General features: G+C 59.8%; 54 protein-coding genes (2 of these 54 only partly in view). 41 read left to right on the top strand and 13 right to left on the bottom strand.

Annotated elements, in window-relative coordinates:
- The 6 genes in view from flgH to BN1143_RS04980 are tightly spaced (at most 21 nt apart) and all read left to right on the top strand, a layout consistent with a single transcriptional unit that may run on beyond the window.
- On the top strand, positions 1–486 hold the 3' portion of the coding sequence (gene flgH, locus BN1143_RS05005) for a flagellar basal body L-ring protein FlgH (protein ID WP_042049857.1). 186 nt of this gene lie to the left of the window's left edge; only the last 486 of its 672 coding nucleotides appear in the window; the start codon falls outside the window, past its left edge; the stop codon is at positions 484–486.
- An 8-nt stretch (positions 487–494) separates the two neighbouring features.
- On the top strand, positions 495–1,601 hold the full coding sequence (fgIL, locus tag BN1143_RS05000; RefSeq protein ID WP_005305784.1) for a lateral flagellar basal body P-ring FlgIL: 1,107 nt from the start codon (positions 495–497) through the stop codon (positions 1,599–1,601).
- Between the two features lie 8 nt (positions 1,602–1,609).
- Positions 1,610–2,008, top strand: coding sequence for a rod-binding protein (locus BN1143_RS04995; protein ID WP_039213946.1), 399 nt, complete (start codon positions 1,610–1,612; stop codon positions 2,006–2,008).
- A complete protein-coding gene (gene lfgK, locus BN1143_RS04990; RefSeq protein WP_042049856.1) occupies positions 2,008–3,327 on the top strand; it encodes a lateral flagellar hook-associated protein LfgK in 1,320 nt (439 codons plus the stop codon). Before BN1143_RS04995 ends, lfgK begins: the two co-directional genes overlap by 1 nt.
- 10 nt (positions 3,328–3,337) lie before the next feature.
- Positions 3,338–4,237, top strand: a complete 900-nt coding sequence (gene lfgL / locus BN1143_RS04985; RefSeq protein ID WP_042049855.1) for a lateral flagellar hook-associated protein LfgL — start codon at positions 3,338–3,340, stop codon at positions 4,235–4,237.
- A 21-nt stretch (positions 4,238–4,258) separates the two neighbouring features.
- Complete coding sequence (locus tag BN1143_RS04980) at positions 4,259–5,260, top strand: kinetochore Spc7 family protein (protein WP_042049854.1); 1,002 nt, start codon at positions 4,259–4,261, stop codon at positions 5,258–5,260.
- Positions 5,261–5,317: 57 nt separating this feature from the next.
- On the opposite strand, the gene fliB is transcribed toward BN1143_RS04980, so the two are convergent.
- Positions 5,318–6,481: a flagellin lysine-N-methylase gene (gene fliB, locus BN1143_RS04975; protein WP_197069841.1), complete on the bottom strand. Its 1,164-nt coding sequence runs from the start codon at positions 6,479–6,481 to the stop codon at positions 5,318–5,320.
- Between the two features lie 209 nt (positions 6,482–6,690).
- Between fliB and lafA (BN1143_RS04965) the strand changes: the two genes are divergently transcribed.
- The 10 genes from lafA (BN1143_RS04965) (at position 6,691) to lafU (ending at position 15,049) form a co-directional block, all read left to right on the top strand.
- Positions 6,691–7,554: a lateral flagellin LafA gene (gene lafA / locus BN1143_RS04965; protein ID WP_005305766.1), complete on the top strand. Its 864-nt coding sequence runs from the start codon at positions 6,691–6,693 to the stop codon at positions 7,552–7,554.
- Positions 7,555–7,729: 175 nt separating this feature from the next.
- Entirely contained in the window at positions 7,730–8,593 is an 864-nt protein-coding gene (lafA, locus tag BN1143_RS04960) for a lateral flagellin LafA (protein ID WP_005305763.1), read from the top strand.
- Between the two features lie 114 nt (positions 8,594–8,707).
- The gene (gene lafB / locus BN1143_RS04955; RefSeq protein ID WP_042049852.1) at positions 8,708–9,991 is read left to right on the top strand and encodes a lateral flagellar capping protein LafB; all 1,284 of its coding nucleotides are present in this window, start codon (positions 8,708–8,710) and stop codon (positions 9,989–9,991) included.
- A 54-nt stretch (positions 9,992–10,045) separates the two neighbouring features.
- Positions 10,046–10,438, top strand: a complete 393-nt coding sequence (gene lafC, locus BN1143_RS04950; RefSeq protein ID WP_042049888.1) for a lateral flagellar export chaperone LafC — start codon at positions 10,046–10,048, stop codon at positions 10,436–10,438.
- Between the two features lie 123 nt (positions 10,439–10,561).
- The gene (locus BN1143_RS04945) at positions 10,562–10,900 is read left to right on the top strand and encodes a hypothetical protein (protein ID WP_042049887.1); all 339 of its coding nucleotides are present in this window, start codon (positions 10,562–10,564) and stop codon (positions 10,898–10,900) included.
- Positions 10,897–11,979 (top strand): lateral flagellar hook-length control protein LafE, encoded by a 1,083-nt coding sequence (lafE, locus tag BN1143_RS04940; RefSeq protein WP_082038436.1) that lies wholly within the window; start codon positions 10,897–10,899, stop codon positions 11,977–11,979. The genes BN1143_RS04945 and lafE overlap by 4 nt, the downstream gene beginning before the upstream one ends.
- Positions 11,980–12,017: 38 nt before the next feature.
- Positions 12,018–12,476, top strand: coding sequence for a lateral flagellar basal body-associated protein LafF (gene lafF, locus BN1143_RS04935; protein ID WP_042049850.1), 459 nt, complete (start codon positions 12,018–12,020; stop codon positions 12,474–12,476).
- 7 nt (positions 12,477–12,483) lie between these two features.
- Positions 12,484–13,197, top strand: coding sequence for a lateral flagellar system RNA polymerase sigma factor LafS (gene lafS, locus BN1143_RS04930; protein ID WP_005305744.1), 714 nt, complete (start codon positions 12,484–12,486; stop codon positions 13,195–13,197).
- 47 nt (positions 13,198–13,244) lie between these two features.
- On the top strand, positions 13,245–14,102 hold the full coding sequence (lafT, locus tag BN1143_RS04925; RefSeq protein ID WP_005305741.1) for a lateral flagellar motor stator protein LafT: 858 nt from the start codon (positions 13,245–13,247) through the stop codon (positions 14,100–14,102).
- A complete protein-coding gene (lafU, locus tag BN1143_RS04920) occupies positions 14,102–15,049 on the top strand; it encodes a lateral flagellar motor protein LafU (protein ID WP_042049849.1) in 948 nt (315 codons plus the stop codon). Before lafT ends, lafU begins: the two co-directional genes overlap by 1 nt.
- 380 nt (positions 15,050–15,429) lie before the next feature.
- Here lafU and BN1143_RS04915 read toward each other — a convergent pair whose 3' ends face one another.
- The gene (locus BN1143_RS04915) at positions 15,430–16,284 is read right to left on the bottom strand and encodes a lytic transglycosylase domain-containing protein (protein ID WP_042049848.1); all 855 of its coding nucleotides are present in this window, start codon (positions 16,282–16,284) and stop codon (positions 15,430–15,432) included.
- A gap of 257 nt (positions 16,285–16,541) precedes the next feature.
- Between BN1143_RS04915 and BN1143_RS04910 the strand changes: the two genes are divergently transcribed.
- The 20 genes from BN1143_RS04910 to mutT all read left to right on the top strand — a co-directional run bounded on the left by BN1143_RS04910 (position 16,542) and on the right by mutT (position 39,238).
- Positions 16,542–16,838, top strand: a complete 297-nt coding sequence (locus BN1143_RS04910) for a hypothetical protein (RefSeq protein WP_005305733.1) — start codon at positions 16,542–16,544, stop codon at positions 16,836–16,838.
- 240 nt (positions 16,839–17,078) lie between these two features.
- Positions 17,079–17,537 carry a division/cell wall cluster transcriptional repressor MraZ gene (gene mraZ / locus BN1143_RS04905; RefSeq protein ID WP_042049847.1) on the top strand — a complete coding sequence of 153 codons (459 nt, stop codon included), beginning with the start codon at positions 17,079–17,081 and terminating at the stop codon, positions 17,535–17,537.
- On the top strand, positions 17,538–18,476 hold the full coding sequence (rsmH, locus tag BN1143_RS04900; protein WP_042049846.1) for a 16S rRNA (cytosine(1402)-N(4))-methyltransferase RsmH: 939 nt from the start codon (positions 17,538–17,540) through the stop codon (positions 18,474–18,476).
- A gap of 3 nt (positions 18,477–18,479) precedes the next feature.
- Positions 18,480–18,794 carry a cell division protein FtsL gene (ftsL, locus tag BN1143_RS04895; protein ID WP_005305726.1) on the top strand — a complete coding sequence of 105 codons (315 nt, stop codon included), beginning with the start codon at positions 18,480–18,482 and terminating at the stop codon, positions 18,792–18,794.
- The gene (locus BN1143_RS04890; RefSeq protein ID WP_005305719.1) at positions 18,791–20,545 is read left to right on the top strand and encodes a peptidoglycan glycosyltransferase FtsI; all 1,755 of its coding nucleotides are present in this window, start codon (positions 18,791–18,793) and stop codon (positions 20,543–20,545) included. Before ftsL ends, BN1143_RS04890 begins: the two co-directional genes overlap by 4 nt.
- Positions 20,526–22,010 (top strand): UDP-N-acetylmuramoyl-L-alanyl-D-glutamate--2,6-diaminopimelate ligase, encoded by a 1,485-nt coding sequence (murE, locus tag BN1143_RS04885; RefSeq protein WP_042049845.1) that lies wholly within the window; start codon positions 20,526–20,528, stop codon positions 22,008–22,010. The genes BN1143_RS04890 and murE overlap by 20 nt, the downstream gene beginning before the upstream one ends.
- Positions 22,007–23,362: a UDP-N-acetylmuramoyl-tripeptide--D-alanyl-D-alanine ligase gene (gene murF, locus BN1143_RS04880; protein ID WP_042049844.1), complete on the top strand. Its 1,356-nt coding sequence runs from the start codon at positions 22,007–22,009 to the stop codon at positions 23,360–23,362. The genes murE and murF overlap by 4 nt, the downstream gene beginning before the upstream one ends.
- Complete coding sequence (gene mraY / locus BN1143_RS04875; protein ID WP_005305710.1) at positions 23,356–24,438, top strand: phospho-N-acetylmuramoyl-pentapeptide-transferase; 1,083 nt, start codon at positions 23,356–23,358, stop codon at positions 24,436–24,438. Before murF ends, mraY begins: the two co-directional genes overlap by 7 nt.
- A gap of 3 nt (positions 24,439–24,441) precedes the next feature.
- Positions 24,442–25,725, top strand: coding sequence for a UDP-N-acetylmuramoyl-L-alanine--D-glutamate ligase (gene murD, locus BN1143_RS04870; RefSeq protein WP_005305707.1), 1,284 nt, complete (start codon positions 24,442–24,444; stop codon positions 25,723–25,725).
- Positions 25,722–26,903 (top strand): cell division protein FtsW, encoded by a 1,182-nt coding sequence (gene ftsW / locus BN1143_RS04865; protein ID WP_010635948.1) that lies wholly within the window; start codon positions 25,722–25,724, stop codon positions 26,901–26,903. Before murD ends, ftsW begins: the two co-directional genes overlap by 4 nt.
- The gene (murG, locus tag BN1143_RS04860; protein WP_010635949.1) at positions 26,903–27,982 is read left to right on the top strand and encodes an undecaprenyldiphospho-muramoylpentapeptide beta-N-acetylglucosaminyltransferase; all 1,080 of its coding nucleotides are present in this window, start codon (positions 26,903–26,905) and stop codon (positions 27,980–27,982) included. The genes ftsW and murG overlap by 1 nt, the downstream gene beginning before the upstream one ends.
- A 2-nt stretch (positions 27,983–27,984) precedes the next feature.
- The gene (gene murC, locus BN1143_RS04855) at positions 27,985–29,439 is read left to right on the top strand and encodes a UDP-N-acetylmuramate--L-alanine ligase (protein WP_010635950.1); all 1,455 of its coding nucleotides are present in this window, start codon (positions 27,985–27,987) and stop codon (positions 29,437–29,439) included.
- Between the two features lie 97 nt (positions 29,440–29,536).
- Complete coding sequence (locus BN1143_RS04850; protein WP_005305694.1) at positions 29,537–30,289, top strand: cell division protein FtsQ/DivIB; 753 nt, start codon at positions 29,537–29,539, stop codon at positions 30,287–30,289.
- Entirely contained in the window at positions 30,270–31,529 is a 1,260-nt protein-coding gene (ftsA, locus tag BN1143_RS04845; RefSeq protein WP_005305690.1) for a cell division protein FtsA, read from the top strand. Before BN1143_RS04850 ends, ftsA begins: the two co-directional genes overlap by 20 nt.
- 40 nt (positions 31,530–31,569) lie before the next feature.
- Entirely contained in the window at positions 31,570–32,721 is a 1,152-nt protein-coding gene (gene ftsZ, locus BN1143_RS04840; protein WP_005305686.1) for a cell division protein FtsZ, read from the top strand.
- A 101-nt stretch (positions 32,722–32,822) separates the two neighbouring features.
- The gene (gene lpxC / locus BN1143_RS04835; RefSeq protein ID WP_011707578.1) at positions 32,823–33,746 is read left to right on the top strand and encodes a UDP-3-O-acyl-N-acetylglucosamine deacetylase; all 924 of its coding nucleotides are present in this window, start codon (positions 32,823–32,825) and stop codon (positions 33,744–33,746) included.
- A gap of 140 nt (positions 33,747–33,886) precedes the next feature.
- Positions 33,887–34,792, top strand: coding sequence for a M23 family metallopeptidase (locus BN1143_RS04830; protein ID WP_005305673.1), 906 nt, complete (start codon positions 33,887–33,889; stop codon positions 34,790–34,792).
- Positions 34,793–34,851: 59 nt separating this feature from the next.
- The gene (secA, locus tag BN1143_RS04825) at positions 34,852–37,569 is read left to right on the top strand and encodes a preprotein translocase subunit SecA (RefSeq protein WP_010635954.1); all 2,718 of its coding nucleotides are present in this window, start codon (positions 34,852–34,854) and stop codon (positions 37,567–37,569) included.
- Positions 37,570–37,637: 68 nt separating this feature from the next.
- Complete coding sequence (locus BN1143_RS04820; protein ID WP_042049843.1) at positions 37,638–38,816, top strand: tetratricopeptide repeat protein; 1,179 nt, start codon at positions 37,638–37,640, stop codon at positions 38,814–38,816.
- 8 nt (positions 38,817–38,824) lie between these two features.
- Positions 38,825–39,238: an 8-oxo-dGTP diphosphatase MutT gene (gene mutT, locus BN1143_RS04815; protein ID WP_005305665.1), complete on the top strand. Its 414-nt coding sequence runs from the start codon at positions 38,825–38,827 to the stop codon at positions 39,236–39,238.
- A 61-nt stretch (positions 39,239–39,299) separates the two neighbouring features.
- Here the strand turns inward: mutT and yacG are convergent, their stop codons facing one another.
- The 9 genes from yacG to BN1143_RS04765 form a co-directional block, all read right to left on the bottom strand.
- Complete coding sequence (gene yacG / locus BN1143_RS04810) at positions 39,300–39,494, bottom strand: DNA gyrase inhibitor YacG (protein WP_042049842.1); 195 nt, start codon at positions 39,492–39,494, stop codon at positions 39,300–39,302.
- A 9-nt stretch (positions 39,495–39,503) separates the two neighbouring features.
- Positions 39,504–40,226 carry a cell division protein ZapD gene (gene zapD, locus BN1143_RS04805; RefSeq protein WP_025202564.1) on the bottom strand — a complete coding sequence of 241 codons (723 nt, stop codon included), beginning with the start codon at positions 40,224–40,226 and terminating at the stop codon, positions 39,504–39,506.
- 37 nt (positions 40,227–40,263) lie between these two features.
- On the bottom strand, positions 40,264–40,878 hold the full coding sequence (gene coaE, locus BN1143_RS04800) for a dephospho-CoA kinase (protein ID WP_042049841.1): 615 nt from the start codon (positions 40,876–40,878) through the stop codon (positions 40,264–40,266).
- A 19-nt stretch (positions 40,879–40,897) separates the two neighbouring features.
- Positions 40,898–41,770, bottom strand: a complete 873-nt coding sequence (locus BN1143_RS04795) for a prepilin peptidase (protein ID WP_042049840.1) — start codon at positions 41,768–41,770, stop codon at positions 40,898–40,900.
- A gap of 22 nt (positions 41,771–41,792) precedes the next feature.
- On the bottom strand, positions 41,793–43,034 hold the full coding sequence (locus BN1143_RS04790; protein ID WP_042049839.1) for a type II secretion system F family protein: 1,242 nt from the start codon (positions 43,032–43,034) through the stop codon (positions 41,793–41,795).
- A 115-nt stretch (positions 43,035–43,149) separates the two neighbouring features.
- On the bottom strand, positions 43,150–44,856 hold the full coding sequence (gene tapB, locus BN1143_RS04785; RefSeq protein ID WP_042049838.1) for a PilB family type IVa pilus assembly ATPase TapB: 1,707 nt from the start codon (positions 44,854–44,856) through the stop codon (positions 43,150–43,152).
- Positions 44,857–44,859: 3 nt separating this feature from the next.
- The gene (locus tag BN1143_RS22730) at positions 44,860–45,291 is read right to left on the bottom strand and encodes a pilin (RefSeq protein ID WP_042049886.1); all 432 of its coding nucleotides are present in this window, start codon (positions 45,289–45,291) and stop codon (positions 44,860–44,862) included.
- 321 nt (positions 45,292–45,612) lie between these two features.
- Positions 45,613–46,470, bottom strand: coding sequence for a carboxylating nicotinate-nucleotide diphosphorylase (gene nadC, locus BN1143_RS04770; protein WP_042049837.1), 858 nt, complete (start codon positions 46,468–46,470; stop codon positions 45,613–45,615).
- Positions 46,471–46,474: 4 nt separating this feature from the next.
- Entirely contained in the window at positions 46,475–46,945 is a 471-nt protein-coding gene (locus BN1143_RS04765; protein ID WP_042049836.1) for a retropepsin-like aspartic protease family protein, read from the bottom strand.
- Positions 46,946–47,068: 123 nt separating this feature from the next.
- On the opposite strand from BN1143_RS04765, the gene ampD reads away from it, so the two are divergent.
- The 5 genes from ampD to lpdA all read left to right on the top strand — a co-directional run bounded on the left by ampD (position 47,069) and on the right by lpdA (position 55,010).
- Positions 47,069–47,641: a 1,6-anhydro-N-acetylmuramyl-L-alanine amidase AmpD gene (ampD, locus tag BN1143_RS04760; protein WP_042049835.1), complete on the top strand. Its 573-nt coding sequence runs from the start codon at positions 47,069–47,071 to the stop codon at positions 47,639–47,641.
- A 275-nt stretch (positions 47,642–47,916) separates the two neighbouring features.
- Complete coding sequence (pdhR, locus tag BN1143_RS04755; RefSeq protein WP_005305630.1) at positions 47,917–48,681, top strand: pyruvate dehydrogenase complex transcriptional repressor PdhR; 765 nt, start codon at positions 47,917–47,919, stop codon at positions 48,679–48,681.
- 79 nt (positions 48,682–48,760) lie between these two features.
- The gene (gene aceE, locus BN1143_RS04750) at positions 48,761–51,421 is read left to right on the top strand and encodes a pyruvate dehydrogenase (acetyl-transferring), homodimeric type (protein WP_005305627.1); all 2,661 of its coding nucleotides are present in this window, start codon (positions 48,761–48,763) and stop codon (positions 51,419–51,421) included.
- 113 nt (positions 51,422–51,534) lie between these two features.
- Positions 51,535–53,433, top strand: a complete 1,899-nt coding sequence (aceF, locus tag BN1143_RS04745; protein ID WP_042049834.1) for a pyruvate dehydrogenase complex dihydrolipoyllysine-residue acetyltransferase — start codon at positions 51,535–51,537, stop codon at positions 53,431–53,433.
- Between the two features lie 149 nt (positions 53,434–53,582).
- Positions 53,583–55,010, top strand: a complete 1,428-nt coding sequence (gene lpdA / locus BN1143_RS04740) for a dihydrolipoyl dehydrogenase (protein ID WP_005305622.1) — start codon at positions 53,583–53,585, stop codon at positions 55,008–55,010.
- Positions 55,011–55,082: 72 nt separating this feature from the next.
- On the opposite strand, the gene BN1143_RS04735 is transcribed toward lpdA, so the two are convergent.
- Positions 55,083–55,265, bottom strand: coding sequence for a hypothetical protein (locus BN1143_RS04735; RefSeq protein ID WP_042049833.1), 183 nt, complete (start codon positions 55,263–55,265; stop codon positions 55,083–55,085).
- 141 nt (positions 55,266–55,406) lie between these two features.
- Positions 55,407–56,570 carry the 3' portion of a methyl-accepting chemotaxis protein gene (locus BN1143_RS04730; protein WP_042049832.1) on the bottom strand. The gene runs 483 nt beyond the window's last position, so only the last 1,164 of its 1,647 coding nucleotides appear in the window; the start codon falls outside the window, past its right edge; it ends in the stop codon at positions 55,407–55,409.

Here is a 56,570-nt window from a genome sequence, read left to right as displayed (position 1 = left end):
GATCGCAGAGCTTACCGTATCGGCGACATCCTCACCGTTGTATTGGAAGAGCGTACCCAGTCGAGCAAAAAAGCCAACACCAGCATGAGCAAGAACAGCAGCATGAACGTGCCGGCCCCGAGTATCGGCGGCAAGGTGCGCTCTGACTGGGGGGCTTCTCTTAGCGCAGACCGGGACTTTGATGGCGGGGCGACTTCCAGCCAGCAGAATACCTTGGCGGGCTCGATCACGGTGACGGTGGCCGAGGTAATGCCGAACGGGGTGCTGGGGATCCGCGGCGAGAAGTGGATCCGCCTCAACCAGGGCGATGAGTACATCCGGTTGGGCGGCATGGTGCGGGTTGAGGATATCGATCAGAGCAACCGAATCTCGTCCCAGCGCATCGCCGATGCCCGCATTACCTACGCCGGGCGTGGTGCTCTGGCTGACAGCAACCAGATGGGATGGCTGAGCCGTTTCTTCAGTTCCGCCTTCGCTCCCTTTTGAGGTCTCACATGAACAGATGGTTTATCGCCCTGCTTTGCCTCTGCCTGCCCTGGTGGGCCAATGCCGCGGCACCGGCCAAGCGGGCCTTGCTGGATATTGCCGATGTACAGGGGATGCGGGCCAACCAGCTGGTTGGCTACGGACTGGTGGTGGGCTTGTCCGGTACGGGTGACAAGAGCCAGGTCAAGTTCACTGGCCAGTCAATGGCAAACATGCTCAAGCAGTTCGGTGTTCAACTGCCGGATGACATCGATCCAAAACTCAAGAACGTTGCTGCCGTCTCGGTTCAAGCAAACCTGCCTGCTTTGGCTGGCAAGGGACAGATGGTGGATGTGACTGTCACCTCTATCGGAGATGCTAAGAGCCTGCGCGGCGGTTCGTTGTTGTTGACGCCACTGCGCGGCATCGATGGTGAGGTGTATGCTGTTGCCCAAGGGAATCTGGTGGTGGCAGGGGTCAAGGCCGAGGGACAGTCTGGCTCGTCAGTAACCATCAATGTGCCGACCGCAGGGATCATTCCCAACGGCGCCATCATAGAGCGCGAAGTGGCCAGCAACTTTGCGGAAAAGCCTGAAGTGACGCTCAATCTGCACCAGCCCAATTTCAAGACCGCCCGCAATGTGGAGCGGGAGATCAACCGTCAGCTGGGGCCGGTTGCCAGAGCGGTCAGTGCGGGGCGGATCCAGGTGGCGGCACCCAAGGACGAGAGCCAACGGATCTCGTTCATGGCGCTGCTGCAGGACATTCAGGTCGACATGGGCAAGGAGCGGCCTCGAGTCGTTTTCAACAGCCGGACCGGAACCGTGGTTATGGGCCAAGGAGTCAAGGTTCACAAAGCAGCGGTCAGTCATGGTAGTTTGACGGTGACCATTGGCGAGAGTCAGACGGTCAGTCAGCCCAATGCCTTCTCCAATGGGCAGACCACAACGACCCCCAACTCGAAGATCCAGGTGGATCGGGAACGAAACAATATGTTTGTCTGGCCGGATGGCACCTCACTGGAGGTGATCGTCAAGGCAGTCAACTCGCTCGGGGCAACCCCCGATGATGTCATGGCCATCCTACAAGCACTCGATGAGGCTGGTGCCCTCGAGGGAGAGCTGGTGGTCATCTAAGGATCTCTATGACCAGAATAACTTCGGAACCTGGGTTTTATCAGGATCTCAACGAACTGCAGCAGATAAAGAGCAACCCGGATCAGCGTGCCGCACTGGATGCGGCCGCCGGCCAATTTGAAGTGAGCTTTCTGCAAACCGTACTCAAGCACATGCGCTCAGCCTCCGATGCGATGCAGGATGAGGATGACAAGCTCATCAAGGGCCAGGAGCTCTATCGCGACATGTATGACAGCCAGCTGGCGATGAGCATGGTCAAGCGCGGCGGCATCGGGTTGAAAGAGCAGATGGTCAGCCAATTGGCGCCGACATTAAAGAATGCCGAATCGATGGTCGCTTCAGAACAGCAGACCCTGGCTGCCTTCAGTCAGCCTCTGAATTCGGCAAAAATGAGGAAAGTTGACTGATGTCGCTGCTCAATATCGGTTTTAGCGGACTTAACTCGGCCCAGATCGCGTTAAATATCACCGCCCAGAATATCGCCAACGTCAATACCATCGGCTATAGCCGCCAGGAAGCCATGATGGGCAGCCTGTCCGGTTTTGGCCGGCTGGATAATGGCCAGGGGGTAGAGGTAACCGGTGTTCGCAGGATCACGGATGACTATCTGGTCTCCCAACATTGGCGCAGCCGCTCTGCGACCGGCGCCTCTTACTCTTTCCATCAATACATCAATACCACCGAACAACTGCTGGGCAGCGAGTCGATGAACATCGCCAAGGGGCTGGACAGTTTCTTCGCCTCTCTGAGTGCAGCGCTCGACAGCCCGGAAACGCCGGCTCAGCGCAGCCAGATCGTCAGCTCGGCGGGGGCGCTGGCCAACCGCTTTGGCCAATTGAACGAAAGCATGCTGACCCAGGAGAAGCAGATCGATGATCAGCTCAACAGCACCGTTTCTCAGGTCAATAGCTATCTCAAGCAGGTTGCCGAGCTGAACATCCAGATCAGCGAGCAGGCCTCCAAGGGCGTCAATACCTCGGTGCTGGAAGACAGTCGCGAGCAGATCGTACGTGAACTGTCGACCTTCATGGAAGTCCGGGTCAATCGGCAAAGTGACGGTTCGTTCTCACTGAGTCTGCCTCAGGGTCAGCCGCTGGTGCTGGCCGGCAGCAGTAGTACACTCTCGCTGGCGGGCGACAAGCTCAGTTTGAGCTTCGGTCCGCAATCGTTCGATATTCCCAAGCTGCATGGCGGTAGCCTGGCGGGGGTTATGGAATATCGGACGACAGTTCTGCGTCCGCTGCGTGACGAGCTCAACCAGATCGCGAAAAAACTGGCGGATGATTTCAATGCCAAGCAGGGTGGGGGGGTCGACTTGCATGGTAATCCGGGCAAGCCGCTCTTCACCTACGATCCCCTCAACCCGTCCGGCACGCTGAAGATTGCCGATGGCTTCATTGGCGATGACCTCGCCTTTGCCAAGGCCGGCGGCGGCAGCGGTGACAACCGCAATCTGCAGGATCTGTTGACCATCAAGGATGATCAATATGATGCCTATAGTGCCTTGCTGGGCCGGATGGCGGTACAAAGTGGTCAGGCCAAGGCCACCATGACGGCGGATGCCAATATGGAAAAGCAGCTGGCCACCAAGCTGAGCAGCGTCAGTGGGGTCAACACGGATGAGGAAGGGATCAAGATCATGGCCTACACCAAGGCGTATCAGGCCAACGCCAAGGTGATCAGCACTTCGGAGCAACTTTTCACCTCCATCCTGAACATGTTCTAACGGAGCGATCATGCGCATCAGTACCAACCAGATTCAACTCAGCATGCTCGACAACCTGCAGTATGGTTTCGGTGAATATGCCCGCCTCGATCGTCAGATCTCCACCAACAAGCGCATTCTGCAACCCTCGGATGATCCGGTAGGGAGTGTGCGCCTGCTCGGTCTGAAAAAAGAGCAAGTGGCCATGGAGCAGTATCAGAAGAACATTGCCAATGCCAAAAGTCAGCTCTCTCAAGGGGAGATCCAGCTCGATACCATGACCAACATGCTGAGTCGATTGCGCGATCTGACCCAGACTGCAGCCAATGGCTCCCTTTCGGAAGATGATCGTCGGGCAGTCTCCAGCGAGTTGACCATCATCAAAGATGGTTTGTTGGATCTCGCCAATGCCCGTAACGAGAGTGGATCCACTTTGTTCAGTGGCAGCCAGGTAGATAAGACCGCCATAGTGAAAGCCCCTGGTGGTAATTATGTCTATCAGGGAGATAATCTGGTGCGCGAGGTCAGTATTGCCAAGGGAGTCACGGTGGAGCTTAATCAGACAGCCGACAAGCTGTTTATCCAGAACGGGGATTTCTTCAAGCAGTTAGATGACATGGTGGCCGCTTTCGACAGCGGTGCTGCGGACTCTGCCGATCAGGCCAGGGCCATGCTGGATCGCAGTCTGACCCTGCAAGACGACATCAGCCAGATGGTCAGCACCATTGGTGCCCGCATCAATCTGCTCGATCAGGTGGATGAAGGGCATGCGGAGAAGAGTGTCTATAGCAAGGAAGTGAGTAATCAGATAGAGTCCCTCGACTATGCCAGTGCCGTCACCCAGCAGGCCCATGTGCTGATGGCTTTGCAAGTGCAACAGCAGGCCTTTGCCAAGGTCAATGGCCTGAGCCTCTTCAATTACATGCCATAAATCCAGTTTCAGGGAGCCATGATGCAGATTCAACAAACCCGTTTGGGTGGCGTGGCTGAAACGCCAGCCCAGCCCAGACTGCGCGGGCGCGTGACTGCTCAGAGTGCGTCCCAGCCAACCAGCAAAACGGAACGTCATCCCAATATTGTCCGGCTGGATCGCTGGGCCCTGATCGGTACGGCGCAGCAGCGGATCGCCCACGCTCAGGGGGGAGAACAGGCACTGAGCCAGATCTGGGGTGAATTGAAGCGTCTCGAACAGCAGCTTGGCCAAAATCGTGCTGCGAGCGGCGATCTGGTATCACGCTTAAAGTTGCTGGAAGAGAAGCTGACCCAGCCCCAAGCCCCGCTGACCACAGAGTTGAAGCCCCGTTTGCTGGCATCAGCAGGGGAGAGCCGGGTGAGTTATGGCTCGGAGCGGCTCGACCTGCTGAGCCCCAAGGCGAGTGCCGAGCGCCTGATCTTTTCCTTCCCACAGACCAGCAGTGCCGTCGAAGTGATGTTGCCTGCCGGATCCAGTGAAGCGGAAGTGGTTACCCGGCTGGATCGGGCTCTGCGTAAAGAACATATTCAGGTCCGAATGAATGAGCTGGGCAAGCTCGAATTGACTGTACCTGAGCTGCATCGACGCAAACTGGATGAACCGGTTCTGCTCAGCGGTGAGGGGATCCGGATCCCGGCCGGCAATCCCGTTCCGGTGCAGTTCAAACCTAAGTCAGGGCAGTTAACCCAGTTGGGGGAAGGCATCGAAAAGGGAGAGTTCAAGCAGGAGCAACAGCGCCTGAAGCGCTTGTTGGGTGAGATTGAGCAATCCGTTCGCGAGTTGAAACAGTTTCGCCAGCGCATGGTCAGGCAGCTTGACCGGGTCAAGGCGCGTAGCCAGAACCTCAAGCAGGAAGAGCTTGAACAGTTGCAAGGCAAGCTCAGCCAGCAGCTCAAGGATGGTGGCTTCATGGGCACCATGGCTGGTCTGCTGGCCCAGGCCAATGTATCGCGCCAGAACGTGGTGGCCCTGCTGACCTGAGGCCGGAAGAGGTGAGCGAATTGAGAAACCGCCAGCACTTTGCTGGCGGTTTTTATTTCAAGGCTTGAGGAGGGCGTAGAGGCTCAGATCCGACGCAAAACCAGACTCACTCAATCCCTGTTCTATGGTCTTGATAAAGCCAGCATTGTGTTGGCGTATGGTGTGATAGCTGTAGAACAAGTTGATGACGTCCTGTTCCTCCAGCTCTTTCTCCATGGCCAGCAGGCACAGATAGCTGCGCAGCAGGAAGAAATCGATGACCAGCAACTGATAGGCTTGGGCCGGGGTGTTCTGCTGTTGCGGAAAGTTATGGTGATACACGTAGTAGAGCAGGTAGTTGTTCATGATCTGGGGACGAGCCGACAGGAAGGGTGATACCTTTTCATACCAGGCCTGCTGCAGTCGTGAGAGTTTCGTCTCGTCATAGACCCCTTCCAGCAGGCGGTTGATATTGTCAAGACAGCCTTGCATGGTCTGCCGTCCACGCCTTCCCTGTGAGTAGGCCAGCAATTGATGAGTTATGGTTCGCAACCCCCACCACTGCAATCGCGGCAAGACCGGCAATTGTTCGAACATGGTGAGGAGTTCTCCCCGCTCGGCCAGCACGGCCACCTGATCCAGGAAGGCTTCGTGTGACAGCTGTGCGGGATCCCGATGGATCAGCATGCCGATGAGCCACAGCCGTATCTCGACGGGAACCTCCGTAGCGGCCAACACATGGATGCTCAGGCTGTGCAGAGTCGCCATGGCGGTAGATGGTGGAGATACGAACGGCAGACGTTGCTCCAGCTCGGTGACCTCAGTCTGCATTGCCATGGGATCAAGCAATAACTGCCGGCTGACCTCGGGGCATGAGAGCATCAGGGATTTCCTGACCTGATTGCCGATGCGTGAGTGGGATCTTGGATAGGTTTTGCAGGTATGGCTCAGCGCCTCGGCACCGGCCTTGCTGTGGATCTGGCAAAGACGGTTCTCATCAAGGAAGGGGCAGGCTCCCTGCTCGTCAAGCTGGATCTCTCCCCAATGTTCATTGCTCTGTTTGACCTTGCGGATATGCAATTTGCTGAGGGACTGGACTGTGGGGTCCGGGTGTCTCTCATAGTTTCTAAAGGTCAATTTGTCGATGCTGATGGTCCAGCTATGACAGCAGTTGTCCTCGCAGCGATCTCCGATGCACTGGAAATGTTTAACAAAGTGAGGGGTATAGAGAGAGGCTGCCATGTCGCTGTCCGGTAAAGAGAGGTGCTGTGATAAAAGCAATAACCATGCCGAATACTCTCACTCTGTTACAGAGATCGTGGACTATGCAGGGGAGAAGGAAGTGAAAAAAAATATGCGTCAAGCTGTCTACATTTCTGCGAGAAAGAGGTCGCCTATATCTGATGTCAACCTAACAGGCTGCAGTGCAGCGTCATATCGAGGAATACATCATGGGCTTGTCCATCCATACCAACTTCGCTTCTCTGACCACTCAGAGCCAGCTCAATACCACCAACAAGATGCTGGGCACTGCCATGCAGCGTCTGGGCACCGGTCTGCGCATCAACTCTGCAGCCGATGACGCTGCCGGTCTGCAGATGGCCACTCGTCTGCAATCACAGTCCAGCGGCCAGAAAGTCGGCATGCGCAACTCCCAGGATGCCATTTCCATGATGCAGACCGGTGAAGGTGCCATGGACGAAATGAGCAATATCGTTCAGCGCATGAAGGATCTGGCTACCCAGTCTGCGAACGGCACCAGCACCGCTGAAGACCGCAAGGCCATGGATGCCGAGTTCACCGAGCTGCGCGCCGAGCTGGACAACATCACCAATAACACCACCTTCGGCGGACAAGAACTGCTCAAGACCGGCAAGGGTTTCCAGGAAGATGTGACCTTCCAAATCGGCGGTACCGGTGCCGAGAAACTGGAGCTGAAAAAGACTGGTACCCTGGCCAAAGCGCTGGCAGAAGTTGTAGGCACTGGCAAGGGCACTGACGGTGCCGCCGTCAAGGTAGGTATCGGCGATCAGGCCAAGGCTACCGCTTCCATGGCCGAACTGGACACTTTCTCCCAGAAGATCGGTGAGTCCCGTTCTGCTTTCGGTGCCAACATCAACCGCCTGGAACATACCGTCAACAACCTCTCCAACATGAAAGAGAACACCGATCTGGCGAACGGCCGCATCATGGATGCCGACTTCGCCCAGGAGAGCACCAACATGACCAAGAACCAGATGTTGATGCAGGCCGGCATGTCCGTGCTGTCCAACTCCAATCAGATGACCGGTATGGTGACTTCCCTGCTGCGTTAATCGAGGTGGCACTCATCCCATCTCTGGATGAGTGCCTTCTTCCCTCTGTTCTTCTCCCTTCTTTCCGCTTTTCCGCATATTTTCCCGCTCTCCATTCAAGTCTTGGCCGATTCCTGTCGCTTCTTATTCCTATAAGGGTTACCTGCTGCATCGCAGCTTTTTTGAGGAGTAAATCATGGGTTTGTCCATTCACACCAATTTCGCTTCCCTGACCACTCAGAGCCAGTTGAATTCCACCAACAAGATGCTGAGCACTGCCATGCAACGTCTGGGCACCGGTCTGCGCATCAACTCCGCCGCCGATGACGCCGCCGGTCTGCAGATGGCTACCCGCCTGCAATCCCAGTCCAGCGGCCAGAAAGTAGGCATGCGCAACTCTCAGGATGCCATCTCAATGATGCAGACTGGTGAAGGCGCCATGGATGAGATGAGCAATATCGTTCAGCGAATGAAGGATCTGGCTACTCAGTCTGCGAACGGCACCAGCACCGCTGACGATCGCAAGGCGATGAATGCCGAGTTCAGCGAACTGCGCGCTGAGCTGGACAACATCACCAACAACACCACCTTCGGTGGTCAGACTCTGTTGGCCAAGGATCAAGGTTTCCAGAAGGCCGTGACCTTCCAGATCGGTGGCACTGCTGCCGAGAAACTGGAACTGAAGGATGATGGTGCCCTGGCCACCGCCCTCAAGGGGGTGATTGCCGATGACAAGGGGACCAAGGGTACTGCCGTCGCCGCCGGCATCGATGATCAGGCCAAGGCCACCGCCGCCATGGCTGAGCTGGATACCTTCTCCAAGGGGATCGGCGAGGCGCGTTCCGCCTTCGGTGCCAACATCAACCGTCTGGAGCACACGGTCAACAACCTCTCCAACATGAAAGAGAACACCGATCTGGCGAACGGCCGCATCATGGATGCCGACTTCGCTCAGGAGAGCACCAACATGACCAAGAACCAGATGCTGATGCAGGCTGGCATGTCCGTGCTGTCCAACTCCAACCAGATGACTGGCATGGTGACTTCCCTGCTGCGTTAATGTGTTGCCTGGCCACCTCGAGAGGGGTGGCTTTGTTCTTGTTTGTGCGTTGGAAAGCACCGACTCGGTTTTTTCCAACGGGCATGCCACCGATAAGTTAATAGGGATGTGATGATGCAAGTAGATCCGGCCAGCATGGCAATGAAACTGGTAGCCATAGAGCGCCAGAACATGGACAAGTTGCTGAAGAAGCAGTTGGACAGTGTCAAGGGACAGCAGAGTGCTATCAGCACGCTAACCACCAAGCTGTCGACTTTCCAGACCATGCTGAAGGATTTGAACAAGGCGAGCAACCTGCAAGCCCAGAAGGCCACCATGTCTCAAGACGGGGTCATGACGGTCACCAGCAACGGTAAGGCCAGCTCGGGTCAATACAACTTCTTCGTGGAACAGCTGGCCCAGTCTCATCAGGTGGGTCTGCAGCTCGACAGCGACACCACTCCACTGCCGACCGACGGTGTCTTATCCCTGACGGTCAAGGGCAAGGCTATCGACATCGATCTGGCGACCCTGCCAGCAGGCTCTACCGCCAAGGATTTGGTCTCTCATATCAACAATGCCAAGGACAACCCAGGTGTGAAGGCGACCCTGGTGCGAACCGATGGCAAGGTCAGCATGGTGCTGACCAGCAAGGAGAGCGGGGTGGAGAATGCTATCACTCTGGGCTATAGCGGAGATGCCAGCAATGCTCTGGGAACGGCTGTTGCCGGCAAGACTGATATCACTCAAGCACAGGACGCCAAGCTGCGTATGGGAGGGGACAATCCCCTGACCATCACCTCCGCCAGCAACAAGATCGAGAACGTCGTCGACGGTCTGACCTTCCAGCTGACCAAGGCCCAGAAGGTGGGAGATGCCCCTCTGATGGTGACCATAGATCAGGACAAAGAGGCTGTGACTGGGTCCCTCAAGAAGTTTGTCGATAGCTATAACGAGCTGATCGATGAGCTGGCCAAGATGACTTCCAGCGACCCCAAGGCGCCGGGTGCCCTTTCGTCTGATAGCGGAGTGCGCAGTCTCAAGAGCGCTCTGTCTCGCAGTGTGCGGGATCTGCCGGATGGGCTCAGTCTCAGCAGTCTCGGCATTAAGACCGATAAGACGGGCAAGCTCTCCTTCAACGAAACCGACTTCAACAAGGCGCTGGAGAAGGATCCTGAACTGCTCGGCAAGGCACTGATGGGCGATGATGGCTTGCTCAAGCGGATGAGTAATTCGCTCGATCCTTACACCAAGCGAGACGGTGCTCTCAAAGGCCGCAAGACCGGTCTTGAGGCGACCGAGAAGCGGGTGAACGAGCGGATGGAGGCATTGGACCGTCGCATGGAATCCGCGTATAAGCGCTACCTCAATCAGTTCACCACCATGAACCAGATGATGCAGACCATGGGTGCTATCTAAACCGGCACGTTTCCTGCTATTTGCAGCATCTTATCCGGAACAAGCGAGTTGTACATGTTTGAAGATCAAGATGGCTACGATGCCTACCAATTCGCAGCTACCCAGGCCAAGGCGGCGAGTGCGGACCCACATCAGCTGGTGCTGATGTTGATGGACGGGTTACTCGATGAAATGGCCCGCGCGGAAGGCCATATTCTGGCCAGGCAGTTTGAGCGCAAAGGGCAAGCTATCAACAAATGCCTGCAGATCCTGGGTGGACTGGACAGTGCATTGGATATGGAGAAAGGCGGGGAGCTTGCTGTCAACCTGCATCGTCTCTACGACTACTGTGGTCAGCGCCTGTTTGAAATCAGTGTGTCAAACGATGTGGCTGGGTTCGCCGAAGTGCGCCGAATTCTGCTGGAACTGAAGGAAGGTTGGGAAGCGATGGCGCGTCATCCTCGCTAATGCGGAAGTGATGCTTCCTTCTTTTCCCGGCCTGATCCCTGGCCATTCTCATGAATTCCTGAATTTCTCAGCTGGCCTGCTCCTTGCTTGCTGGCAAGGTCATTTTAATTGGGGGCCATCACCATGTCGGTAACCGGAACTAAGCAACTTACTGCAGAGCATGAGACTCGCCAGCGCCAGCTGCTGGGGTTGGGACGCCTGATATTGCAGCAGGCCCGAGCCGGCCAGTGGGATGCCGTTCGTTTGGCTGATAGTCGATTGTCCCAGTTCATCCAGCACATGCTGGGGCAGCCAGAATTATGGGCCGCCATGCAACCTGCCAGGGATCAGGTGCGATCCTGGCAGCAGGAGGCTCTGCTGCTCTGTCAGCAAGAAACGGCCTTGCGTAAACGGGAATGGCAGGTGCTGTCCCAGAAGCGGGAAGGGTTGCAAGCTTATGGCGAGGTTCAGGAATGGGCATGATTCACTTCCCCGGCCTTGATGGCGTGGCTGCGCTTGATTCCGCAGGATTCAGTCGTCTTTCCCGGCAGCTTGATGGTCAGGGGGACACATACCAACCGCTGGACCTGCCATTCATGGAAGAGCTGGTGGCAATACCTTTACCAACTGAAACTATCGATGAAAAAGGTCCGAGTGTGACTGATGAGCCGCGAGATGATGCTGCCGAACAGTTGGATTCTTTTAACAATCTGCCCCCCGTTTTCCTGTTGTCCGATGATGCTTCGCGACTGTCGATGCTACGCCAGGCCCAGCCGGTAGTCGTGACGACTGATGACTGCGGGGGGGCGGTCCGACAAGACGGCTCATCAGCCGCCTCGGCAGTATTACGAGCCCTGTCAACCTATGGTCGTTCTGACTACAACCGAGTAGTTGAGGAGGCCGTAGGTTCTCAACATGAAAATAGAATGCTTGTATCCAGCACGGATATTTCCAGCCGTATGGGCGCTCAGATTGCTACAGCGGTAATGGAGCCGGTGCTGCGAGACAAGGTTATGGCCAGCATGCAGTCCCAGCTTGCGGTTGACGGTGCCGGTGAACCTGAATCCACCGTTGCCGACTTGAAAGGTGTGTTCAGCAATCTGGCGACTGCGGTGGCACCCAAACAGGCAGAATATCAATGGGCCCCCGTCAAGTTGGCTGACAATCCCGTTCAATGGGGACAACAACTGCTCGATGTGTTGAAAGACAAGGTTGAGTTGCAGGTCAATCAGCAGGTCAAGCAGGCCCATATCCGGCTTGATCCCCCCGAACTGGGTCGGCTCGAATTGACCGTGCGTCTGGAGGGGGATCGTCTCAATGTCCAGCTCAACGCAACCAATCCTGCGGTGCGTGAGGCACTGATCCAGTCGATGGAGCGCCTACGGATGAGCCTGTCTCCCCATCATGCGGGGGGAGTCGAAGTCAACGTGGGCCAGGGTGGTGAGAGAGAGCAGCAGGATAAATGGCAACAGCAGCAGATCATGGCTGGACGACGACAGTGGCAGGAAGAATTCGAGCCAAGCGATGGCAATGGACGAGACTGGCTGAATACCCTGGTTTGATTTTTATTATCCGGCAATTACGAGAGTGATTTCATATTATGCGGCGAGTCGTTAAGTGGTTGATGATGGGCGTGATGGCACTGTGCCTGTTGGCTGTGCTGGCTTATGGGGCCTATCTGAAGCGAGATCTGGTTGCCGTGTGGCTGGGATTGGCTGAGCCAAAACCCGAGCTCAGTACTACTCCGCTGTTCAAGCCGATGGAGCGCTTTGTCATTAGTCTGGAAGGTGGTGTGGAATCCCATTATCTCGTGCTTGAGCTGGCATTGGTGACCCACAATCCGGCTCAGCTCAACTCGCTCAATGAACTGACGCCACTGATCCGCAATGCGATGGTGCAATATTTCAGTCACCGCACCCATGAGGATGTCAAAAAGGAGCTTCAGAACATCACTGCATTGCAAAGCTCTTTGTTGGGCAAGCTGGTCACCACGCTGCAGAGCTATGGCTACAAGACCTATCTGGATGAGGTGTTGATTACCAAGGTCCTGGTTCAGTAGCGACGTCATGATGGATATCGACTGGGATAGCCCGCAAGAATTTGTTTCCTCTCCCCCCCGCACGGGCGAACAGGCCATTCTGACCCGTTATCTGCCACTGGTTAAACGGGCTGCCAGCCATTTGCGCAGTCAGGTTTCCGCCTGCTTCGACCAGGAAGACATGGAACAGGTGGGCATGATGGGTCTGCTGGAAGCTTGGCGTCGTTACGACAGTGAGCCGGATGCCCAGTTCGAAAGCTACGCCTTCAAGCGGATCCGTGGGGCCATGCTGGATGAACTGCGTCGCCTGGATTGGCGCCCCCGTCAGTTGCGTCAGCAGGTGCATAGCCACAATCAAACCCAGCGAGAGTTACACAACCGGCTTGGACGTCCTCCGTCGGAGCTGGAACTGGCCACCGCATTGGAGTGCACCATTGAAGAAGTGCGCCAACTGGCTTATGCCAGCCAGGCCGAGGCCCTTCAGAGCCTGGAAGAGTGGTTGGAAAATGGTGGCAAGGCTCCGACCACGGAATCCGATGATGTCGACATGGCTATGACCATCAGCAAGGTGCTGACCTCGCTGGACAAGCGCGAGCAGCTGCTGCTCTCCCTCTACTATCAGCAAGAACTGAACATGAAAGAGATTGCCCTGGTGCTGGGGCTGACGGAATCTCGGGTTTGTCAGTTGCACAAGCAGTGTGTTCTACAGCTCAAGCAACGTTTGGTCGACTCCATATACTAACGCCTCACCACTAGTGGTGAGGCTCATTGAATTCTGCGGGAGCATTCATGCAAAAACAGATAGGCCTCGGCGTCATTTTCATTTGTGTGCTGGGCGGTTTCATGATGGCGGGCGGCAACCCCGTTGCTTTGTGGCAACCAGCCGAGTTGATCATCATCATTGGGGCCGCGGCAGGCTCCATGTTCCTGGGTAATTCGAAGGAGGTGATGCACGAGATGTGGCGGCAGATGAAACAATGCTTCAAATCCAACAAGGAGGAGAAGGAGGTTTATCGCGAGTTGCTGACACTGATGCATCAATTGCTGGAAGAGACCCGCAACAAGGGTATGAAGGCACTGGACGAGCATATCGAGAACCCGCAGCAGAGTTCGGTCTTCCTGATGTATCCACAGATTTCGGAAGATCCGCAGTTACTGGGTTTCATCATCGACAACTTGCGTTTGCTGGGCATGGGCAAGATCACCCCGCATGAACTGGATACCGTGCTGGAGCAGGAGATCATGGCGATCGAGGAAGACATGCTCAAGCCGGCACATGCTCTGCACAAGACCGGAGAAGCCTGCCCTGGGTTTGGTATCCTGGCGGCCGTGATGGGGATCATCATCACCATGCAGCAGTTGGATGGCCCTCTGAGCAATATCGGAGTGCATGTTGCTGCCGCACTGGTCGGCACCTTTATCGGTATCTTCCTCTGTTACTGCCTGCTGGAGCCCATCAGCAATGCCATGGAAGAGATGGTCAAGCGCCGGATCGGGCTGCTGATGTGCATCAAATCCATCCTGATTGCCCAGCTACGTGGCAAGACGCCGCTGATTTCCGTCGATTCAGGTCGCAAGATGCTGGAGCCTGACGTGAAGCCCAGTTTCCTTGAACTGGAAGACTGGGTAACGAACAGGGCCATGTAATGCGTAATCACGAGCAGATCATCATCAAGCGCCAGCAGCGGCGCAGCAGCGGCCCCAAAGGAGGAGGGGCCTGGAAAGTCGCCTTTGCCGATTTTACTTTGGCGATGATGGCATTTTTCATGGTGCTATGGATCCTGGCTGTCTCCAGCCAGGAGGAGCGAGAAGTCGTCGCCAGCCGCTTGCGTGATTACAGCATCATGGACAGTGAGGCCAACCCGTTCGACATCAGCAATAGTCCTTATCCGGTAGATCTGGGTGGCAACCCTTCTGTACTGGAGGAGCTAAGCCCTAAATTTGTGGAGCAGGGGCAGCGCATGCCGAGACATATGCAGCGAGATCGCAGCATCTTTTCTGATGGCGTCAGTGGTGGGTATGAGAGCCTGCTGGCCGGCAAGATTGAAGGGGAAGCCCAGATGAAGCAGCTGGCCGGCTTCATTGGTTCTCTGGCCGAGCAGATGCAGGCCAAAAATAATCTGGAGTTGCAGCTGGTACCGCAGGGCTTGCGGATCCTGATCCGTGATGATGACGATCGGGAGATGTACAGCCGGGGTAGTGCCCGTATCAGCCCTTTCTTCCGGCACATGCTGATGGCATTGGCACCGATTTTTCAACGGGTTGAAAACCGCATCATGATCTCGGGCCATACCGACAGCACCCCCTTTGCCGGGGACAACTACAGCAACTGGGAGCTCTCCTCGGATCGAGCCATGATGGCTAGACGTGTCTTGCTGGCGGGTGGCATGCCTCCGGAACGAGTGGGACAGGTGGTGGCCATGTCGGATACCATGCTGGAAAACACCGCCGATCCTCGGGGCAGCCAGAACCGTCGAATCGAGCTGTTGATCATGACCAGTCAGGCAGAAAAAAATCTGGAACAGTTGTTCAGTGCACAAACGCAAGCGGCCGTGAAACAGGCCAAGGATGAAACGTCTCATGAACAACCTTGAAGCAGGGCCATCAATATCGACCGAATTCAATGATCCCCGGCGCAAGCTACCCCGCTGGTATCTACATGATGGCACTACGCCCCTGGAGTCACAGAGCTGTGGTATTGCAGCAAGGTTGCTGGTATCGGGTTTGTTGTTTGACAAGAGTATCGGCAGAGCCGTGATCAAGGACATTGGTCCCGGTGGGGTAGGTTTTCTTGCGCCGGCCCGTTTTGTCTTGCCCGAAATAGTTGCCTTATCGCTCTCGCCACGAATTGTGCTTGATTGCCACATCACCCATCGTCGCCCCATCGGACAGTATCTGAGTTTTTATGGTGCCCGCTGGTCGGAGCCCGAGTCAGTCGATTTATCACCGGTATTGAGTCACTGGCGACACTGTTTCATGGTACCAGAGGCGGGCGTTTCGTCTCCAATCCCAGTGGATCCTGCAACGCCTCCAGCCTGACCGAACCCTTGCTCATATCCAGCCCTCTTGCTGCCTGCAGCAGCAGAGGGTCGTGCAAACCTTCCAGCGACACTGCCTTGTAAAACACCTGCTTACTGTTTTGGTGTGTCGGTGCAGGAGAACCTCCCCGGCTGTAGACGATGGGACAGTTGGTGACCCCGGGGGCATCGGGAAGCTGCCATGCCGGATTCCAGCGGCTTGCTTCATTCATCGTGACCCCCTTTGCCATGGCCCATTGCAACAGGGAACAACTGCCAGGGTGTATGGCAACCTGAATATTTTCCCCTGCTTGCCAGGAGGGTAGGGTGATCTGGTGCTGTTCCGACCGGTCAAGCAACTGTGCCAAGGCAATAAAGCGCGCCACATACAGGCGTGTTTCCATAGGCAGTTGCAGCTCCCATATATTTCGGGTGCCTGCATCGAGTACCGCTTTCAAGACTCTCCCTTCTCCTGCGTTATAGGCTGCCAGTGCCAGCAGCCAGTCCTGGCCGAAAAACTGATGAAGCCAGCCGAGATAGGAGAGAGCAGCATCGGTAGCAAGCGGTAGCGAATAGCGCCCATCAAAGCCCGGTTGCATAGGAATGGAAAAGCGTGCAGCTGTATCGGGCATCAGTTGCCAGGGGCCAGCAGCGCCTGCTGCCGATATCACATCTAGCCGATAACTGCTCTCTATCAGTGGTAAAAAGGCCAGCATACGGGGCAACTTGCGAGCGCTGACCTGATCTGCAACCCAGCGGATCATGGGCTGGGACTGTGTCAGTCGTCTTTGCAGGTGATCGCGTTGCTTCAACAGAAACTGTGTTTGCTGAGTGACCAGTTCGGCTCCTTTTCCCTGAATTGGGGTAGGAAAACCAGCCTGCCAGTGATAGTTATGATAAGAATAACAATAGGGAGAGGTCAGTAATAGAACGCTAACTAGCCAACCGAGAGAGCGACTCATGATATGAGGGGGAGGCAAATAGCATTAGAGAATAAAAACATGATGTATCTCAACAGTTTTCGATAATTTTTGTCGACTGTTCATGTGGAATCCAGGACGTGATAAGCATGATAGCACGAGTAAAAAAGACCCCAAAAGCGGGCAAGGCACTCCAGAAGTTTCTACTGTATTTGATTCTCGCCAATTTTGTATTGATGGGGCTTTATGTCATGCATGCCGGGGAACTGGCATTTGGCGTCAATATCCTGCTGACCTTCCTGCTGATTATCTACAATCTTCTGCTTTGCCAGTTGGTATGCCTGCGAGCTCGCCGGGCTGGTGACGGTTATATCATCTACCCCGTGGTTGGGGTCAGCATCATCCTGTGTACCGTGGTACTCTATCGCTTCATTATTTCCCCCTGATTAGAGCGGTCTTCATACTGGCCGTTAATTAATCAATAGTGCCTTCTCGTAAATAAGTTGTGGAAAATCAACTCATTTAATCCCCGCTGCGAAAATGCTGCGTCAATATGTTCCCCATGCCCGAGATCCTCGCTTGAAAAGCCCTCAGCACGTCCTTAAACTTCAAGGTGGGGAAAAGTGGATCAAAGTGGTTTTTATCGGGCGGTTTGCCCCCTTTAACTCATTTTCAGGGACTGCAATTTGTTGCGTGGTGCGCATGCCATCAGCCTGGACAACAAGGGGCGATTGGCGATTCCGACCAAGTACCGTGATTGGCTGCGCGACGAGAGCGAGGGCCAGCTGGTCTGCACTATCGATATTGCCCACCCCTGTCTGCTGCTTTACCCCCTGAACGAATGGGAAGAGATCGAGCGCAAGCTCAAGACCCTCTCCAGCATGAATCCCCTTGAGCGCCGCCTGCAGCGGCTGTTGCTCGGGCATGCGACCGAATGCGAGCTGGACGGCAATGGCCGTCTGCTGCTCAGCCAGCCACTGCGCAGCCATGCGGGGCTGGACAAGAAAATCATGCTGGTGGGCCAGCTCAACAAATTTGAGCTGTGGGATGAAGCCCGCTGGCAACAACAGGTCAATGACGACATTCAGGGCCTGCCCGAAGATGACTGGGCAAGCTCGCCACGACTACAGGATTTCTCTTTATAAATGACCCAAGCCGCTGAACACATCACAGTGCTGCTGCACGAAGCCGTCGAAGGGCTGGCCATCAAGCCGGACGGCATCTACGTCGACGGTACGTTTGGCCGGGGCGGTCACTCGCGCCTTATCCTGCAGCTGCTGGGCCCCCATGGTCGTTTGATCGCCATCGATCGGGATCCCCAGGCCATCGCCGAAGCGGCCAAGATCCAGGATCCGCGTTTCGAGATCGTGCACGGCCCCTTCTCCGGCATCACCACCTACCTGAGTGAGCGCGGCCTGCTGGGCAAGGTCGACGGCTTCCTGCTGGATCTGGGTGTATCTTCCCCCCAGCTGGACGATGCCGAGCGCGGTTTCAGCTTCATGAAGGACGGCCCGCTCGACATGCGGATGGATCCCACTTCCGGTCAGAGCGCCGCCGAATGGCTGGCCAGGGCTGACGTGGACGACATCGCCTGGGTACTGAAGACCTTTGGCGAGGAGCGCTTTGCCAAGAAGATTGCCCGCGCCATCGTGCATGACCGGGTCACCGAGCCCTATGTTCGCACCCGCCAGCTGGCGGAGATGATCGCCCGGGTCAATCCGAGCAAGGAAAAGGGCAAGCACGCTGCCACCCGCAGCTTCCAGGCCATCCGCATCTACATCAACAGCGAACTGGACGAGATCGAGACCGCACTCAACGGGGCCCTGGAAGTGCTGGCCCCCCACGGCCGCCTCTCCGTCATCAGCTTCCACTCGCTGGAAGACCGGCTGGTGAAGCACTTCATCCGCAAGCACGAGAAAGGCCCGGAAGTGCCGCACGGCATTCCGCTGACCGAGGCCCAGCTGGCCGGCGGTCGCAAACTGAAATCGGTCGGCAAGGCGCTCAAGCCTTCCGAGCATGAAGTCAACGAAAACAGCCGGTCACGCAGCTCGGTGCTGCGGGTGGCCCAGCGGCTGGCGGAGTAAGCCATGAGCGAGGTGCGTGTTCATCTGGCCAGGGAGATCCTCGGCGATCTCTGGCGGCACAAGCTGCAGGTGGTGCTGGCCATCGCCGTGCTGATCACCGCCTTTGCCGTGATCCTGGTGACCAACATGACTCGCGGCCTCACCGCCAAGCAGAATGACCTGATGGCGGAGGAGGATCGGCTCAACATCGAGTGGCGCCACCTGCTGCTGGAGCAGGGCACGCTGGCAGAGCACTCCCGGGTCGCGAGTCTGGCCATGGACAAGTTGCAGATGGCTCGCCCGCTGGTGACCACCGAGAAGGTAATTACACAACCATGAAACGCAAGGCATCCGCCAAGGCCCAACCCAAGGTCAAAGCTCCGTCACTCTATCCGTGGCGCTTTCGCACACTGGTGTTTTTCATCGGCATTGCGTTTGCCGGCTTGATCCTGCGGCTGGCCTGGATCCAGGTGATCGACCCGGACAGGCTGCGTCAGGAGGGGGACATGCGCTCGCTGCGCACCACCTCCACCCAGGCGGTGCGTGGCATGATCACCGATCGCAACGGCGAACAGCTGGCGGTGTCGGTACCGGTCGAAGCGGTGTGGGCCGATCCCAAGACGGTGCATGAATCCGGTGCCATCCACAACGAACGCGCCTGGATGGCGCTCTCCGCCGTGCTCAAGCTCGACATCAATACCCTCAAGCACCGCATATCCAACCCGAGCAAGCGCTTCGTCTACCTGCAGCGGCAGGTGACGCCGGCGGTGTCTGAGTACATCAAGGGGCTCAAGCTGGGCGGCATCTACCTGCGTCCGGAGTCGCGCCGTTTCTATCCGACCGGCGAGATCAGCGCCCATCTGGTGGGGGTGACCAACATCGATGGGCATGGCATCGAGGGGATCGAGCGCAGCTATGACGAATGGCTGACCGCGACCCCGGGCGAGATGCGGGTGCGCAAGGACCGGCAGGGTCGGGTCATCGAGCGGCTCGGGCTGGTGAAAGAGGGCAAGAACGCCAACGATCTGCAGCTGAGCATCGATCAGCGGGTACAGGCGCTGGCCTACCGGGCACTCAAGCGGGCCACCGACGAGAACAAGGCGACCTCCGGCTCCATGGTGATGCTGGACGTGAAGACCGGCGAGGTGCTCGCCATGGTCAATACCCCCTCCTACAACCCCAACAACCGCGGTCAGTACCAGAGTTTCCGGGTGCGCAACCGGGTGGTGACCGACACCTATGAACCGGGCTCCACCGTCAAACCCCTGATCCTGCTGAGTGCCCTGCAGGCTGGCGTCACCAGCTGGAAGGACACCATCCAGGGTGGCCCCCTGTTCATCGGGGCCAAGCAGATCCGCGACGTGAGTATTCACAAAGCGACCAACCTGTACGACATCCTGCGCTACTCCTCCAACATCGGCATGTCGCGCATCGCACTGCGGATGCCGGCCCAGGAGATGATCAACACCCTCAGCATGGTGGGCTTCGGGATGGATACCGGTAGCGGCCTGATGGGCGAGAGCAGCGGCATGCTGCCCCAGCGCCGGCGCTGGTCCGATATCGAACGGGCCACTCTGTCGTTCGGCTATGGCCTGCGGGTGACCCCGCTGCAGCTGGCCTCCGCCTATGCCACCCTGGCCAACAAGGGCAAGCGGGTGCCCATCTCCATCGTCAAGGTGAGCGAGCCGCCCAAGGGTGAGCAAGTCATCGACCACAACAACGCCACCGCCATGCTGCAGGCGCTGGAGTATGTGGTCGACAATGCCATTCCGAAAGCCAAGATCCCGGGCTACCGGGTCGGCGGCAAGAGTGGTACAGCCAAGGTCGCCGTGGCCGGCGGCTACGGCAAAGATTACATGGCCTGGTTCGCCGGCTTCGCCCCGGCCAGCAACCCGCGCTTCGTCATGGTGGTGGTGATCAACGAGCCCAAGGGCGATGCCTACTACGGCGGCGCCGTGGCGACCCCGCCGTTTGCCGAGGCCATGGGCGGGGTGCTGCAACTCTTCAATATTCGTCCCGACGCGGTGCCGCCAGCGGTGCCCACCAAACTTGCCCGTACGGAGGCTTCCAATGTTGTCCCGCGCACTTGATCAGCTGATGCGCCCCTTTGGCATTACTGCCCCGGCGCTCGCACTCACCGACATCCAGCTGGACAGTCGGCGCGTCGGGCCCGGTTGTCTCTTCGTGGCGATTCGCGGGCATCAGGTGGATGGCAGATGGTTTATCGAACAGGCGGTGGCTCAGGGAGCGACCGCCGTACTGTTTGAAGAGGACGGGGAATTCGTGGCCCCAACGCTGACCGTGCCCTGCATCGGCGTGCCCAATCTGCCGGCCCGCCTCTCCGAGCTGGCCGGCTATTTCTACGACCAGCCGGCCAGCAAGCTGGCGCTGGTGGGCATCACAGGCACCAACGGCAAGAGCACCACGGCACTGCTGGTCGCCAACTGGCGCACCCTGCTGGGGGGCAAGGCCGGGGTGATGGGCACGATCGGCAACGGCCTGTTCGGCGATCTTATCGAAGCTGAGAACACCACCGGCAGCGCGCTGCAGGTACAGGCCAATCTGGCCGCCCTGCAGACGCAGGGGGCGGATCTGGTGGCGATGGAGGTTTCCAGCCACGGTCTGGTGCAGCACCGCGTGGCTGCCCTGCCGTTTGCCGCTGCCGTGTTCACCAACCTGAGCCGGGATCACCTGGACTATCACGGCACCATGGAGGCCTATGGCGCCGCCAAGGAAGAGCTGCTGAAACTGGTGGCAGAACCTTGCGCCGTGCTCAATGCCGATGACCGCCTGGGTCGCCAGTGGCTGGCCGCTTATCCGGCCGCGGTGGCGTTCAGCGTGCACGGCCCGGTTGCCAATCACCCGGGGCGACAGCTGACGGCGCAAGACCCCCATTTCCACCAGCAAGGTTTTCGCACGCAGATTAACTCCAGTTGGGGGAATGGTGTATTATCCGCCCCCTTGCTCGGGCGCTTCAACGTCAGCAACGTGCTGGCCGCGATGGGCGCCATGCTGGTGCTCGGCTATGACTTCGACGAGTTGCTGGCCACCGCGCCGCAACTGCAGCCGGTGACCGGTCGCATGGAGTGTTTCGGTGGCGGCAAGGCGCCGCTCGCCGTGGTCGATTATGCCCACACGCCGGATGCGCTGGAGAAGGCGCTGCAGGCCCTGCGGGTGCACTGTGAAGGACGGCTCTGGTGCCTGGTGGGATGTGGTGGCGATCGGGATCGCGGCAAGCGCCCCATGATGGCCGCCATGGCCGAGCTGCATGCGGATCGCGTGATCCTGACCGACGACAACCCCCGTACCGAGGAGCCGGCCCGGATCATGGCCGACATGGTGGCGGGTCTTCGCGATCCTGGCGCCGTGCAGATCGAGCACGACAGGGTCAAGGCGATCCAGTTGGCGCTGAGTCAGGCAAACAAACAGGACATCATCCTGGTGGCCGGTAAAGGCCACGAGGATTATCAGATCATTGGAACCGACAAGCGGCACTACAGCGACCGGGAAACCGTCGCGGCCGCCTTGCACACATTATTGGAGTCATTCGCATGATGACCCTCAGGCTTGCCGAGTTGGCGCAGGTACTCGATGCCCGTCTGATTGGTGAAGACGAAGCGATCACTGCTGTCAGTACCGACACCCGTACCCTGGGCGTTGGCGCCCTGTTCGTAGCGCTGCACGGCGAGCGTTTCGATGCCCATGATTTCTGCGACCAGGCCGTGGCCGCCGGCGCCTCCGCCCTGCTGGTGGAGCGTGAATTGCCGCTGGCGATCCCTCAGCTGGTGGTGGCCGATACCCTCAAGGGGCTGGGTCGCCTCGGTCGGCTGGTGCGCGAGCGCATCAACCCGAAAGTGCTGGCCATCACCGGCAGCTGCGGCAAGACCACGGTGAAAGAGATGGCGACTGCCATTCTGCGCCAGGAAGGGGAAGTGCTGGCCACCGCCGGCAACTTCAACAACGAGGTGGGAGTGCCGCTCACCCTGCTGCGCCTCGAGCCGCAACACCGGTTCGCGGTGATGGAGCTGGGGGCCAACCACCCGGGCGAGATCGCCTGGACCACCTCGCTGGCCAGACCCGATGCCGCCATCATCAACAACGTGGCGGCCGCCCATCTGGAGGGCTTCGGCTCGCTGGAAGGGGTGTTCCACGCCAAGAGCGAGATTTTTGAGGGCCTGTGCGAAGGTGGCCCCGCCATCGTCAACGCCGACAACGAGTTCTGGCCCAAATGGCAGGCCCGCGGCATTCACTGCGCCTTCTCCATCGAGGATCAGCATCAGCCGTTCCACGCCAGAAACGTGGTGATCAATCAGCAGGGTTGTGCCGAGTTCGTCATGGTGACCCCGCAGGGTGAGGTGAGCCTGACTCTGGCCATTCCGGGTCGCCACAACGTGGCCAACGCGCTGGCCGCCGCCGCCGGCACGCTGGCGCTCGGCGCCTCGCTCGCCTCGATCAAGGCCGGGCTCGAGCAGATGGCGCCGGTCAAGGGCCGCTTCTGCGTCCAGCGCTGGGGTGGTCTTACCCTGGTGGACGACACCTACAACGCCAGCGTGGAGTCCGTGCTGGCGGGTATCGATACCCTGACCGCCATGAACGGCTACAAGGTGCTGGTGTTCGGTGACATGAAGGAGTTGGGTGAGGAGTCCGCCGAGCAGCATGCCCGGGTCGGTCGCCACGCCCGTGAGCGCGGTCTGGATGCCGTGCTGACGGTAGGAGAACAGAGTCGCCACACCGCAGATGCCGCGGCTGGCCGACATTTCGATAACAAGGCGTCGTTGTTTGAAGTGCTTGCGCAAATGATAAAAACACATCAAGAAATTTCGATTCTGGTCAAGGGTGCCCGCGGCTCCCGCATGGAAGATATCGTCGAGATGGTCAAAGACCATCAGGAGTCGGCCACATGCTAGTCTGGCTGGCGGAACTGCTCACCCCGCACTTCACCTTCTTCAACGTCTTCTCCTACCTGACGTTTCGCGCCATCCTGTCGATCATCACCGGTCTGGTGGTGGCGCTCTGGATGGGGCCGCGCCTCATCCGCCGCCTGCAGATCCTCAAATTCGGCCAGGTGATCCGCAATGACGGCCCCGAGTCGCACCTGAGCAAGAAAGGCACCCCGACCATGGGCGGCCTGATGATCATCGCTGCCATCTTCATCTCGGTGCTGCTCTGGTGCCGTCTCGACAACCCTTATGTCTGGCTGGTGCTGTTCGTGCTGGGTGCCTACGGCGCCATCGGCTTCGCCGATGACTACCTCAAGGTGGTGCGCAAGAATACCGACGGCCTGATCGCCCGCTGGAAGTACTTCTGGCAGTCCGCCGTTGCGCTGGGGGTGGCTGTGTTCCTCTACGCCACCGCCACTCACGACGGTCAGACCCAGCTGGTAGTGCCCTTCCTCAAGGACGTGATGCCGCAGCTCGGCCTGATGTTCATCGTACTGACCTACTTCGTCATCGTCGGCACCTCCAACGCGGTCAACCTGACCGACGGCCTCGACGGTCTGGCCATCATGCCGACCGTGATGGTGGCGGGGGGCTTCGCCTTCATCGCCTGGGCGACCGGCAACGTCAATTTTGCCAGCTACCTGCACATTCCCTACGTGCCCTATACCTCCGAGCTGGTTATTGTCTGTACCGCCATCGTCGGCGCCGGTCTGGGGTTCCTCTGGTTCAACACCTATCCGGCCCAGGTCTTCATGGGGGACGTGGGCTCCCTGGCGCTGGGCGGCGCGCTCGGCACCATCGCCGTGCTGGTACGCCAGGAGTTCCTGCTGGTGATCATGGGCGGGGTCTTCGTGATGGAGACCGTCTCGGTGATCCTGCAGGTGGGGTCCTACAAGCTGCGCGGCGTGCGCATCTTCCGTATGGCGCCGATCCATCACCACTATGAGAAGAAGGGCTGGCCGGAGCCGCGCGTCATCGTGCGCTTCTGGATCATCACCCTCATGCTGGTGCTGCTCGGCCTTGCCACCCTGAAGGTGAGGTAAGCCATGGTCATCATCATCGGACTTGGCAAAACCGGACTCTCCTGCGTCGACTACTTCCTCGGCCGTGGCGTCACGCCGCTGGTGATGGACACCCGCGCCAACCCGCCCGGCAAGGATCAGCTGCCGCCCGAGGTGGAGCTCATTCACGGGCTGGACGGCGAGCGCCTCAAGCAGGCGCACATGATAGTGGCGAGCCCGGGCATCGCCTTGGCCACCCCCGAGCTGAAAGCCGCCGCCGAGTGCGGGGTGCAGATCGTCGGTGACATCGAGCTGTTTGTGCGCGACACCGAAGTGCCGGTCATCGCCATCACCGGCTCCAACGGCAAGAGCACTGTGACTACCCTGGTGGGCGAGATGATCGCCGAAGCCGGCCTCAAGGTGGGCGTTGGTGGCAACATAGGCACGCCGGCGCTGGAGCTGCTCAAGCAGCCGATGGATCTCTGCGTGCTGGAGCTCTCCAGCTTCCAGCTGGAGACCACCCACAGCCTGCGCGCCGCCGCTTCCGTGGTATTGAACCTCAGTGAAGATCATATGGATCGCTATCAAGGCATGGCCGACTACCGCGCCGCCAAGATGGAGATCCATCAGCACTCCCAGCACATTCTGGTCAATCGTGACGATGCCCAGACCCTGCCCGACGTGGGTCAGGTGTGGCAGAGCTTCGGTCTCGATTGCAACGGTTACGGGCGCTGTGAGTTGGAGGGGCGCCAGTGGCTGACCCTGCACGGCGAGCCGTTGCTGGCGGTGGACGAGATGAAGATCGTCGGTGCCCACAACCAGGCCAACGCCCTGGCCGCCATGGCTCTGTGCGATGCGGTGGGCATTCCGCGAGAGCCCCAGCTCGCCGTGCTGCGCCGCTTCGAGGGGTTGCCGCACCGCGCCCGCTTCGTGCGCGAGGTGAACGGGGTGCGCTGGATCAACGACTCCAAGGCCACCAACGTGGGGGCTACCCTGGCCGCCGTGGCCGGGGTGCGTGAATCGGTGAAAGGCCGTCTGCTGCTGCTGGCCGGCGGCCAGGGCAAGGGCCAGGATTTCGGCCCGGTGCAAGCCCTGCTCGGCAGCCAGATCGATCACATGTACTGCTTCGGCCAGGATGCCGAGGTGCTGCTGGCACTGGGTGAGCAGACCGAGCGGGTTGCCGATCTCGATGCCGCGGTCGCCAAGGCGGCTGCCGATGCCAGGCCCGGCGACTGGGTGCTGCTGGCACCCGCCTGCGCCAGCCTGGACCAGTTCAAGTCTTTCGAAGCGCGCGGTGATCGTTTCACCGAGCTGGTGATGGCCTTATGAACGCCCTGCGCACAGTAGCGGGCTTCCTGCAGCGCTGGCTGTTGCCGGCACGCCCTGCCGGTCTCTACGACCGGCAGCTGGTGGTGCTGGCGTTGGCGCTGATGGCGGTGGGTCTGGTGATAGTTGCGTCCGCCTCCATTCCGGAGGGGATCGCCATCAACAACGATCCCTTCATGTTCGTGAAGCGCCATGGCCTGTTCTTGCTGATGGCGCTCGGGGTCTCCTGGTTCGTACTGCAGGTGCCCATGGCCCGCTGGCAACACTACAACGGCCCCATGCTGCTGCTGGCCATCGTCATGCTGGTGCTGGTGCTGCTGGTGGGGCGCAGCGTCAACGGCTCGGTGCGCTGGTTGCCGCTTGGCCCCTTCAACCTGCAGCCGGCCGAGTTTGGCAAGCTGGCACTGTTTGTCTATCTGGCCGGCTACCTGGTGCGCCGCCAGAGCGAGGTACGTGAGCGCTTCATCGGCTTCATGAAGCCGATGGCGGTCCTGTTCGTGGTGGCCATCCTGCTGCTGGCACAGCCTGACCTAGGGTCTGTGGTGGTGATGTTCGTGACGTCGCTGGGCATGCTGTTCCTGGCCGGCGCTCGCCTGGTGCAGTTCATCGGCCTCATCCTGGTGGGGGTGAGCGCTGTGGTGACCCTGATCATCGCCGAGCCCTACCGGATGCGGCGGGTCACCTCCTTCCTCGACCCCTGGGCCGATCCGTTCGGCAGCGGCTACCAGCTGACCCAGTCGCTGATGGCCTTCGGTCGTGGCAGCTGGTTTGGCGAGGGGCTCGGCAACTCCATCCAGAAGATGGAGTACCTGCCGGAAGCTCACACCGACTTCGTGTTTGCGATCCTGGGTGAAGAGCTGGGGTATGTGGGCGTGCTGGGCGCGCTCTTCCTCATCTTCGCGCTCTCGGTCAAGGCGCTCAAGCTGGGCCACCAGGCGCTGGTGGCGGAGCGGCTGTATGAAGGCTATCTGGCCATCGGCATCGGCATCTGGTTCAGCTTCCAGACCTTCGTCAACGTCGGCGCCGCCAGTGGCATGATGCCGACCAAGGGTCTGACCCTGCCGCTGGTCAGTTATGGTGGTTCGAGCCTCATCATCATGATGGTGGCGGTGAGCATGTTGATTCGTATCGATTTCGAGTTGCGTCAGGCCAGTGCCCAGGCGCGCGTGCGGGAGGTTTAGTGAGCAAGACGCTGTTGGTGATGGCAGGCGGTACCGGGGGCCACGTGTTCCCCGGTCTGGCCGTGGCCGATCGCCTCAAGGCCCAGGGCTGGACCATTCACTGGCTCGGTACCGCCGACCGGATGGAGGCGGAGCTGGTGCCTGCCCATGGTTATCCCATCTCCTTCATCGATATCCAGGGGGTGCGTGGCAATGGCATCAAGCGGCTGCTGGCGGCCCCCTATCGCATCGTAAAATCCGTGCTGCAGGCGCGCCGGGTGCTCAAGACCATTCGCCCCGACGTGGTGCTCGGCATGGGCGGTTTTGCCTCCGGTCCGGGTGGCGTGGCCGCCTGGCTGTCCGGCATCCCGTTGCTGCTCCATGAGCAGAATGCCGCTGCCGGCATGACCAACAAGCTGCTGGCTCGCCTCGCCAAGCGGGTGCTGATGGCCTTCCCGGGCGCCTTTGCGCCGAGCCGTCGCACCGCCGTGGTGGGCAACCCGGTGCGTCCTGAGGTGGTGGCTCTGCCGGATCCGCAACTGCGCAGCAGTGCAGAGCCGCTGCGGCTGCTGATCGTCGGTGGCAGCCTGGGGGCCCGGGTGCTCAACGAGCAGGTGCCGCCGGCGGTGGCAGCGGCCGGGGTCCCCATCGAGGTGCGTCACCAGTGCGGCAAGGGCAATCGCGATGCCGTGGCCGAGGCCTACGCCAAGCAGGGTGTTGCGGCCGAGGTGAGTGAATTTATCAAGGACATGGCCGGTGCCTATGCCTGGGCAGACCTGGTGGTGTGCCGGGCCGGGGCGCTGACCGTCTCCGAAGTCGCCGCCGCCGGGGTTGCCGCCATTTTTGTGCCGCTGCCCCACGCGGTGGATGATCACCAGACCCGCAACGCCCTGACTCTGGTCGACGGCGGTGCGGCTGAATTCCTGCCCCAATCCGAGCTGACCACGGCCTCGCTGGCTGCGCGTCTCTCCTGGCTTGCCGGGCGCAGGGAAACCCTATTGAACATGGCCCAGGCTGCCCGTCGCGTCGCCATCATCGATGCCGCCGAGCGGGTCGCCGATGAGTGCAAACGCCTGGCGACCGGGCAGAGCGAGAGATGATTATGACCAAGGTTGAACTGGCAAAACTGCGTACCGTTATCCCTGAAATGCGCCGGGTGCGTCGTATTCACTTCATCGGCATCGGTGGGGCCGGGATGGGCGGTATCGCTGAAGTCCTTGCCAACGAAGGGTATCAGGTGACCGGCTCGGATCTGGCCCGCAATGCGGTGACCGAACGGCTCGAGTCCCTCGGTGCCCACATCTTCGTGGGCCACAGTGCCGAGCACGTGAACGAGGCGAGCGTGGTGGTGGTCTCTACCGCCATCAAGCAGGACAACCCCGAGCTGCTGGCTGCCCGCGAGCTGCGCATTCCTGTGGTGCGCCGCGCCGAGATGCTGGCCGAGCTGATGCGTTTCCGCCATGGCATCGCCATCGCCGGCACCCACGGCAAGACCACCACCACCAGCCTGGTGGCGAGCATCTATGCCGAGGCGGACCGGGATCCGACCTTCGTCATCGGTGGCCTGCTCAACAGCGCCGGCACCAATGCCCGCCTGGGCAGCAGCCGCTATCTGATTGCCGAAGCGGACGAGAGCGACGCCTCCTTCCTGCATCTGCAGCCGATGGTCTCCATCGTGACCAACATTGAAGCGGATCACATGGACACCTATGGTGGCGACTTCTCCAAGCTGAAGGCCACCTTCATCGACTTCCTGCACAATCTGCCGTTCTACGGGCTGGCCGTGGTGTGCGTGGATGACCCTGTGATCCGCGGCATGCTGCCGGAGATCGCGCGTCCCACCATCACCTATGGCCTGAGTGATGATGCCGACGTGCAGGTGCTGGACTTCGTGCAGACCAGCAACCGCAGCCGTTTCCGGGTCCGTCGCAAGGATGCCGGCGAGCTGGAGGTGACCCTCAATCTGCCCGGCATCCACAACGCCCTCAATGCCGCCGCGGCGATTGCGGTCGCCACCGAGGACGGGATCGGCGATGATGCCATCATCCGGGCGCTGGCCAAGTTTGAAGGGGTGGGTCGCCGCTTCCAGCAATATGGCGAGTTCGAGACCGGCCGCGGCAAGGCCATGCTGGTGGATGACTACGGTCACCACCCGAGCGAGGTCAAGGTCACCATCAACGCCGCTCGCGCCGGCTGGCCCGAGAAGCGACTGGTGATGGTGTTCCAGCCGCACCGCTACACCCGTACCCGTGATCTCTATGAAGATTTCGCTGACGTGCTCTCCAAGGTGGACGTGCTGGTGATGCTGGAGGTCTATGCCGCCGGTGAAGAGCCTATTCCGGGCGCCGATGGCCGCGCCCTGTGCCGCTCCATCCGCTCCCGCGGCAGTCTGGAACCCATCTTTGTCGCGACGCCGGACGATGTGCCGGCGGTACTGGCCGGCCTGGTCGGCGAGGGGGATCTGGTGCTGACCCAGGGGGCAGGGAACGTCGGGGCGCTGGCACGGCGTCTCGGCGAGATGAAATTGAGCATCGAGAGCATGAAATCCGGCGCCTGAGGGCCCAATGAGTATTTTGACCGCCAAGCCGGGGCCTATATAATGGCGAACCGGCCTGCAAAGGGCCGGCATGGCGCGTTAAACGGGGATCGATCGGGTGGAGGCAAGGGCACAAGGGCGCACCAAGGGAGGCTTCATCGCCGGGGTGGGATTTTTCCTCCTGGTCATGTGGGGCCTCTACCAGACCGCGCTGGATGTTAAAGATTGGCTGACGGATGCCAATCGGTTGCCCATGAGCGAGCTGTTGCTGCAGGGGCAACACCAGTATTTGCAAACCGATGAACTGCGCAGCGCCGTGCTGGATGGCGCCGAACTGCGCAACTTCTTCGAGTTGGACGTGAACGAATTGCAGGCGCGGTTGAACGCCTTGCCTTGGGTGGCCCAGGTCTCGGTACGCAAGAAGTGGCCCAACAAGATCAAGGTCTACCTCACCGAACAGGCGGTGGCGGCTCGCTGGAACGGCAACCGCTTCGTCAACACCAAGGGTGAGGTGTTCAGTGCGCCGGACAGGGTGAAGACCCCCCTGATGCAGCTGTCCGGGCCGGAAGATCAGGCCGTCAAGGTGCTGGAGGCCAGCCGTCAGTACGAGGCGCAGCTGGCGGCCAGAGGATACAAGCTGCTGGGGGTGAATCTGACCCCTCGCCATGCCTGGGAACTGACCCTGGATGGCAACATTCAGCTGTTTTTGGGGCGCTCGGATATCGCGCTTCGACTGCAGCGGTTTATCGATGCCTTTCCGGTCATCGAACCCCGTGAGCGGGTTGCTTACGTGGATCTTCGATACGACACCGGGATGGCAGTTGGCTGGAAGAAGAACGAAGAGAAAGTGAATGACCAAAACCGCAGATAGAAATCTGATTGTCGGACTGGATATCGGCACAACCAAGGTGGCGGTTCTGGTTGGCGAAGTGCTGCCAGACGGTGAGCTCAATGTCATCGGCATGGGCAGTCACGCCTCTCGTGGTATGGACAAGGGCGGGGTCAACGATCTCGATTCCGTGGTCAAGTCCCTGCGCCGTGCGGTGGAAGAGGCCGAGATGATGGCCGACTGCCAGATCAGCTCCGTCTATCTGGGGCTTTCCGGCAAGCACATCGACTGCCGCAACGAAACCGGCATGGTGCCCATCTCCGATGAAGAGGTGACCCAGGAAGACGTGGACAACGTCATCCACACCGCCAAGTCGGTTCGGTTGTCCGATGAGCTGCGGGTGCTGCACGTGCTGCCCCAGGAGTTCGCCATCGACTACCAGGAAGGGATCAAGAACCCGGTCGGTCTGTCCGGCGTGCGGATGGCCGCCAAGGTGCACCTGATCACCTGCCACAACGACATGGCTCGCAACATCGAGAAGTGCGTCGAGAAGGTGGGTCTGCGGGTGGATCAGCTGATCTTCTCCGCCTTGGCGTCCAGCTACGCCGTGCTGACCGAAGACGAGAAGGAGCTGGGTGTCTGCGTGGTGGACATAGGTGGCGGCACCATGGACATGTCGCTGTTTACCGGCGGCGCCCTGCGTCACACCAAGGTGATCCCGTACGCCGGCAGCACGGTGACCAGCGACATCGCCTACGCCTTCGGCACTCCGCCGCTGGATGCGGAGGCTATCAAGGTGCGCTACGGCTGCGCCCTGGGCCGGCTGGTCAGCAAGGAAGACAATATTGAAGTACCCAGTGTCGGCGGTCGTCCGGCGCGCAGCCTGCAGCGGCAGACACTGGCCGAAGTGATCGAGCCCCGTTACACCGAGTTGCTCTCCATGGTGAATGATGAGCTGGTGCGGGTACAAAGCGAATTGAAAGCGCAGGGGGTCAAGCATCAGCTTGCAGCCGGTGTGGTCTTGACCGGCGGCGCTGCCCAGATCGAAGGCATTGTGGAGTGCGCAGAGCAGATCTTCCAGAGCCAGGTCCGGGTAGGGGAGCCCATGAATATCCGGGGATTGAGTGATTACGTGCAGGCGCCTGTGTACTCGACTGCGGTCGGGTTGCTGCAGTATGGCCGCACCCATCAATCCACCGGCAGTAGCAAGGAATATGCCGCCAAGGCAAGCGTAGGTGGGCTGGTCAAACGGGTCAGCAACTGGTTGCGTGGCGAGTTCTAAAAGATTTTGCTGAGTCAGGCAAATAAAGCGGAGAGACAACATGTTTGAATTTATGGATAGCCACACTGACGAAGCCGTCATCAAAGTGATTGGTGTGGGTGGCGGCGGCGGCAACGCAGTCGAACACATGGTTCGTCAAAACATCGAAGGTGTCGAGTTCATTACCGTCAACACCGACGCCCAGGCGCTGCGCAACTCCAGTGCCAACACAACCCTGCAGATCGGCGGTGGCATCACCAAGGGTCTGGGTGCCGGGGCCAACCCGGAAGTGGGTCGTGACGCGGCCATGGAAGATCGGGAAGCACTGCGCGAGCTGCTGACCGGCTCCGACATGGTGTTCATCGCCGCCGGCATGGGCGGTGGTACCGGTACCGGTGCTGCCCCGATCGTGGCTGAAGTGGCCCGCGAGATGGGTATCCTGACAGTTGCTGTCGTAACCAAGCCGTTCTCCTTCGAGGGGAAAAAACGGATGGGCTTTGCCGCCCACGGTATCGAAGAGCTGTCCAAGAACGTCGACTCCCTGATCACCATCCCCAACGACAAGTTGCTGAAGGTGCTGGGTCGTGGCATCTCCCTGCTGGACGCCTTCAAGGCGGCCAACGATGTGCTGCTGGGTGCGGTACAGGGCATTGCCGAGCTGATCACCCGTCCGGGTCTGATCAACGTCGACTTCGCGGACGTACGTACCGTGATGCGCGAGATGGGTACCGCCATGATGGGTACCGGTTCCGCCTCCGGTGATGACCGTGCCGAAGAAGCGGCCGAGAAGGCCATCTCCAGCCCGCTGCTGGAAGACGTGGATCTGGCCGGTGCCCGCGGCATCCTGGTCAACATCACTGCCGGCATGGACATGACCATCGAAGAGTTCGAAACCGTGGGTAACGCGGTCAAGGCCTTCGCCTCCGAGAACGCCACCGTGGTGGTGGGTACCGTAATCGACCCGGAAATGCACGATGAACTGCGCGTGACCGTGGTTGCTACCGGTATCGGTGCCGAGCGCAAGCCGGACATCACCTTGGTGAAGAACAACATGGTCCAGGAACGTCCGGCTCGTCAGCCCCTGATCAGCGAAGCCCTGCAGTCTCGCGTGATGGAAGAGGCGCCGGCCAAGGTGGTGAACGCCGAGCCGCAAGCTCGTCGCGAACCGGATTATCTCGATATTCCTGCGTTCCTGCGCAAGCAAGCCGACTAAGCCTCTAATGACGCTGGTTTGTTTGTTGCTTAAGGAATGTGCTAAGATGGCCTGCCCACGACCATCTGGTCAGGAATTTGAGCTGTTAAGCGGATACGCCCATGATTAGACAAAGAACCTTGAAAACGAGTGTCCAGGCCACCGGTGTCGGCCTGCATTCGGGCCGGAAAGTCACAATGACGTTCCGTCCGGCGCCTGTTAACACAGGGATCGTTTACTTGCGTACCGATCTGAATCCTGTGGTAGAGCTGCCAGCCAATGCCGATCAGGTGCGTGATACCGTGCTTTGTACCGCTCTGGTGAACGAAGCCGGTGTCCGTGTCTCTACCATTGAGCACCTCTCTGCCGCACTGGCCGGGATGGGCATCGACAATCTCTATGTCGAGGTTGATGCGCCCGAGATCCCGGTGATGGACGGCAGTGCGCACCCCTTTATCTACCTGCTGCAAGAAGTTGGTATCCGTGAACAGAATGCCCCCAAGCAGTTTGTGCGGATCAAGCAGAGCATCCGTGTTGAAGACGGCGACAAGTGGGCGGAATTCCACCCCTATCGCAACGGCTTCAAGATGGATCTCGAGATCGACTTCCAGCATCCGGTATTTGAAGGACGCAATCAGCGTTGCGTGCTGGACTTCTCCGGTGCCTCTTTCGTGAAAGAGATCAGCCGTGCCCGTACCTTCGGCTTCATGCGTGACATCGAGTACCTGCGTTCCCAGAACCTGGCGCTGGGCGGCAGCCTGGAAAACGCCGTGGTGCTGGATGACTACAGGGTGTTGAACGAAGATGGTCTGCGCTACGAAGACGAATTCGTCAAACACAAGATGCTGGATGCGATTGGTGATCTGTACATGTGCAATCGCAGCATCATTGGCGAATTTCGTGCCTACAAGACCGGCCATGCCCTGAACAACAAACTGCTGCGTGCCTTGCTGGCCAAGCAGGAGGCCTGGGAACTGGTGACCTTCGAGGGTGAGGGCGACAAAGCGCCTATCGCTTACTACGATAACGGTCTGGTTCTGGCCTGATAGCCGTGCAACGGAACGTCGGTCCTCTCTCCGCACCGACGTTCCGTCATTTGTTTACTCCATTCTGTAATACCGATTATCTCCCGGTTTTATTTTCCGTGTCGGCCCATGGCCACACCTGACCGAGCAGACTGATTTCTATGAGCATTACCCTGATCCTCCATGGTAAGCAGCGACGCAGGTTGCACTTGCCCAAACAACGTCTGGCCTGGGTCGGCGGTATCCTCTTCACTGTATTGGCCTTAGGGGGCGGCTGGCTCTGGCAGAGCTGGCAGCAAAAGATGGACGCGCTGGAAGTGGCGCTGGCCATGGCCGAACAGCAAAAATCCACGCAAGGGGCTGACGAAGCCCGCGAACAGCTTGCCATGCTGGCCGCCCAGGTGGGCACCATGCAGGGGCAGCTGGGTCGACTCAATGCACTCGGAGAGCGGCTGACCGAAAAAGCCGACCTCGACCCCGAGGAGTTCAATTTCAAGGAGCTGCCCCCCATGGGCGGCCCCTCCTATGATGCGGATCTGGAAGTCAGCCTCAACGAGCTGCAGGACTCCATGAAGCATCTCAGCCAACAGCTCAGCAGTCGTGAAGAGCAGCTGTCGGTACTTGAATCTTTCATCATGAATCACCATATAACCGATGCCGGTTTCATCTCCGGGACTCCGGTCAAGCAGGAGCGAGTTTGGGTCTCCTCTGGCTTCGGTGGCCGGGTCGATCCGTTCAATGGTCGTGCCAAGATGCACAAAGGGGTAGATTTCCGTGGCAAGCCCGGCACCCCCATCCTGGCAACGGGCCCGGGCGTTGTAAGCTGGGCGGGCCGTCATCCGGAATTTGGCAACATGGTGGAGATCAACCACGGCAATGGTCTGGTGACCCGCTATGCCCACAACTCCAAGTTGCTGGTCGAAGTGGGCACCCTGGTCGATGAGGGCCAGAAAATTGCTTTGATGGGACGCACCGGTCGCGCGACCGGGGTCCATTTGCATTACGAAGTGTTGAAAGATGGTCGTCAGGTGGACCCCGCGCGTTTTCTCAATGCCAGACGGGGTTAGGTTTTTTTCTCCAGGTTCCAGTGACGGAACGCTTATATAACCAGAAATAGTTGGTACCCATGATTAGCACACTGCTTACCAAGATTATCGGCAGCCGGAACGACAGAACGCTCAAGGCTTTGCGTAAAATTGTAAAACAGATCAACGCGATGGAGCCGCAGTTCGAAGCTCTGTCCGATGCACAGCTGCAGGCCAAGACGGCCGAGTATCGTCAGCGTCTGGAGCAGGGTGAGACGCTGGAGCAGCTGCTGCCGGAGGCCTTTGCCACCGTGCGTGAAGCCTCCCGTCGGGTGTTCGGCATGCGTCATTTCGACGTGCAGCTGATTGGCGGCATGGTGCTGAACTCCAACCGCATCGCCGAAATGAAAACGGGTGAAGGTAAGACCCTCACCGCCACCCTGCCGGCCTACCTGAATGCCCTGAGCGGCCGCGGCGTGCACGTGGTGACGGTGAACGACTATCTGGCCAAGCGTGACGCCGAGGCGAACCGCCCGCTGTTCGCCTTCCTCGGCATGACCGTCGACTGCAACGTGCCTGGCATGGATGCGTCCCAGAAGCGTGACGCCTACGCCGCCGACATCACCTACGGTACCAACAACGAATTCGGTTTCGACTATCTGCGCGACAACATGGCGTTCTCGCCAGAGCAGCGCGTGCAGCGTCCGCTCAACTACGCGCTGGTGGATGAGGTGGACTCGGTGCTCATCGATGAAGCCCGTACCCCGCTCATCATCTCAGGCCCGGCCGAAGACAGCTCCGAGCTCTATATCCGTGTCAACAAGCTGATCCCGCTGCTGGTTAAGCAGGACAAGGAAGATTCCGAAGAGTACACCGGCGACGGCCACTACACGGTGGACGAGAAGAACCGCCAGGCGCTGCTGACCGAAAACGGCCAGATCTTCGTGGAAGAGCTGCTCAAGAAAGAGGGGCTGCTGGCCGAAGACGACTCCCTGTTCTCCGCCACCAACATCAGCCTGCTGCACCACGTCAACGCCGGCCTGCGTGCACACACCCTGTTTGAGCGCAACGTGGACTACATAGTTCAGAAGGACGAGATCGTCATCGTCGACGAGCATACCGGCCGTACCATGCCGGGTCGTCGCTGGTCCGACGGTCTGCACCAGGCGGTCGAGGCGAAGGAAGGGGTCAAGATCCAGAACGAGAACCAGACACTGGCCTCCATCACCTTCCAGAACTACTTCCGTCTGTACGACAAGCTGGCGGGCATGACGGGTACTGCCGATACCGAAGCCTTTGAATTCCAGCAGATTTATGGCCTGGATACCGTGGTTATCCCGACCAACAAGCCGATGGTGCGCAAGGACATGGGCGATCTGGTCTACCTGACCGCCAACGAGAAGTATGCCGCCATCATCGAAGACATTCGCGGCTGCGTCGAGCGTGGCCAGCCGGTGCTGGTCGGTACCGTCTCCATCGAGAACTCCGAGCTGCTCTCCGGCATCCTGACCAAGGAGAAGATCCCGCACAAGGTGCTGAACGCCAAGTTCCACGCCATGGAAGCTGAGATCGTCGCCCAGGCCGGTCAGACCGGCGCCGTCACCATCGCCACCAACATGGCTGGTCGTGGTACCGACATAGTGCTGGGTGGCAACTGGCAAGCGGAAATCGCCCAGCTGGAGAACCCGAGCGAGGAGCAGATCGCCGAGCTGAAGGCCGCCTGGCAGGTGCGCCACGATGCGGTGCTGGCCGCCGGTGGTCTGCACATTATCGGTACCGAGCGTCACGAGTCCCGTCGTATCGACAACCAGCTGCGCGGCCGTTCCGGTCGTCAGGGTGACCCGGGCTCCTCCCGCTTCTACCTCTCCATGGAAGATACCCTGATGCGGATCTTCGCCTCCGATCGCGTGACCGGCATGATGAAGAAGCTGGGCATGGAAGAGGGTGAAGCCATCGAGCACCCCTGGGTGACCAAGGCCATCGAGAACGCCCAGCGCAAGGTGGAAGGTCGCAACTTCGACATCCGCAAGAGCCTGCTGGAGTTTGACGACGTGGCCAACGACCAGCGCAAGGTGGTCTATGAGCAGCGCAACGAGCTGCTGGACACCAGCGACATCTCCGAGACCATCCACGTCATCCGTGATGACGTCTATGGCGCCATCATCGACGAGTATATCCCGCCCCAGTCTCTGGAAGAGATGTGGGACGTGCCGGGTCTGGAAGCCCGCCTGAAGTCTGATTTCGCCCTCGATCTGCCGCTGCAGCAGTGGCTGGCGGAAGACGACAAGCTGTATGAAGAGAAGCTGCGCGAGCGCATCCTGGATGAAGCCACCAAGCTCTATGCCCATAAGGAAGAGCTGGTTGGTAAAGAGGTGCTGCGCAACTTCGAGAAGGCGGTGATGCTGCAAACCCTGGACGGCCTGTGGAAAGAGCACCTGGCGGCCATGGATCACCTGCGTCAGGGTATCCATCTGCGCGGCTACGCCCAGAAGAACCCCAAGCAGGAGTACAAGCGCGAATCCTTCGATCTGTTCACCCAGATGCTGGAAACCCTGAAGCGCGACGTGGTCAGCATCCTGAGCCGGGTACAGGTGCAGGAGCGCGACGTGGAGGCGATGGAAGAGCAGCAGCGCCAGCAGGCCGAAGCCGCTCCCCGTACCTACACCCACGCGACGGCCGACAACCAGCTGGCCGATGAAGAGCAGGCCGAAGCGGGCCCGGTCACCTTCGTGCGGGACGAGCAGAAGGTGGGGCGCAACGATCCCTGCCCCTGTGGCTCCGGCAAGAAATACAAGCACTGCCACGGTCAGTTGACCTGATAGCGCCATGACCATGATGCACCGCCTCCGGGCGGTGCATTCATTTCTGGCAAGGGAGGAGAAGCGTAATGAGCAAGATGCCGACGGGCTGGGATGCCGCGGCCCACACCAGCTGGCTGGCTGGCCAGCGTCAGGGTGCCATCCAGCAACTGCTGGCGAGACTCAATGCCAACGCGGTCAAGCCGGTGGCTCTGCAGCTGCAGTTTGCCTATTACCTCTTTTTGTGCGGTGACCCGGCGTCGGCGGCCCAGGTACTGGAGATGGCTCACAAGGCCGAACCTGGCAACGACGAGGTGCTGCGCAACCTCTGCTCTTGTCTGTCACGGTCCGGTCAATACGAACAGGCGGTGGCGCGGCTGCAGACCCTGTTGCAGCGTCTCCCCGACGACTTCCATGCGCTGGATGCTCTCTGCGCCTCGCTGGCCAAGCTGGAGCGCCACGCCGAGGCTGCCGTGGCGGGAACCCGCTCGCTGGAGCTAAAGGCTCGGGTGAGCGACAAGGCGCCGTCAGACTGGACTCTGCCGGCAGTCGCACCGTCGGCCTGGCTGGCGGCAGACAAACCGGATGTCATCGCCTTCTCGCTGTGGGGCAGTGCCCCTCGTTACCTGCGGGGCGCCATCGACAATGTGCTGGCGGCCGCCTATCTCTATCCGGGTTGGCGGGTGCGTTTCTACGTGGATGAGAGCGTGCCCGCCGAGCTGCTCGCTGCACTGCGCGAACTGGGGGCCGAGCTGTTGCTGCAACCCGCCGGTCAATCTTTGGGTCGGCGCCTCTGCTGGCGTTTTCAGGTAGCCAACGATCCGCGGGTGGGACGCTTTCTGGTGCGGGATGTGGATTCGGTACCGGGTGTACGCGAGCGGCTGGCGGTACAGGAGTGGCTTGCATCGACGCGCTGGTTTCATATCATGCGCGATTGGTGGAGTCATACCGATCTGGTGCTGGCGGGTATGTGGGGTGGAGTGGCCGGTGTGTTGCCGCCACTGGCGCCCCTGCTCGAAGCCTATCAGCCGGACGTCATGGAGACGCCGAATATCGACCAGTGGTTTTTGCGCGACCGGCTCTGGGGTTATCTCTCGCAGAGCTGTCTGGTGCATGACCGCTGCTTCACGCCGTCTGGCGCCATCCCCTGGCCGCTGCCCGCCCCGGACGGGAGCGAGCATGTGGGGCAGGATATCTTTACGGCACAAGGGGAAACACAGGCCCGCCGGCTGGCGCCCTGGATTGCCCGTTTGCCATGTTTACGCTGAGGACAATGATGGAACAGAAGAAACGGATCTGGGTGGCGGTCGGCGTCATCGAGAACGAACGGGGCGATATCTTCATCGCCAGACGCTCCGCCGATCGTCATCAGGGGGATCGCTGGGAATTCCCCGGCGGCAAGGTGGAAGCCGGAGAGGATCTGCTCACCGCGCTGGACAGGGAGCTGTGGGAAGAGATCGGGATCCGGGTGCAGGATTGCGCTCCCTTCATGGAGCTGCATCACGACTACCCGGACAAGCAGGTACTGCTGGATATCTGGAAGGTGACCCGCTTCAGCGGCGAGCCGTTTGGCAAGGAGGGGCAGGAGTGTCGCTGGGTGCCGCTGGCCTCGCTGCATGAGTACCACTTCCCCGACGCCAATGGCCCGATCGTGACGCGCCTGCAGGCATCGCTGGCCGCACAGGGCTGATGGCGAGCTACCGCGCACGCCAAAAGAAAAAGGGCCGTATCGGCCCTTTTTGCTTGTCGGCTTACTGCCACTGCTCCCCTTCTTCGGGATAGGGCAGTAGCTCGGGATCCACTTCACCCGGGATGCACTTCTGCTCGTCGGCCCACTCGCCGAGATCTATCAGCTGGCAGCGCTTGCTGCAGAACGGGCGAAACGGGCTCTGCAGGCCCCACTCCAGCTCGGTCTGGCAGGTCGGGCACTTTACCTTGGTCACCATGGATGCTCCTTAGCAGCAGGCCAGCTGGAAGGACACGTCACCGATCTGCTGCTCCGCGGTGGGCAAAAAGCGCAGGGCAAACCGGTTCTTGTGGCCGCTCAGGGTCGGGTAGCACTGCTGGGTGCCGCTCAGGCGAATGCGGATCAGCTCGGCACTCTCGGCGGTATCCTGGAAGAAGCCGTTGACGGCCACCTGTTCGCTGAAGTTGCCGGATTCACGCCACAGGCGCAGCAGCAGGGAGATGGCGTTCATCAACAGGTTGATGTCGCTCAGCCACAGTTGCATCTGCTGATGACGGGCGATGGCCGGGGTGGCGAGCCAGTGGTGCAGTTGCGGTACGTCGAAGGCGCACAACCCGCCCGGAATGGAGAAGCGTTGGCGGATGGAGCCAAGCAGCCGGTCCTCTTTCAGGCGGGCACCGGGACGCGGTGCACTCAGCAGGTTGCGGGAGAGCTGGGTGCTCTCCTGCTGCATCAGGTTGATCTGCTCCAGGTCGACGTCTGGCAGGCTGGCCCAGTGGCTCAGGCGCTGGCTGAGGCGCTCCAGGTCTTTAATCAGGTCGGCACGCAGGTCACCGCGCTCCAGCAACTCCTGCAGGTCGAACAGGCCCTTGAAAAAGGCGATGTGTGCCCAGGGCTGGTCGCTCTCCAGATTGTCGCGGATCTGGGAAAACAGGGACTCCAGACGAAGATAGGTCCGGCTTTTTTCATTGAGGGGAAAATCGTAAATCATGCCTAATCCTGGCCAGCCATAAACCGGCCTAGTGTACTCACAGTTGGCGGGCTTGTTGAGAGGCAAATGCCAGATATGTCTCGTGCAGCGCGAAAATTCGGCTCTTTATTGCCTCGGGCGTGCCGTTCTGGTTGTCCAGCACATCGTCGGCTGCCGCCAGCCGCTCGGTCCGGCTCGCCTGGGCGGCCAGGATGGCCTCAGCCTGCTCACGGCTCACGCCGTCCCGGCGACAGGTACGCTCAATCTGGGTCGCTTCGTCCACGTCGATCACCAGTACCCGATTGGCCAGTGCGGTGAGCCGGTTTTCCACCAGCAGGGGCACCACCAGCAGGCAATAGGGGGAGCGCGCGGCCGCGCACTGGCGCAGCATCTCGCTGCGAATGAGGGGATGGAGCAGGGCGTTGAGCCAGCCCTTGGCTTGCGGGTCAGTGAAGACCCGCTCACGCAGCTGGCGGCGGTCGAGCCGGCCATCCGGGGCGATGACGTCTGCGTTAAAATGGGCGGCAATGGCCGCCAGGGCCGGGGTACCGGGCTCCACCACCTCGCGGGCGATGATGTCCGCATCCACCACCTCGATGCCCAGCTCGGCAAACTGATTGGCAACCGTGGTCTTGCCGCTGCCAATCCCGCCGGTAATTGCGACTACATACATGGGTCAGTGCTGCCTTTGATCAGAGAAACGTCGTGAGATACCAGCGGGTGATGGTATCGCCCCACAGCAGCGCGATCCAGCCGGCGATGGCCAGGTAGGGCCCGAAGGGGATGGGTTTGCCCTGATGATGGTTGCGCAGCAGGATGAGACTTATCCCTATGATGGCGCCGACCAGGGAGGAGAGCAGTAACACGATGGGCAGGGCCTGCCAGCCGAGCCAGGCCCCCAGCGCTGCCAGCAGCTTGAAGTCGCCGTAGCCCATCCCTTCCTTGCCGGTCAGCAGCTTGAAGGCCCAGTAGAGACTCCAGAGCACCAGATAGCCGGCCATGGCACCGATCACCGCATCGGCCAGCGGAACGAATCCCCCTGCCAGATTGAACAGCAGGCCGCCCCACAGCAATGGCAGGGTCAGCTGATCCGGCAGCAGCATCTTGTCCAGATCGATGAAAGTGAGCGCCACCAGCACCCAGGTGAGCAGCAGGGCGGCCAGCAAAGCCCAGCCCGGTGGGAATGTTGCGGCGACGACCAGCGAGAGCAGGGCTGTCAGCAGCTCCACCAGCGGATAACGGGCCGAGATGGGGGCCTGACATTCACGGCAGCGACCCTTGAGCCAGAGCCAGCTGAGCAGGGGGATATTCTCCATGGCCGTGATGGCGTGGCCGCAATGGGGGCAGGCAGAACGCGGCACCATCAGGTTGTAGCGTTCCTCCTGCTGCAGTTGTGTCTCTGGGTTGAAATAGCTGAGGTATTCGGCCTGCCACTCCCGTTCCAGCATGATGGGCAGGCGATGGATCACCACGTTGAGAAAACTGCCGATCATCAGGGAGAAGAGGAATACCAGCGAAGAATAGAGCCAGGGCAGGCTGTGAAAAACGTCAGTGATCAGCAACATCGGGTTCCGGATTGGTTGGGGGTCAGTGGATGACCGACCCCAGTTTGAAGATGGGCAGGTACATGGCGACCACCATGCCGCCGACCAGTACCCCCAGCACCACCATGATGAGAGGTTCCAGCAGGCTGGTGAGGCCGTCGACCAGATCGTCCACCTCCTGTTCGAAGATGGTGGCGACCTTGGAGAGCATATCATCGATGGCGCCTGACTCCTCGCCAATCATCACCATCTGGATCACCATGTCGGGGAAGAGATCGACGGTGCGCATGGCCACGTTGATCTGCATGCCAGCCACCACCTCGTTACGAATGGCCATGACGGCGGTGCGATAGACATAGTTGCCGGAGGCACCAGCGGCGGAGATCAGGGCATCCACCAGCGGGATACCGGCTGAAAAGGTGGTGGAGAGGGTACGGGCGAAGCGGGCCATGGCGGCCTTGTGCAATATCATGCCGACCACCGGGATGGTCAGAATGAACTTGTCGGTGTTGTCTCTGACTTTCTGCGAGGCACGCCAGGCTCGCACGTAGAGGAAGATGGCGAGTGCAACCCCGCCAAAGATCATATACCACCAGTTCTGCATGAAGCGGGAGATGCCGATGACGAACTGGGTAAAGGCGGGCAGTTCGGCGCCGAAGCTCTTGAAGATGTCCTCAAACTGCGGAATGACGAACAGCAGCAGAATGGAGGTGACGACAATGGCGACCAGGATGACCATGGTGGGGTAGAACATGGCCTTCTTGATCTTGGATTTGAGCGCTTCGGACTTTTCGCGATAAGTCGCGATGCGGTCGTAGATGGTCTCCAGGGCGCCGGACTGCTCGCCCGCCTCGACCAGGTCGCAATAGAGATCGTCGAAGTGGCGGGGATGGCGGCGCAGCGCCTCGGACATGGGGGTACCGGTCTCCACATCGGCGGCTATCTGGCCCATCAGCTCGCGCATGGCCGCCTTCTCGTGGCTGCGGGCGATGATCTGCAGGCTCTGGACCAGAGGTACGCCGGCCGACAGCATGGTGGTGATCTGGCGGGAGACGACGGCAATGTCCATCGGCTTTATCTTGGCGCCGCCCTTGGAGAAGAGCCCCTGGCTCTTCTTGCTCACCCTGGTGACGTTGACGCCCTGCTTGCGCAGCTCTGCCTTGACCGTGTTGATGCTGTCGGCCTGCAGCTCGCCGGAGACCTTCTGGCCCTTGCGGTTCACCCCGCTCCAGCGAAAGGCGAAGACTTTCTTGGGGGCATTCTGTTTCTGGGTTAGCGTTGCCATCACTGCGTCCTGCAATGGGGCCCGGCTTGCTCGTCGCTAAGAGAAGCAGCCTCGGCCTGATGGAAATCGCCAGGGCCGGCGGCACCTGGATGAATCGGCTGAGCGATAGACTCTGTCAGTTGGTTGTTACCCGGTTTATCTCGGCCAGGCTGGTCACCCCCAGTCGGGCCTTCTCAAGACCGGAGGTACGCAAGGTCCGCATGCCCTCCTTCTGGGCAATGGCCGCAATCTGCATGGAGTTGGCTCCCTGCATGATCAATTTTGCAATATTTTCTGACATCAACAGGATCTCGTAGATGCCGACCCGCCCCTTGTAGCCGCCCGAACACTCCTTGCAGCCAACCGGCTTGAACAGGCGCAAGCCTGCGGCCAGCTGCTGTTGGGTGAACCCCAACTCCAGCAGTTCAGCTTCCGGCACCACTTCGGGGGCCTTGCAGTGGTCACACAGCTTGCGTGCCAGTCGCTGGGCCATGATCAGGGTAACCGAGGAGGCGATGTTGAAGGCTGGCACCCCCATGTTCATCATCCGGGTCAGTGTTTCGGCCGCCGAGTTGGTGTGCAATGTGGAGAGCACCAGGTGGCCGGTTTGTGCCGCCTTGATGGCGATCTCGGCGGTTTCAAGATCCCGTATTTCCCCGACCATCACCACGTCGGGATCCTGGCGCAGGAAGGAGCGCAGGGCACTGGCGAAGGTGAGCCCGGCCTTGGGGTTGACCTGTACCTGATTGACCCCAGGCAGGTTGATCTCCACCGGGTCTTCGGCGGTTGAAATATTCACTTCTGTGGTGTTGAGAATGTTCAGGCCGGTGTAGAGCGACACCGTCTTGCCCGAACCGGTCGGGCCGGTCACCAGGATCATGCCCTGAGGCTTCGAGAGCGCACGCAGATATTGTGCCTTCTGCCGATCGTCAAAGCCGAGCTGCTCGATATTGAGGCGCGCAGCGGAAGAGTCGAGCAGACGGATAACGATCTTCTCGCCCCACATGGTAGGCAGGGTGTTCACCCGCATGTCCATCGACTTGTTGCGCGACATTTTCAATTTGATGCGGCCATCCTGGGGCAGCCGCCGTTCGGCGATGTCCAGGCGCGCCATCACCTTGAGTCGGGCCGAGAAGCGGTTGGCCAGATTGACCGGCGGCGTCGCTACCTCATGCAGGATCCCGTCTATCCGAAAGCGAATACGGTACTTGGTCTCATAGGGCTCGAAGTGGAGGTCGGATGCACCGCGCTTGATGGCATCCATCATGATCTTGTTGATGTATTTGACGATGGGGGCGTCATCGTCCGCCGTGTTGACGCTCTCGTCGAGTCGTGACCCTTCGTCAGACACCTCCAGCTCGGAGATCTCGGATTCGTCGATGTCCTCCATGCCGAGGGCGTCCTGATCGCTCTCCATTAGCTTGCTGATGGCGGCGGTCAGCTTGTTCTCCTCGACCAGCAGGGCCTCGGTGTGCAGCCCGAAGCTGAAGCCAAAATCCTCCAGTGCCGACACATTGGTCGGGTCGGACATGGCGATATAGAGGGTGTGTCCCTGGGTGTAGATGGGCAGCACATGGTGTTTCTCAATCAGCTTCTGATTGAGGTACTTCTGCGGGATCTCGGCCAAGTCGAAGGCGGCAAGATCCAGCAGAGGTACCCCATATTCCAGCTCGCAGAAGTCAGCCAGCGCCTTGCTGTCGAGGATCTCGTTCTCGATCAGAAAGGTCACAAAGGGTTTGCGCTGCGCCTTGGCCTGGCTCAGATAACGCTGTGAGTCGGACTCACTGAGCAGAGAAGAGGCGGCCAGGCTTAACGCCAGGCCGCTATTAGGACTGGAGGTCATGCGTCAGCAAAGACCATCTGTTCTGCAGGATCCTGATACTTGCCAGATAATATTGGAGCCTGCGGAAGGAACGACACTACCAGATACCGCAAGCTGATAGGTTGTGGCCTGACCGAAAACAGCAGATTGTCCTGTTCCAGTTATAGCTAATGTAGATGTGTCAACGGCAACGGCATTAACGATTGCAGTGTTGAAGGCGCCACTGACAGCAGCATTACCTGCTGCGGCGCAATCCGATGCGAGGCTGGAACCGGTGTAACCCTGAACGCACACCTCAACTGCTGTTTTGGCTGGTCCTACCGCAGCAATTACTTCGGAGAATTTTGCCCGTTTGGTGTAGGTCTGATACGCCGGCAGCGCAATGGCGGCCAGGATGGCGACGATCGCGACCACGATCATCAATTCGATAAGGGTAAAGCCTGATTGTTTCTTCATTTCAAATATCCTTTTTGTCCTTGGTTCCTGGGAAGTGCCGGTGGAAAACTATCCACACGTCAGTATCTTATCCGAGCTGTCCGACTTGGCAACAGAGGTCGGGGTCTTTGTTAACAATCTTTCTGTCATTTGCGAAAAATTTGATATAAATCATGGATAAAGAGCCCCTATCGACTCTTTGTAGCTGGCGGGGATGGGTCCATCTCACACTCCTTTGCCGAGGGATCCTGCCTTAAAGAAAAGGCGCCCATGGCGCCTTTTGCAAGTCCTTCATCTTGTTATATGTCACCGGCCCGACGGAGCATGGTGAACGCCCTTCGGCTAGATAAAACGCATCGAGAGGTCCAGGGCCCGCACATGTTTGGTTAGGGCACCGACCGAGATGAAGTCGACACCGGTAGCCGCATATTCGGCCAGGGTGTCCAGCGTGACGTTGCCGGACACTTCCAGCTTGGCCCGCCCCTGATTAAGAGCAACGGCCTCGCGCATCATGGGCACGTCGAAGTTGTCCAGCATCACAATATCGGCGTGAGCGGCCAATGCCTGTGCCAGCTCGGCCAGCGATTCGACCTCGACTTCCACCAGTTTGCCCGGATTGAGCCGGCGAGCCTCGGCAATGGCCTGCGCTATGCCACCACAGGCGAGAATATGGTTCTCCTTGATGAGATAGGCGTCATAGAGGCCGATGCGGTGGTTCTTGCCGCCGCCGCAGGTGACCGCATACTTCTGGGCGCTGCGAAGGCCGGGCAGGGTCTTGCGGGTGTCGAGCAGGCGGCAATCTGTGCCTGCCAGCTCGGCCACGTAGCGGGCGGTGAGGGTGGCGACGCCGGAGAGGGTCTGCACGAAGTTCAGCGCATTGCGCTCGCCGGTCAGCAGGGTGCGAGCCGGGCCGTGCAGACGAAACAGCTCCTGATTGGGGGTGAGCACTTCACCATCCTGCACCAGCCACTCCACCTGCACATCGCCGCCAAGCTGGGTGAATACTTCATCTACCCAGGGCTGGCCGCAGAAGACGCCGGCTTCGCGGGTGATGACGCGGGCCGTCGAGATGCGATCTGCCGGGATCAGCTGGGCCGTGATATCGGCGCTGGCATCCGGTTGGTCCAGCGCGGTGAGGGCGTCGCCCAAATCTTCGAGTAGTGCGGCGCGCACGGCGCGACGGATGTCCTGTTGTAGCATGCCTTTATTCCTGCAAAGGTCTGAGCAGCAACTGCCGCTCCTTTTGAACCAGCTCCAGCCGGCCGAGGGCATTCATGCCTACCAGCACCTCGTCGCCAGCCGCCGCCGGGTTGATAAAGATGGCCAGATCGTACAAGGTCAATGGTCCCATCGCCAGCGTTTCGATGGTGCCGTTGCCGACCCGGATAAACCCGGCAGCCGTATTCACCTGGCTGCTGCCGTGGGAGGTCAGGCCGAGCCGCTCGGCGACCCGTTGCGGCACTGTGATGCGCGTTGCGCCGGTATCGAGCAGCAGTTGCACCGGCTGGCCGTTGATGGCACCCTCCAGTCGATAGTGGCCGCTCTGGTCGGCACTCAGCAGGAGTTCGCCGCTGGCGGTGACGCTCGGTTGGGTGCGGGAGTGGAAGTAGAGGGTCAGCAGGCCCATCAAAGAGAGCCAGGCCAGTAGCCAGAACCAGCGCGCCGTTTGCTGCATACCTCATCCACATCGAGCCAAAGATGACCCAGCCTAACACACAATTTTCCACTGATTCAGCGGCTTGGTGACAAGATGCCGGCCCGGATCGCGCTTTTCCCCTCAACTCGTATCGAGTAGCCGATGACCCATCCTGACCCCATGTTTTCCATCGACGCCTCCGGCTGGTGCCGAGAGGCTAGCAAGGTGCCCTCTCCCCACCACAACGAGCGGATCAGCCCGAGCGACATCTCTCTGCTGGTGGTGCATGGCATCAGCCTGCCGCCAGGCGAGTTCGGCGGACCCTTCATCGATGACCTTTTTCTGGGACGGCTCGATCCCGCGGCTCACCCCTACTTTGCCGACATCCATCAGCTGCGGGTCTCGGCCCACTGTTTGATCCGGCGCGATGGTGAACTGGTGCAGTATGTGCCGTTTGGTGCCAGAGCCTGGCATGCCGGGGTATCTAGCTGGCAGGGGAGGGAGGCGTGCAACGACTTCTCCATCGGAATCGAGCTGGAAGGGACCGACGAACTGCCCTACACGGACGCACAGTATGAGGTATTGGTTGGGCTCACCCGAACCTTGTCGAGTCATTATCCCGCCATCACGGCGGATCGTATCGTCGGCCATTGCGACATAGCGCCAGGGCGCAAGACGGATCCGGGTGAGAGTTTCGAATGGCAGCGATATCGCCAGGCACTCAACTTTAAGTAAATATTCTAAAAATAAGTTTGTGTTTTTAAAACAATGGCTTGCCTCTATGGCAGGCCATTTTTATTCGCTGTTGATCAAATGTTGCCTGTGAGCCATGTCAAAAATATTGGTCTGACCAATTTCTATGAGCCAAATCATAAATCCCTCTATTTACCCCTTAAGTGGCAAGGTTGATTCTTGATTCAGATCATCTTTTGGGTGGACTTTTCCCATGCCCTCTGCTAATTTTCGCCCCATTCATGAAATTGGTAATACCAATTTAACAAAGCAGCCTCATGCCCTATCTCAAGATTACTCAACCCAAGTTGGCCGACGCCATTGTCGCCGAGCTGGAACAGATGATTCTGGAAGGCAGTTTGCAGCCGGGCCAGAAGTTGCCGCCCGAGCGGGAACTGGCCATCCAGTTTCAGGTTTCGCGCCCTTCGCTGCGCGAAGCCATCCAGCGCCTCGAGGCAAGAGGACTCTTGTATCGTCGTCAGGGCGGCGGCACTTACGTACAGAATGCCTTGAGCAAAGGGATCGCCGATCCCCTGTTCGAGCTGCTCAGCACCCACCCGGAAGCCCAGTACGACCTGCTGGAGTTTCGCCATGCGCTGGAAGGCATCTGTGCCTACTATGCTGCATTGCGGGGAACGGAAGCCGATTTCGAGCGGATCCGTCAGGTGCAGTCCGCCATCGAGGAGGCTGGCCAGCAAGGCTCGCTGGTAGCCGAATCCGCTGCCGTCACCCAGTTCTATCTGGCGGTGGCCGAGGCGTCCCACAACGTGGTGCTGCTGCATCTGCTGCGGGCCATGGGCCCCATGCTTGAGCAGAACATTTTACGCAATAACGAAATTCTGAATCGCCGTCCGGGAGTGGTCGCCAAGATCCGTCGCCATCGCGCGCATCTGATCGAGGCTATCCTGTCGGGGGCTCCGGAGCGGGCCAGGGCAGCTTGTCATGAGCACCTGGCCTTTATCGAGGACACCTTGTTGGATATGCAGAGGGAAGACAGCCGGATCCAGCGATCCATGCGTCGGATCCGTCAGCAGGAAAACTAATCCCACAAGGCTTTATTGTCGAATGCTTGCGCCCTTCGCCGTGCAATGCCGTGCAATCACAACATAATAGGAACCAGCCATGTCTGATATCCTGAAGAACGATGTGGACCCGATAGAAACGCTGGAGTGGCTTGCCTCTCTGGAATCCCTGCTGCGTGAAGAGGGTCCGCAACGCGCTCAGTTCATCCTTGAACAGTTGGCCGAGAAAGCCCGCGCAAGCGGTGTGGACGTGGCTGCCAAGGCAAATCGCGACTACATCAACACCATCCCGTCCAGCGACGAGCCGGCTTACCCGGGCGACCTGGAGATGGAGCGTCGCATTCGCGCCATCATCCGCTGGAACGCCATGATGATCGTGCTGCGCGCCTCCAAGAAAGACCTGGACCTGGGTGGTCACATGTCTTCCTTCGCCTCTTCCGCGACCATCTACGAAGTCTGCTACAACCACTTCTTCCGTGCCCGCAACGAGAAAGACGGTGGCGATCTGGTTTACTTCCAGGGTCACATCTCCCCGGGCATCTACGCCCGTGCCTTCGCCGAAGGTCGCCTGACCGAAGAGCAGCTGGACAACTTCCGTCAGGAAGTGGATGGCAAGGGTATCCCTTCCTACCCGCACCCGAAACTGATGCCGGAATTCTGGCAGTTCCCGACCGTCTCCATGGGTCTGGGCCCCATCGCCGCCATCTATCAGGCTCGCTTCCTGAAGTACCTGACCGACCGTGGCATCAAGGATTGTTCCGAGCAGACCGTTTACGCCTTCCTGGGTGACGGCGAGATGGACGAGCCGGAAGCCAAGGGCGCCCTGACCGTTGCCGTGCGTGAAAAGCTCGACAACCTGGTGTTCGTGGTCAACTGCAACCTGCAGCGTCTGGATGGCCCGGTTGTCGGCAACGGCAAGGTCATCAACGAGCTGGAAGGCCTGTTCGCCGGCGCCGGCTGGGACGTCACCAAGGTTATCTGGGGTCGCAAGTGGGATGAGCTGCTGAAGAAAGATACTTCCGGCAAGCTGATCCAGCTGATGAACGAGACCGTGGATGGTGACTACCAGACCATGAAGTCCCGCGATGGCGGCTACGTGCGCGAGCACTTCTTCAACCGTTACCCGGAAACCGCCGCGCTGGTCAAAGACATGACCGACGAGGAGATCTTCGCCCTGAACCGCGGTGGTCACGATCCTCGCAAACTGTTTGCCGCTTTCTCCAAGGCTGCACAGACCAAGGGCAAGCCGACCGTGATCCTGGCCAAGACCATCAAGGGCTATGGCATGGGCGAAGCAGCCGAAGGCAAGAACATCGCTCACCAGGTCAAGAAGATGGATCTGGGCTCAGTGCGTCACCTGCGCGATCGTTTCAACCTGCCGGTGACCGACGAGCAGCTGGAAAACCTGCCGTACCTGAAGATCGAAGAGGGTACCGAAGAGCACAAGTACCTGCACGCCCGTCGTGCCGCTCTGAAGGGTTATGTTCCGACCCGTCTGCGCGAGAGCACCACCAAGCTGGAAATCCCGGCGCTGGATGCTTTTGGTCCGCTGTTGGGTGAACAGGCGCGTGAAATCTCCACCACCATGGCGTTCGTGCGTTCCCTGAACGTGATGCTGAAAGACAAGTCTATCGGCAAGCGCATCGTGCCGATCCTGGCTGACGAAGCCCGTACCTTCGGTATGGAAGGTCTGTTCCGCCAGATCGGTATCTACAGCCCGCACGGTCAGCAGTACACCCCGCAAGACCGCGACATCGTCTCCTACTACAAGGAAGACAAGCAGGGTCAGGTTCTGCAAGACGGTATCAACGAGCTGGGCGCCATGTCCTCCTGGCTGGCCGCTGCGACCTCTTACAGCACCAACGATTGCCCGATGATCCCGTTCTACATCTACTACTCCATGTTCGGCTTCCAGCGGATCGGCGACATGGCGTGGGCAGCCGGTGACCAGCAAGCCCGTGGCTTCCTGCTGGGTGCGACCTCCGGTCGTACTACCCTGAACGGCGAAGGTCTGCAGCACGAAGATGGTCACAGCCACATCCTGGCCAACACCATCCCTAACTGCGTCTCCTACGACCCGTCCTACGCCTATGAAGTAGCGGTGATCGTACAGGACGGTCTGCGCCGCATGTACGGTGAGAACCCGGAGAACGTGTTCTACTACATCACCACTCTGAACGAGAACTACGCCATGCCGGCCATGCCGGAAGGCGCCGAGGAAGGCATCCGCAAGGGTATCTACAAGCTGGAAACCGTGGCCGGCACCAAGGCCAAGGTACAGCTGCTGGGTTGTGGCTCCATCCTGGGTCACGTGCGCACCGCCGCCCAGATCCTGGCCAGCGAATACGGCATCGGTTCCGACGTGTTCAGCGTCACCTCCTTCAACGAGCTGGCTCGTGACGGTCAGGACGCGGATCGCTGGAACATGCTGCACCCGACTGCCGAGGCTCGCGTTCCCTACATCGCTCAGGTGCTGGGTTCCGAAGCCACCATCGCTGCGACCGACTACATGAAGTCCTTCGCCGATCAGGTGCGTGCCTTCGTGCCGACCGAAAACTACCGCGTGCTGGGTACCGACGGTTACGGCCGTTCCGACAGCCGTGCCAACCTGCGTCGTCACTTCGAAGTGAACGAGTTCTACGTAGTGGTTGCTGCCCTGACCGAACTGGCCAAGCGCGGCGAGGTAGACAAGCAGGTTGTGGCCGAGGCCATCGCCAAGTACGGCATCGATGCCGACAAGGTCAACCCGCTGTACGCGTAAGAGGATCAAGTGTCGTGCCGGGACTCGCTGCCCGGCACGGCCTTGCAAAGGTTAACGCGAAAGACGCGTGACAGCAGTCGGTCACGCGGATGCACGCAAGAGGATAAAGCACAATGTCCAAACAGATTATGGTGCCGGATATCGGCGCCGATGAAGTTGAAGTCACCGAGATCATGGTGGCCGTGGGTGACAAGGTCGAACTCGATCAGTCCATCATCGCGGTAGAAGGCGACAAGGCCTCCATGGAAGTCCCGGCCCCGTCCGCCGGTATCGTCAAAGAGATCCTGATCAAGGTGGGCGACAAGGTTGCTACCGGTTCCCAGATCATGATCTTCGAAGCCGAGGGTGCTGCCGCACCTGCGCCGGCTCAGGCCGCTGCACCGGTTGCAGCCGCACCGGCCGCCGCTCCTGCTGCTGCCGCTCGCAAAGACGTGCACGTGCCGGACATCGGTGACGACGAAGTGGACGTGACCGAGATCATGGTTGCCGTGGGCGACATGGTTGAAGCCGACCAGTCCATCATCGCCGTGGAAGGTGACAAGGCCTCCATGGAAGTGCCGGCACCGTTCGCGGGCCGCGTGGTCGAGATCAAGGTTGCCGCTGGCGCCAAGGTCTCTACCGGCTCCCTGGTGATGGTGTTCGAAGTGGCTGGCGCCGCTCCTGCCGTTGCTGCTGCACCGGCCCAGGCTGCCGCTCCCGTGGCTGCTGCCCCGGTTGCCGCCGCTGCCAAAGAGGTCAATGTACCGGATATCGGTGGCGACGAAGTCGAAGTCACCGAGATCATGGTCGCCGTGGGTGACAAGGTTGAAGCCGACCAGTCCCTGATCGCCGTGGAAGGTGACAAGGCCTCCATGGAAGTGCCTGCGCCGTTCGCCGGTGTGGTCAAAGAGATCAAGGTGAAGGCGGGTGACAAGGTCTCCACCGGTTCCCTGATCATGGTATTCGAAGTGGCTGGTGCCGCTCCGGCTGCCGTGGCTGCTCCGGCTCCTGCCGCTGCACTTGTTGCTGCCGCTCCGGCTGCCGCTGCTCCTGCGCCGGTTGCCCAGGCTGCTGCCGCCTCCGACTTCGTTGCCAACGATGCCTACGTACACGCCTCTCCGGCGGTACGCCGTCTGGCTCGCGAGTTTGGTGTCAACCTGGCCAAGGTGAAAGCCTCCGGTCGCAAGGGTCGCATCGTCAAAGAAGACGTGCAGGCCTACGTGAAGGATGCGGTCAAGCGCGCCGAGTCCGCTCCGGCTGCAGGCCAAGGCACTGGTAACGGCAACGGCATGAGTGTGCTGGCGTGGCCAAAGGTCGATTTCAGCAAGTTCGGTGATGTGGAAGAGGTCGATCTGACCCGCATCCAGAAGATCTCCGGTCCGAACCTGCACCGCAACTGGGTCATGATCCCCCATGTCACCCAGTTCGACGAAGCCGATACCACCGAGCTGGAAGCGTTCCGCAAAGAGCAGAACGCGATGCTCGAGAAGCAGAAGGCAGACGTGAAGATCACCCCGCTGGTGTTCATCCTGAAAGCCGCCGCCAAGGCGCTGGAAGCTCACCCGCGTTTCTGCAGCTCCCTGTCCGAAGATGGCAGCAAGCTGATCATGAAGAAGTACATCCACATCGGTGTGGCGGTGGATACCCCCAACGGTCTGGTTGTGCCCGTGGTGCGCGACGTCAACAAGAAGGGCATCATGGAGCTGTCTCGCGATCTGGCCGAGATCTCCAAGAAGGCTCGTGCCGGCAAGCTGACCGCTGCCGACATGCAGGGCGGTTGCTTCACCATCTCCAGCTTGGGTGGCATCGGTGGTACCAGCTTTACCCCGATCGTCAACGCGCCGGAAGTGGCCATCCTGGGCGTCTCCAAGTCCGAGATGAAGCCGAAGTGGAACGGCAAAGAGTTCGCGCCACGCCTGATGCTGCCGCTGGCCCTGAGCTACGACCACCGCGTCATCGATGGTGCCGATGGAGCCCGCTTCATCACCACCATGAACGGCGTGCTGTCCGACATCCGTCGACTGGTCCTGTAAGTGAGAGGGCGGGCCCAGAGCCTGCCCTTTTTACTTCTCATTTCGTTAACAGGATTGTAAACTTGCCCCGTTTTTTTCACGGCTGCAGCCGCCTTGTCCTGGCTTAAGACTGCGCTGTCCGGGGATATAAGAACGACAAAGAGGTCATGATGAGTAAAGAAATCAAAACCCAGGTCGTAGTACTGGGTGCTGGCCCTGCCGGTTATTCCGCTGCCTTCCGTGCGGCTGACTTGGGTCTGGATACCATTATCGTCGAGCGTTACTCCACCCTGGGGGGCGTCTGCCTGAACGTGGGCTGCATCCCGTCCAAGGCGCTGCTGCACGTCGCCAAAGTCATTGAAGAAGCCAAGGCGCTGGCCGAGCACGGCATCGTCTTCGGTGCCCCGCAGACCGACATCGACAAGGTGCGTCTGTGGAAAGAGAAAGTCATCAACCAGCTGACCGGTGGTCTGGCCGGCATGGCCAAGATGCGTAAAGTCCAGGTTGTGAACGGCTTCGGCAAGTTCACCGGCCCGAACACCCTGGAAGTGGAAGGCGCCGACGGCAAGACCACCGTCACCTTCGACAACGCCATCATCGCCGCCGGTTCCCGTCCGGTTAAGCTGCCGTTCATCCCCCATGACGACCCCCGTGTATGGGACTCTACCGATGCGCTGGAACTGACTACCGTTCCGGGCAAGCTGCTGGTCATCGGTGGCGGCATCATCGGTCTGGAGATGGGTACCGTGTACTCCTCCCTGGGCTCCGAGATCGACGTGGTGGAATTTGCCGACCAGCTGGTACCGGCTGCCGACAAAGACATCGTCAAGATCTACACCAAGCGCGTTGCCAAGAAATTCAACATCATGCTGGAGACCAAGGTCACCGCAGTTGAAGCCCGTGAAGACGGCCTGTACGTCTCCTACGAAGGCAAGCACGCCCCGGCCGAGCCGGTTCGTTACGACAACGTGCTGGTTGCCGTAGGTCGTGTGCCGAACGGCAAGATGCTGGATGCCGAGAAGGCCGGCGTTGCCGTGACCGAGCGCGGTTTCATCGAGGTGGACAAGCAGCTGCGTACCAACGTGGCGCACATCCACGCCATCGGCGACATCGTCGGTCAGCCGATGCTGGCTCACAAGGGTGTGCACGAAGGCCACGTGGCTGCCGAAGTCATCGCCGGCAAGAAGCACTACTTCGACCCGAAAGTGATCCCGTCCATCGCCTACACCGAGCCGGAGATGGCCTGGGTTGGTCTGACCGAGAAGGAAGCCAAGCAACAGGGCCTGAACTTCGAAGTCGCCACCTTCCCGTGGGCTGCTTCCGGTCGCGCCATCGCGTCCGACTGCTCCGACGGCATGACCAAGCTGATCTTCGACAAGGAGAGCGGCCGCGTCATCGGTGGTGCTATCGTGGGTACCAACGGTGGTGAACTGCTGGGTGAAATCGGTCTGGCCATCGAGATGGGTGCCGACGCCGAAGACATCGCGCTGACCATCCACGCTCACCCGACTCTGCACGAGTCCGTGGGTCTGGCTGCCGAAGTGTTCGAAGGCTCCATCACCGACCTGCCGAACGCCAAGGCCAAGAAGAAGAAGTAATTCTCTTCCCGCCCCATGAAAAAGCCGCTCAATCGAGCGGCTTTTTGTTTTTCAGCGGCAGGCGGCCGGTTGTCAGCAGCGCCCCTTCTTCGCCTGGCCGGGCGGGCAGAAGGTGCCGTAACCGTCCCTGCTGCCATCGCTGACCCGGATGCGGGCGTCATCGACGCTCACATCGGCACCGTGCACCCGTACCGGTCCGCTGCTGCAGGCGCTGAGCAGCCCCCCCAGCACTATCATCACTACCAGCTTGCCCATAACTCCTCCTCTCATTTTCCTGATTATGGGGCATTTTCAGAAGCCGGTGGAGGCGGCGTAAAAGCGCCTGCGTCACGGCTTGCCGTGGTGGCGACAGAGGGCGCGGCGCCCTCTGTCGGGTGATGAAGTGAGCGCCAAAAATTACAGCCGGAAGTTGCCGACCAGCTTGTCCAGCTCGCCGGAGAGGTGCTGCAGGCTGCAGCTCGACTCGGTGAGCTGGTGGGCGATGTCGGCGGTCTCCATGGTGAGCTGGTTGATGTCTTCCACGTTGCGATTGATCTCGCCCACCACGCTGGACTGCTCCTCGGTGGCGGTAGCGACCTGGATGTTCATGTCGCTGATCTGGGTGATGTGGGCGGTGATCTGGCCGAGGGCGCCGTTGGCCGCATCGGCCTGGGTGACCACTTCCAGGCTCTGGTTGCGGCCCTGGGTCATGGCGCTGACCGCGCGGGCGCTCTGCTCCTGCAGCCGGTTGATCATGCCCTGGATCTCGGCGGTGGAGGCGGCGGAGCGACTGGCGAGGTTGCGCACCTCGTCGGCCACCACCGCGAAGCCGCGGCCCTGCTCGCCGGCACGGGCGGCCTCGATGGCGGCGTTGAGCGCCAGCAGGTTGGTCTGCTCCGAGATGCTGCGGATGGTGTCGAGGATGCTGCCAATGGAGTCGGTCTGGCTGGCCAGCGACTCGATGACTCCGGCCACCCCTTCAATTTCGCCGGAGAGGCCGACGATGCCATGACGGGCCTGAGCCACCACGCCGGCCCCCGCATCCGCCTGCTCGTTGGCCTGTCTCGCCACTTCTGCGGCGAGGGAGGCATTGCCGGCGATTTCGCTCACGGTAGCCCCCATCTCGTGGATGGCGGTGGCCACCTGCACGGTGCGATCCCGCTGGGCGGTGCAGTTGTGCTGGGTGAGCTGGGCCTTGGCGGCCACCTCGTCGGCGGTGGCGGCCAGTTGATGGGAGTTGCGGGCTACCTGCTCGATGGCGCTGTGGATCTTGCTGACGAAGTGATTGAAGCTCACCGTGATCTCCGCCAGCTCGTCATTGCCCTTCAGCTGGGCACGGGAATCCAGCGCCAGGTGTTCGGCGGCATAGCCAATGTACTGTTGCAGGAAGCTGACGCGATTGCGCAGGCCACGCAGTACCAGAAAGGAGACCAGCAGGCAGATGACGAGTGCGCCTCCTATGATGGCGAGCATCTGGCTTTCGCCCCGTGCGAAGCTCTGCTGACTGATGGCGTGACGCTGCTGGGCCAGCTTCATCAGTTCGTCGAGCTGGGTATTGGCACTCTTGCGCATGGTGCCGTA

This window comes from Aeromonas dhakensis (assembly GCF_000820305.1).
Taxonomy (GTDB): domain Bacteria; phylum Pseudomonadota; class Gammaproteobacteria; order Enterobacterales; family Aeromonadaceae; genus Aeromonas; species Aeromonas dhakensis.
Note: the sequence above shows the minus strand (reverse complement) of the source record. Positions and strands in the feature narration are given on the sequence as shown.

What these genes read in the sequence shown, in the direction of transcription:
- pdhR (WP_005305630.1), top strand. Translation starts at nt 47,917, where the DNA reads ATGCCCTATCTCAAGATTACTCAACCCAAGTTGGCCGACGCCATTGTC.
- aceE (WP_005305627.1), top strand. Translation starts at nt 48,761, where the DNA reads ATGTCTGATATCCTGAAGAACGATGTGGACCCGATAGAAACGCTGGAG.
- lpdA (WP_005305622.1), top strand. Translation starts at nt 53,583, where the DNA reads ATGAGTAAAGAAATCAAAACCCAGGTCGTAGTACTGGGTGCTGGCCCT.
- BN1143_RS22730 (WP_042049886.1), bottom strand. Translation starts at nt 45,291, where the DNA reads ATGAAGAAACAATCAGGCTTTACCCTTATCGAATTGATGATCGTGGTC.
- BN1143_RS04830 (WP_005305673.1), top strand. Translation starts at nt 33,887, where the DNA reads ATGAGCATTACCCTGATCCTCCATGGTAAGCAGCGACGCAGGTTGCAC.
- BN1143_RS04820 (WP_042049843.1), top strand. Translation starts at nt 37,638, where the DNA reads ATGAGCAAGATGCCGACGGGCTGGGATGCCGCGGCCCACACCAGCTGG.
- BN1143_RS04735 (WP_042049833.1), bottom strand. Translation starts at nt 55,265, where the DNA reads ATGGGCAAGCTGGTAGTGATGATAGTGCTGGGGGGGCTGCTCAGCGCC.
- lafA (WP_005305763.1), top strand. Translation starts at nt 7,730, where the DNA reads ATGGGTTTGTCCATTCACACCAATTTCGCTTCCCTGACCACTCAGAGC.
- rsmH (WP_042049846.1), top strand. Translation starts at nt 17,538, where the DNA reads ATGACCCAAGCCGCTGAACACATCACAGTGCTGCTGCACGAAGCCGTC.
- mraY (WP_005305710.1), top strand. Translation starts at nt 23,356, where the DNA reads ATGCTAGTCTGGCTGGCGGAACTGCTCACCCCGCACTTCACCTTCTTC.
- BN1143_RS04945 (WP_042049887.1), top strand. Translation starts at nt 10,562, where the DNA reads ATGTCGGTAACCGGAACTAAGCAACTTACTGCAGAGCATGAGACTCGC.
- BN1143_RS04890 (WP_005305719.1), top strand. Translation starts at nt 18,791, where the DNA reads ATGAAACGCAAGGCATCCGCCAAGGCCCAACCCAAGGTCAAAGCTCCG.
- fgIL (WP_005305784.1), top strand. Translation starts at nt 495, where the DNA reads ATGAACAGATGGTTTATCGCCCTGCTTTGCCTCTGCCTGCCCTGGTGG.
- coaE (WP_042049841.1), bottom strand. Translation starts at nt 40,878, where the DNA reads ATGTATGTAGTCGCAATTACCGGCGGGATTGGCAGCGGCAAGACCACG.
- BN1143_RS04995 (WP_039213946.1), top strand. Translation starts at nt 1,610, where the DNA reads ATGACCAGAATAACTTCGGAACCTGGGTTTTATCAGGATCTCAACGAA.
- BN1143_RS04910 (WP_005305733.1), top strand. Translation starts at nt 16,542, where the DNA reads ATGATAGCACGAGTAAAAAAGACCCCAAAAGCGGGCAAGGCACTCCAG.
- BN1143_RS04765 (WP_042049836.1), bottom strand. Translation starts at nt 46,945, where the DNA reads ATGCAGCAAACGGCGCGCTGGTTCTGGCTACTGGCCTGGCTCTCTTTG.
- ftsZ (WP_005305686.1), top strand. Translation starts at nt 31,570, where the DNA reads ATGTTTGAATTTATGGATAGCCACACTGACGAAGCCGTCATCAAAGTG.
- lafE (WP_082038436.1), top strand. Translation starts at nt 10,897, where the DNA reads ATGATTCACTTCCCCGGCCTTGATGGCGTGGCTGCGCTTGATTCCGCA.
- lafU (WP_042049849.1), top strand. Translation starts at nt 14,102, where the DNA reads ATGCGTAATCACGAGCAGATCATCATCAAGCGCCAGCAGCGGCGCAGC.
- lafF (WP_042049850.1), top strand. Translation starts at nt 12,018, where the DNA reads ATGCGGCGAGTCGTTAAGTGGTTGATGATGGGCGTGATGGCACTGTGC.
- lafB (WP_042049852.1), top strand. Translation starts at nt 8,708, where the DNA reads ATGCAAGTAGATCCGGCCAGCATGGCAATGAAACTGGTAGCCATAGAG.
- tapB (WP_042049838.1), bottom strand. Translation starts at nt 44,856, where the DNA reads ATGACCTCCAGTCCTAATAGCGGCCTGGCGTTAAGCCTGGCCGCCTCT.
- murC (WP_010635950.1), top strand. Translation starts at nt 27,985, where the DNA reads ATGACCAAGGTTGAACTGGCAAAACTGCGTACCGTTATCCCTGAAATG.
- lafA (WP_005305766.1), top strand. Translation starts at nt 6,691, where the DNA reads ATGGGCTTGTCCATCCATACCAACTTCGCTTCTCTGACCACTCAGAGC.
- ftsW (WP_010635948.1), top strand. Translation starts at nt 25,722, where the DNA reads ATGAACGCCCTGCGCACAGTAGCGGGCTTCCTGCAGCGCTGGCTGTTG.
- ampD (WP_042049835.1), top strand. Translation starts at nt 47,069, where the DNA reads ATGACCCATCCTGACCCCATGTTTTCCATCGACGCCTCCGGCTGGTGC.
- BN1143_RS04980 (WP_042049854.1), top strand. Translation starts at nt 4,259, where the DNA reads ATGCAGATTCAACAAACCCGTTTGGGTGGCGTGGCTGAAACGCCAGCC.
- BN1143_RS04795 (WP_042049840.1), bottom strand. Translation starts at nt 41,770, where the DNA reads ATGTTGCTGATCACTGACGTTTTTCACAGCCTGCCCTGGCTCTATTCT.
- lafT (WP_005305741.1), top strand. Translation starts at nt 13,245, where the DNA reads ATGCAAAAACAGATAGGCCTCGGCGTCATTTTCATTTGTGTGCTGGGC.
- ftsL (WP_005305726.1), top strand. Translation starts at nt 18,480, where the DNA reads ATGAGCGAGGTGCGTGTTCATCTGGCCAGGGAGATCCTCGGCGATCTC.
- murE (WP_042049845.1), top strand. Translation starts at nt 20,526, where the DNA reads ATGTTGTCCCGCGCACTTGATCAGCTGATGCGCCCCTTTGGCATTACT.
- BN1143_RS04790 (WP_042049839.1), bottom strand. Translation starts at nt 43,034, where the DNA reads ATGGCAACGCTAACCCAGAAACAGAATGCCCCCAAGAAAGTCTTCGCC.
- aceF (WP_042049834.1), top strand. Translation starts at nt 51,535, where the DNA reads ATGTCCAAACAGATTATGGTGCCGGATATCGGCGCCGATGAAGTTGAA.
- murF (WP_042049844.1), top strand. Translation starts at nt 22,007, where the DNA reads ATGATGACCCTCAGGCTTGCCGAGTTGGCGCAGGTACTCGATGCCCGT.
- yacG (WP_042049842.1), bottom strand. Translation starts at nt 39,494, where the DNA reads ATGGTGACCAAGGTAAAGTGCCCGACCTGCCAGACCGAGCTGGAGTGG.
- lpxC (WP_011707578.1), top strand. Translation starts at nt 32,823, where the DNA reads ATGATTAGACAAAGAACCTTGAAAACGAGTGTCCAGGCCACCGGTGTC.
- ftsA (WP_005305690.1), top strand. Translation starts at nt 30,270, where the DNA reads ATGACCAAAACCGCAGATAGAAATCTGATTGTCGGACTGGATATCGGC.
- lfgL (WP_042049855.1), top strand. Translation starts at nt 3,338, where the DNA reads ATGCGCATCAGTACCAACCAGATTCAACTCAGCATGCTCGACAACCTG.
- nadC (WP_042049837.1), bottom strand. Translation starts at nt 46,470, where the DNA reads ATGCTACAACAGGACATCCGTCGCGCCGTGCGCGCCGCACTACTCGAA.
- mutT (WP_005305665.1), top strand. Translation starts at nt 38,825, where the DNA reads ATGGAACAGAAGAAACGGATCTGGGTGGCGGTCGGCGTCATCGAGAAC.
- lfgK (WP_042049856.1), top strand. Translation starts at nt 2,008, where the DNA reads ATGTCGCTGCTCAATATCGGTTTTAGCGGACTTAACTCGGCCCAGATC.
- lafC (WP_042049888.1), top strand. Translation starts at nt 10,046, where the DNA reads ATGTTTGAAGATCAAGATGGCTACGATGCCTACCAATTCGCAGCTACC.
- fliB (WP_197069841.1), bottom strand. Translation starts at nt 6,481, where the DNA reads ATGGCAGCCTCTCTCTATACCCCTCACTTTGTTAAACATTTCCAGTGC.
- zapD (WP_025202564.1), bottom strand. Translation starts at nt 40,226, where the DNA reads ATGATTTACGATTTTCCCCTCAATGAAAAAAGCCGGACCTATCTTCGT.
- secA (WP_010635954.1), top strand. Translation starts at nt 34,852, where the DNA reads ATGATTAGCACACTGCTTACCAAGATTATCGGCAGCCGGAACGACAGA.
- murD (WP_005305707.1), top strand. Translation starts at nt 24,442, where the DNA reads ATGGTCATCATCATCGGACTTGGCAAAACCGGACTCTCCTGCGTCGAC.
- lafS (WP_005305744.1), top strand. Translation starts at nt 12,484, where the DNA reads ATGATGGATATCGACTGGGATAGCCCGCAAGAATTTGTTTCCTCTCCC.